General features: G+C 69.9%; 37 protein-coding genes (1 of these 37 cut by a window edge). 22 read left to right on the plus strand and 15 right to left on the minus strand.

Annotation, left to right across the window (positions count from 1 at the left end; all coding sequences use genetic code 11):
* The 6 genes from FMQ63_RS06710 to FMQ63_RS06735 all read left to right on the plus strand — a co-directional run.
* On the plus strand, positions 1–139 hold the 3' end of the coding sequence (locus FMQ63_RS06710; protein ID WP_309247154.1) for a helix-turn-helix domain-containing protein. It extends 329 nt beyond the left edge of the window; only the last 139 of its 468 coding nucleotides appear in the window; its start codon lies off the left edge, out of view; its stop codon occupies positions 137–139.
* Positions 140–475: 336 nt separating this feature from the next.
* Entirely contained in the window at positions 476–3,268 is a 2,793-nt protein-coding gene (locus FMQ63_RS06715; RefSeq protein ID WP_020477989.1) for a TonB family protein, read from the plus strand.
* Positions 3,269–3,445: 177 nt separating this feature from the next.
* Entirely contained in the window at positions 3,446–5,767 is a 2,322-nt protein-coding gene (locus tag FMQ63_RS06720) for a GAF domain-containing protein (protein ID WP_011556915.1), read from the plus strand.
* Entirely contained in the window at positions 5,754–5,939 is a 186-nt protein-coding gene (locus tag FMQ63_RS06725; RefSeq protein WP_011556914.1) for a hypothetical protein, read from the plus strand. Before FMQ63_RS06720 ends, FMQ63_RS06725 begins: the two co-directional genes overlap by 14 nt.
* 243 nt (positions 5,940–6,182) lie before the next feature.
* Positions 6,183–7,442 carry a sensor histidine kinase KdpD gene (locus FMQ63_RS06730; protein ID WP_011556913.1) on the plus strand — a complete coding sequence of 420 codons (1,260 nt, stop codon included), beginning with the start codon at positions 6,183–6,185 and terminating at the stop codon, positions 7,440–7,442.
* Between the two features lie 181 nt (positions 7,443–7,623).
* Positions 7,624–8,649 (plus strand): hypothetical protein, encoded by a 1,026-nt coding sequence (locus FMQ63_RS06735; protein WP_011556912.1) that lies wholly within the window; start codon positions 7,624–7,626, stop codon positions 8,647–8,649.
* Between the two features lie 259 nt (positions 8,650–8,908).
* Here the strand turns inward: FMQ63_RS06735 and FMQ63_RS06740 are convergent, their stop codons facing one another.
* Positions 8,909–9,646: a double-CXXCG motif protein gene (locus tag FMQ63_RS06740; protein ID WP_011556911.1), complete on the minus strand. Its 738-nt coding sequence runs from the start codon at positions 9,644–9,646 to the stop codon at positions 8,909–8,911.
* Between the two features lie 54 nt (positions 9,647–9,700).
* Entirely contained in the window at positions 9,701–10,024 is a 324-nt protein-coding gene (locus tag FMQ63_RS06745) for a hypothetical protein (protein WP_011556910.1), read from the minus strand.
* A 421-nt stretch (positions 10,025–10,445) separates the two neighbouring features.
* Between FMQ63_RS06745 and FMQ63_RS06750 the strand changes: the two genes are divergently transcribed.
* The 7 genes from FMQ63_RS06750 to FMQ63_RS06780 all read left to right on the plus strand — a co-directional run bounded on the left by FMQ63_RS06750 (position 10,446) and on the right by FMQ63_RS06780 (position 18,771).
* Positions 10,446–10,700, plus strand: coding sequence for a hypothetical protein (locus tag FMQ63_RS06750; RefSeq protein WP_020477988.1), 255 nt, complete (start codon positions 10,446–10,448; stop codon positions 10,698–10,700).
* Complete coding sequence (locus FMQ63_RS06755; RefSeq protein ID WP_020477987.1) at positions 10,697–10,864, plus strand: acyl-CoA dehydrogenase family protein; 168 nt, start codon at positions 10,697–10,699, stop codon at positions 10,862–10,864. Before FMQ63_RS06750 ends, FMQ63_RS06755 begins: the two co-directional genes overlap by 4 nt.
* Positions 10,865–10,894: 30 nt before the next feature.
* Entirely contained in the window at positions 10,895–12,106 is a 1,212-nt protein-coding gene (locus FMQ63_RS06760; RefSeq protein ID WP_011556908.1) for an acetyl-CoA C-acetyltransferase, read from the plus strand.
* Positions 12,107–12,146: 40 nt separating this feature from the next.
* A complete protein-coding gene (locus FMQ63_RS06765) occupies positions 12,147–14,324 on the plus strand; it encodes a 3-hydroxyacyl-CoA dehydrogenase NAD-binding domain-containing protein (protein WP_011556907.1) in 2,178 nt (725 codons plus the stop codon).
* Positions 14,325–14,347: 23 nt separating this feature from the next.
* On the plus strand, positions 14,348–15,754 hold the full coding sequence (locus FMQ63_RS06770) for an aldehyde dehydrogenase family protein (RefSeq protein WP_011556906.1): 1,407 nt from the start codon (positions 14,348–14,350) through the stop codon (positions 15,752–15,754).
* Between the two features lie 333 nt (positions 15,755–16,087).
* Complete coding sequence (locus tag FMQ63_RS06775) at positions 16,088–17,596, plus strand: hypothetical protein (RefSeq protein ID WP_011556905.1); 1,509 nt, start codon at positions 16,088–16,090, stop codon at positions 17,594–17,596.
* Between the two features lie 299 nt (positions 17,597–17,895).
* Positions 17,896–18,771, plus strand: a complete 876-nt coding sequence (locus tag FMQ63_RS06780; protein ID WP_011556904.1) for a GNAT family N-acetyltransferase — start codon at positions 17,896–17,898, stop codon at positions 18,769–18,771.
* Between the two features lie 63 nt (positions 18,772–18,834).
* On the opposite strand, the gene FMQ63_RS06785 is transcribed toward FMQ63_RS06780, so the two are convergent.
* Positions 18,835–19,314 (minus strand): helix-turn-helix domain-containing protein, encoded by a 480-nt coding sequence (locus FMQ63_RS06785; protein WP_011556903.1) that lies wholly within the window; start codon positions 19,312–19,314, stop codon positions 18,835–18,837.
* 172 nt (positions 19,315–19,486) lie between these two features.
* Here FMQ63_RS06785 and FMQ63_RS06790 point away from each other — a divergent pair, with 172 nt between their 5' ends.
* Positions 19,487–20,254 carry a class I SAM-dependent methyltransferase gene (locus FMQ63_RS06790; protein ID WP_275955105.1) on the plus strand — a complete coding sequence of 256 codons (768 nt, stop codon included), beginning with the start codon at positions 19,487–19,489 and terminating at the stop codon, positions 20,252–20,254.
* A gap of 56 nt (positions 20,255–20,310) precedes the next feature.
* On the opposite strand, the gene FMQ63_RS06795 is transcribed toward FMQ63_RS06790, so the two are convergent.
* The 5 genes from FMQ63_RS06795 to FMQ63_RS06815 all read right to left on the minus strand — a co-directional run bounded on the left by FMQ63_RS06795 (position 20,311) and on the right by FMQ63_RS06815 (position 24,640).
* Positions 20,311–20,928: a hypothetical protein gene (locus tag FMQ63_RS06795; protein ID WP_026114059.1), complete on the minus strand. Its 618-nt coding sequence runs from the start codon at positions 20,926–20,928 to the stop codon at positions 20,311–20,313.
* 87 nt (positions 20,929–21,015) lie between these two features.
* Positions 21,016–21,579, minus strand: coding sequence for a response regulator transcription factor (locus tag FMQ63_RS06800; RefSeq protein WP_011556900.1), 564 nt, complete (start codon positions 21,577–21,579; stop codon positions 21,016–21,018).
* The gene (locus FMQ63_RS06805) at positions 21,576–22,886 is read right to left on the minus strand and encodes an ATP-binding protein (protein WP_011556899.1); all 1,311 of its coding nucleotides are present in this window, start codon (positions 22,884–22,886) and stop codon (positions 21,576–21,578) included. Before FMQ63_RS06805 ends, FMQ63_RS06800 begins: the two co-directional genes overlap by 4 nt.
* Positions 22,883–23,650, minus strand: coding sequence for a hypothetical protein (locus FMQ63_RS06810; protein WP_011556898.1), 768 nt, complete (start codon positions 23,648–23,650; stop codon positions 22,883–22,885). The genes FMQ63_RS06805 and FMQ63_RS06810 overlap by 4 nt, the downstream gene beginning before the upstream one ends.
* A gap of 3 nt (positions 23,651–23,653) precedes the next feature.
* Entirely contained in the window at positions 23,654–24,640 is a 987-nt protein-coding gene (locus tag FMQ63_RS06815; protein ID WP_020477985.1) for a transporter, read from the minus strand.
* 136 nt (positions 24,641–24,776) lie between these two features.
* On the opposite strand from FMQ63_RS06815, the gene FMQ63_RS06820 reads away from it, so the two are divergent.
* Positions 24,777–25,214: a DoxX family protein gene (locus tag FMQ63_RS06820; RefSeq protein ID WP_011556896.1), complete on the plus strand. Its 438-nt coding sequence runs from the start codon at positions 24,777–24,779 to the stop codon at positions 25,212–25,214.
* A gap of 58 nt (positions 25,215–25,272) precedes the next feature.
* Here the strand turns inward: FMQ63_RS06820 and FMQ63_RS06825 are convergent, their stop codons facing one another.
* Genes FMQ63_RS06825 through FMQ63_RS06835 form a run of 3 tightly spaced genes read right to left on the minus strand, consistent with a single transcriptional unit; the run spans position 25,273 to position 27,311 of the window.
* Positions 25,273–25,692, minus strand: a complete 420-nt coding sequence (locus tag FMQ63_RS06825) for a hypothetical protein (protein ID WP_011556895.1) — start codon at positions 25,690–25,692, stop codon at positions 25,273–25,275.
* Between the two features lie 11 nt (positions 25,693–25,703).
* On the minus strand, positions 25,704–26,357 hold the full coding sequence (locus FMQ63_RS06830; protein ID WP_011556894.1) for a Mov34/MPN/PAD-1 family protein: 654 nt from the start codon (positions 26,355–26,357) through the stop codon (positions 25,704–25,706).
* 51 nt (positions 26,358–26,408) lie between these two features.
* Positions 26,409–27,311, minus strand: a complete 903-nt coding sequence (locus FMQ63_RS06835; protein WP_011556893.1) for a metallophosphoesterase — start codon at positions 27,309–27,311, stop codon at positions 26,409–26,411.
* A 301-nt stretch (positions 27,312–27,612) separates the two neighbouring features.
* Here FMQ63_RS06835 and FMQ63_RS06840 point away from each other — a divergent pair, with 301 nt between their 5' ends.
* Complete coding sequence (locus tag FMQ63_RS06840) at positions 27,613–28,755, plus strand: PAS domain-containing sensor histidine kinase (protein WP_216609181.1); 1,143 nt, start codon at positions 27,613–27,615, stop codon at positions 28,753–28,755.
* A 60-nt stretch (positions 28,756–28,815) separates the two neighbouring features.
* Here the strand turns inward: FMQ63_RS06840 and FMQ63_RS06845 are convergent, their stop codons facing one another.
* The 4 genes from FMQ63_RS06845 to FMQ63_RS06860 form a co-directional block, all read right to left on the minus strand.
* On the minus strand, positions 28,816–30,573 hold the full coding sequence (locus FMQ63_RS06845) for a hypothetical protein (protein WP_011556891.1): 1,758 nt from the start codon (positions 30,571–30,573) through the stop codon (positions 28,816–28,818).
* Entirely contained in the window at positions 30,530–31,063 is a 534-nt protein-coding gene (locus tag FMQ63_RS06850) for a hypothetical protein (protein ID WP_020477983.1), read from the minus strand. Before FMQ63_RS06850 ends, FMQ63_RS06845 begins: the two co-directional genes overlap by 44 nt.
* Before the next feature lie 133 nt (positions 31,064–31,196).
* Entirely contained in the window at positions 31,197–31,577 is a 381-nt protein-coding gene (locus FMQ63_RS06855; RefSeq protein ID WP_011556889.1) for a response regulator transcription factor, read from the minus strand.
* 198 nt (positions 31,578–31,775) lie between these two features.
* Positions 31,776–32,225: a Fur family transcriptional regulator gene (locus FMQ63_RS06860; RefSeq protein ID WP_011556888.1), complete on the minus strand. Its 450-nt coding sequence runs from the start codon at positions 32,223–32,225 to the stop codon at positions 31,776–31,778.
* Between the two features lie 582 nt (positions 32,226–32,807).
* Here FMQ63_RS06860 and FMQ63_RS06865 point away from each other — a divergent pair.
* The 6 genes from FMQ63_RS06865 to FMQ63_RS06890 form a co-directional block, all read left to right on the plus strand.
* Complete coding sequence (locus FMQ63_RS06865; RefSeq protein WP_216609182.1) at positions 32,808–34,775, plus strand: ATP-binding protein; 1,968 nt, start codon at positions 32,808–32,810, stop codon at positions 34,773–34,775.
* 270 nt (positions 34,776–35,045) lie between these two features.
* Positions 35,046–35,423 (plus strand): response regulator, encoded by a 378-nt coding sequence (locus tag FMQ63_RS06870; protein WP_011556886.1) that lies wholly within the window; start codon positions 35,046–35,048, stop codon positions 35,421–35,423.
* Positions 35,420–37,483, plus strand: coding sequence for a chemotaxis protein CheA (locus FMQ63_RS06875; RefSeq protein ID WP_020480737.1), 2,064 nt, complete (start codon positions 35,420–35,422; stop codon positions 37,481–37,483). Before FMQ63_RS06870 ends, FMQ63_RS06875 begins: the two co-directional genes overlap by 4 nt.
* Positions 37,480–37,926, plus strand: coding sequence for a chemotaxis protein CheW (locus FMQ63_RS06880; protein WP_011556884.1), 447 nt, complete (start codon positions 37,480–37,482; stop codon positions 37,924–37,926). The genes FMQ63_RS06875 and FMQ63_RS06880 overlap by 4 nt, the downstream gene beginning before the upstream one ends.
* On the plus strand, positions 37,907–40,459 hold the full coding sequence (locus FMQ63_RS06885; protein WP_020477981.1) for a methyl-accepting chemotaxis protein: 2,553 nt from the start codon (positions 37,907–37,909) through the stop codon (positions 40,457–40,459). The genes FMQ63_RS06880 and FMQ63_RS06885 overlap by 20 nt, the downstream gene beginning before the upstream one ends.
* On the plus strand, positions 40,456–41,350 hold an 895-nt coding region (locus FMQ63_RS06890; RefSeq protein ID WP_141276573.1), incomplete at its 3' end, for a HEAT repeat domain-containing protein. The genes FMQ63_RS06885 and FMQ63_RS06890, both read left to right, overlap by 4 nt.

Below are 41,350 nucleotides of genomic sequence, written 5' to 3' on the forward strand. Positions count from 1 at the left end.
CGCGCTCTGGGAAGAGGACTCCAGGCACAGGGACCAGTTGCCGGAGATGCGGAAGGTGCTCCGAACGCTGCGGCGCATGTCGCGCAGCCAGCTCAACCTGATGAACCAGGTCGCGGCCGCCATCCTGCCTGAGCGGTGAGGGCCGGGCTCCGGACGGTGAGGCATTGACCGTCCGGAGGTGGTTGCTTCCCAGGTGTGGAGGGCAGTGGCGGTGTGCGCGCCGTCCAGCAGCGGCCGGGACTCCGGGCATGTTGGGGAGCCCAAGGCTGTGATTGTCATTGTGTCGAGAGAAGGGCCGGCAACGCGCCGCGCCCAGGGCTGACGCGGCCCGCGCGGATCCACCCCAGGGCGCTTGTCACTCCGCCGTCTCCCTGGCCTCATGGGGGGCAGGGTGCGCAGTGCCCCGCTTGGTGAGGGAATGACCCGCGGACTTGGGTGGTGGACAGTCAGGCCAGCAGCGCGAACGGCGGTCGCCGTGGTGGCCCTGTTGATGCTCGGGACTCGGGCGAACGCGCAGGACGCGGGGACGCCGGAGGACGGGGGCGCCGCCCGGGCGGAGCGGGAGCTGCAACGCACCGACGCGGGCTGGGCCGTGGAGACGGATTCGCCCTTGTCGGAGGACGCGGGCGTGCCCGAGCCCGCGTTCTCTCCGCCCGCGATGGTGCAGGACTCGCCCGCTCCCTATCCGCCCGCTCTGGCGTCCGACGGCGTCGCGGGGGTGGTGAAGCTGGAGTTGCTCATCGACGACGCGGGCGACGTGGAGTCCGCCGCGTTGGTGGAAGGGCTGCATCCCTTGTTGGACCGGGCGGCGCTGCACGCGGCGCCGTCGCTGCGCTTCGCCCCCGCCACCCTGGACGGCCTGCCGGTGGCCGTGCGCATCTTCTTCGAGTACCGCTTCGAGGCGCCCGCGCCGGGCATATCCGAGGGGGCCACGCCCGCGGCGCCCATCACCCTGAGGGGCCTGGTGCGCACCAAGGGCAACCGCCGGCCGCTGGTGGGGGCCATGCTGGTGTCGGACGCGCATCCGGACGCGCCGGTGCAGGCGGACGTGGACGGACGCTTCGAGGCGCGCTGGCCCGCGGGCGTGCATGCGGTGCGTATCACCGCCCCCGGCCACAAGCCCGGCGTCTTCCGCGAGGGCCTGAAGGCGAACGAGGCGCTGGAGGTGGTGTACGGGCTGGAGCCGCTCATCATCAACCCGTACGAGACGGTGGTGCGGGGAGACCGCGAGCGCACGGAGGTGAGCCGCGTCACCCTGCATGACGCGGAGCTGCGCGAGGTGCCTGGCACCATGGGGGACCCCTTCCGCGTCGTCATGCTGCTGCCCGGCGTGGGCAGCATGCTGTCCGGCGTGGCCTACCCGGTGGTGCGCGGCAGCCAGCCCGCGGCCACGGGCTACTTCCTGGATGGCATCCGCGTCCCCATCCTCTTCCACCTGTTCCTGGGGCCGGCCGTCATCCACCCGGACTTCATCGACGCCATCGACTTCTATCCGGGCTCGCCGCCGCCCCGGTATGGGCGGTTGATGGGGGGCGCCATCGACGGGCGTCTCAGCCGCCCGCGGGATGACGGCGTCCACGGCAGCGCCTACGCGGACCTCATCAACGCGGGCTTCTTCATCGAGACGCCGTTCAAGGACACCGGCACCAACGTCAGCCTGGCCGGCCGCTATTCCTATACGCCCTGGCTCATCGCCCTGGCGGCGAACCAGCTCCAGTCGCCGCCCCCTCCCGGGCGGGAGAACCCCAAGGTGGTGCTCGACTTCTGGGATTATCAGGGCCGGGTGGAGCAGCGGCTGGGCGAGGGCACGCTGCGCCTGTTTGCCTTTGGCTCCTCGGACACCTTCGGTTCGAAGGCCCAGGACGCATGGGGCGACACCGCGATGCAATCCATTGTCTTCCACCGGGTGGACCTGCGGCACCGGCACCCCGTGGGGCCCGGTGAGCTGGAGGTGGGCGGGACGTGGGGGCTGGACCGCTTCGCCATCGTCAGCCGCAGTCCCCCGGGTGAGGCCACCGAAGTCCATATCGACCAGGGGCACTGGTCCGCGCGCCTGGGCTACAGCGCGACGCTGTCACCCAGCGCCACGCTGCGCGCCGGGGCGGACGTGGAGCACAAGCGCGCCATCGTCGAACTGCTCCAGCAGGACGGCGGCTCCGACGCGGGCGTAGAGGTAGCGCCCGTGGCGCTGGGGACCTTCATGGGCGCGTGGACGGAGCTGGTGTGGCAGCCCCATGAGAAGTGGGCCGTGGTGCCCGGCCTGCGCGTGGACAACTACCACCTGTCGCCGGGGATTGATCGTCGCGCGCTGGAGCCGCGGCTCACCGTGCGTCACAAGGTGTCGGAAGCGCTCACGCTCAAGGGCGGGGCGGGCCTCTTCCATCAGCCGCCCACCACCCTCATCAGCCTGCCCGTGGTGGACGTGGGAAGCCTGCTGCTGGGGCTCCAGCAAGGTGTGCAGCTCTCCGTCGGCGCGGAATGGAAGGCGTGGCGCGGTCTGGAGGTGGGGCTGGACGTCTATCTCAACCCCATGCTGCGGACCCTCGAGCTGACGCCCTTCGCCGACGAAGGCCTGGTGGACGACGACACGCCGGACACCGGCACTCCTCCTGCGGGCCTGCGCCGCGGCATGCAGTTGGGGGACGGCGGCGGCATCCCCGACCGCTCGGACTTCGACTTCCCGGACTTCCGCGGCAGTGGCATGGCCTACGGCATGGAGTTCCTGCTGCGCCACCCGCTGGGCGACAACTGGTTCGGCTGGCTGTCGTATTCGCTCCAGCGCAGCACGCGCCGCACGCGCTTCTACCGCTACGACGCGGAGGGCCACCGGGTGGGCGAGGCGAAGGCGGACCTGCCCTTCGCCTTCGACCAGACGCACATCCTCAACCTGGTGCTCAGCTACAAGTTCGCCAACAACATCACGTTGGGCGGGGTGCTGCACTTCAATACCGGGCGCCCTGAATACGACACCCTGGGCACGCAGACGCACCGCCCTGGCGAAGACGTCTCCGGCAGGCCCGCATGGGTCAAGGCAGACCGGGATCGCGTGGACCGGCTGCCGGCCTTCCTCCGGTTCGACGTGCGGCTGTCCAAGTCGTGGGTCTACGACACCTTCAGCCTGGAGGCGTATCTGGACATGCTCAACGTCACGCTCCGTCGGGAGACGTTGGGCTTCGAGTACGAGGGCGGCAACGGCTTCCCGCTGCGCAAGGACGCGGTGGGGTTTCCCATCGCCCTCCCCATCCTGGGCGTGAAGGGCCGTTACTGAGCACGCGGACTGATGGATAGCGCACGCTTGGCGCCGCGCCTCCGCCTTCATCTGGGCACGATGGCGCGCCACGCGGTGTAATCCCGCGCCGCCAGTTGTTCCGGGGGCCAGTCCGCTCCTGGGGGCCCGGAGACGTCGGGCCGAGTTCCTGACCACCGCACACCAGGTGACTTCTTCATGTCGCAGGACGGGATTCCGACGATGGTGCCGTTGCAGGGCGGTGGCATCCCTTTCAGCCGGGGGGCCACCGTGGCCAGCCGGGTGGCGCTGACGTCCCCGCGGATTTCGGATGAAGCCCCCCATCGCCAGGCGAAGGCCGTTTCGGACACCCCCGCCGTGCTGCTGGTGGATGACCATGTGTCGAACCTGGTGTCGCTGGAGGCCATCCTCGAGCCGCTGGGCATCCGCATGGACAAGGCCTGTTCGGGGGAGCAGGCCCTGCGCTTCCTGCTGCGCGAGGACTACGCCGTCATCCTGCTGGACGTGCGGATGGTGGGGCTGAGCGGCTTCGAGACGGCGGCGCTCATCAAGCAGCGTGAGCGCACGCGCAACGTCCCCATCATCTTCCTCACCGCCTACGGCCGCGATGACGCGGAGCTCGTTACCGGCTACGCCACCGGCGCGGTGGACTTCCTCCAGAAGCCCTTTCCGCCGGAGGTGCTGCGCTCGAAGGTGTCCGTCTTCGTGGAGCTGTTCCGCGCGCAGCAGCAGGTGCGGCGCCAGTCGGAGCTGCTGCGGCAGAAGGAAGCCGAGGCGCGGGATGCCGCGCTGAGGGCCGCGGGCTACATCGACCGGTTGCGGGATTTCACCGCCCGGCTGTCGGAGGCGGCCACCGTGCCGCAGGTGTGCCGCGCGCTCTTCGAACAAGGGCTGGTGGCCGCTGGCGCGAAGGCGGGCACCGTCAACCTCCTGGACGCGGAGGGCGAGGCGCTGGAGGTGGTGGATGCCATTGGCTACCCGGAGAGCGTGCTGAGCCGGTGGCGGCGCATCCCGATGACGGCGGCCATGCCGCTGGTGGAGTCGCTGCGGGAGCAGCAGGCCATCTGGGTGGGGTCGCCGGAGGAGTGGAGCGCGCGTTATCCGCTCATGGATACGCGAGGACTTCACGAGGCGGCGCTCGCGCTGCCCTTGCTGGTGAAGGGACGGGCGCTGGGCGCCATTGGCCTGTCCTTCGCGCGGCCCCGGACCTTCACGGAGATGGACCGGGCCTTCTTCACCGCGCTGGCGCATGCGTGTGCCCAGGCGTTGGACCGGGTGCACCTGACGGCGGAGGAGCGCCGGGCCCATTCCGTGGCCCGGGCCGCCGCCGCCCGGCTGCAGATGCTCACGGAAGCGTCCGACGCCTTCGATGCGACGAACCGCGACCTGTCCGTGCTGCTGGACACCATCACCCGCCAGGTCGCCTACTTCCTGGGGGACACATGCACCCTATGCCTGCTGTCCGACGACGGGACGCGGCTGGAGGTGGCGGCCAGCCATTCCAATCAGGGGGAGGATGGGGCACCGCTGCTCCCCGGCGAGGGGCTGAGCGACTTCGTGCTCCGTGGCGGACGGCCGCTCCTCGTGCCCGAGCTGTCGGAGGACCAAAAGCGGGAGCTGGGACAGGGCGAGGCGCTGCGCAGCCTGCTGTGCGTGCCGCTGAGGACGCAGGGCAGGGTGGTGGGGACGCTGTCGGTGGGGCGCATGGGCCCGGGCCGGAGCTTCACCCAGGAGGACCAGGAGCTGGTGGAGGAGCTGGCGGCGAAGGCGGCGCTCTCCATCGAGAACGCGCGCCTGTTCGCGGAGCAGCAGCGGTCGCAAGAGGAACTGCGCCGGCGCGCCGAGTTCGAACAGCAACTGGTGGGCATCGTCTCCCACGACTTGCGCAATCCCCTGGCGGCCATCTCCATGTCGGCGGGGCTGCTGGAGAAGAAGGGTGCGTTGACGGAGCCGCAGAAGCGCATGGTGTGGCGCATTGGCCAGGCCACCGAGCGCGCGGCCCGGATGATTCGCGACCTGCTGGACTTCACCAAGGCCCGGCTGGGCGGCGGCATTGCCCTGCACCGTCAGACCACCGATTTGCGGGAGGTGGTGCACCAGGTGGTGGATGAGCTCCTGGTGGCCAACCCCGGGCGTCGCGTGGAGGTGGAGGTCCAGGGCGAGGTGCGCGGCGAATGGGATTCGGACCGCATCGCCCAGGTGCTCACGAACCTGCTGGGCAATGCCCTGGCCTACAGCCCCGCGGACGCCCCGGTGCGGGTGGACACGCGGCTGGAGGGCGAGGCCGCGCTGCTGTCTGTCTTCAACGGCGGCGCCCCCATCCCCCGTGAGTTGCTGCCTCGCCTGTTCGAGCCGCTGACACGGGGCGCGTTGAAGGAGGGCCAGTCCACCCGCAGCATCGGCCTGGGGCTCTACATCGTGCAGGACATCGTGCGCGGCCACGGCGGCGGCGTGGAGGTGGTGTCCTCCGAGCAGCATGGCACCACCTTCACCGTGCGCCTGCCGCGTGCGGCGGGCTGAGTCGCCCGTCCCGTCCATCGATTGGCTCTACGCCGTGGGAGACCTCAACGGTGACGGCCCATACGTCCTGTATCAGGTCAACCGGATGACAGGTGCCGCCATGACGCCGGAGCAGGCCTTCCTCGGCGGTGCCTCCGGACCCGAGCTGCGTGACATCGCCATCATGTATTGAGCCGGAGTCCTGGGCGAGCGCGCCGGGGCCCTGGCCGTTCGCGCAGGGCCATTGCGGAATGAGGACACCGCGGCGGGTGCCGGGCCGCGTGGCGCGTTGGCACTGGCGCGGAGTGAGCACTGAAGGTCGCGCCGGTACCCACGTACAAGTTCGCGCTCCCGGAGATTTGTCACTCTTGTCCCGTGTGCGTTCCGCGACCGAGCGTCGAGCATCGGGGCTGGAGGGCGTGCCAGGGGGACGTCGATGGGGGTGTGTCTGTCGTCGAAGTGGGGCTCCGCCTGGACCTGGACGACGCATGCGGGAGGCGCAGCGCCCTGCCTGCGCTTCGAGCCGGTGCGAGGGACGGCGGGGGAGGTGCTCGACTTGCGCCAGGCCGCGCTCGATGCGTCCGCCGAGCCGACGGCGCACGATTGGGTCCTGCCTCCATGGGTGTCGCGCTGGGAGCAGGAGGGCGTGCGAGGGCTGCGCTTGGAGGACTGCGTGCGCGTGGTGGACACGGGCGAGCCGGTGTCCGTCGTGCTGTGCATCACCCGAGAGGGCATGGAGGCGCGCTTCCGGGCCGTGGGCATGAAGGCGTTGGATGCCTTCGTGCTGTGGCTGCTGCCCGATGACACGGACGACGCGCAGGCGCTTCGTGAGGCGCTGGAGCGTGAGCGTGAGGCCCGCCACCGGGCGGAGGGCGCGCTGGAGCACGCGACGGCCCGGCTGACCCGCGAGGCCCTGGATGGCAACGCGCGCCACCTCGCGCTGGAGCGGCTGACCGAGGAGGCGGAGTTTCGTGAGCGGTTCATCGGCATCCTCGGGCACGACCTGCGCAACCCCCTGAATGCCATTGCCCTGTCCGCGCGAGCCATGGCGCAACGCACGCTGCCGGCGGCCCAGCAGCAGCAGTGCGCCCAGCGAATCGAGGCGAGCGCCGCGCGGATGGGCGCCATGATTTCCGACATCCTCGACCTCACCCGCGCGCGTCTGGCGGGCGGCATCCCCCTGCACCTGGGGACGGTCAGCCTGGCCATCATCTGCCGGATGGTGGTGGAGGAGCTGTCCGCCGCGCATCCGGGCCGGCACATCACCCTGGACGTGGAGGGCGCGTCGGAGGGCTTCTGGGACGCGGACCGGATGGCGCAGGTGCTCAGCAACCTGGTGGGCAACGCACTGGAGCACGGCGCCGAGGACACGCCCGTCCGGCTCAAATGTATCGCCGTGGACGGTGAGCAGGTCCTGGAGGTCCACAACACCGGGACGCCCATTCCGCCTCAACAGATGGAGACATTGTTCGACCCGTTCCGCCAGGTGGGCACTGCTCCTGGGAAGGGCCACCGTCGTGGCGCTGGTGGCCTGGGGCTGGGACTCTTCATCGTGAAACAAATCGTCCAGGCGCACGGAGGAGCTGTGTGCGTGTCCTCCTCCGAGGCAGAGGGAACGACCTTCACGGTGAAAATGCCACGAGACGCGCGACAGTCGCAGGAGCCCGCACCCTTGGGCGTGAGACATCGCGTGTGACTGCAACGTTGGCGGCTGGGCGGATTGAACGCTGAGCGTCAGCCGGCGCACGGACTACGTGTTTGCCGCATGACCGACGTGCGCGAACTGCCCGAGAGGGCACCTGTCAGAGGGGAAAAGAAGGACTACCGGTTATCTTGGCCGCGAGAAACGCGGCTACCCCCAAAAACCGGAGGCAGCCATGTATCACCACCCCACCTCGAAGACCTGTTCCAGCTCCAAGGTCACCTACGCCGGACGCCGTTGTGCGCACCGGTGGGAGCTGCTGCCAGCGTTGCTTCTTGTCGCCGCCGTGGGGTGTGGCCCGGCGGAGCCGATGGATACGGCGAGCGAGACGCTGGGCACCCAGTCGGACGCGTTGGTGTCGTCCAATGGCCTGTCCACCAATGGCTTGTCGACAAACGGGCTGTCGACGAACGGCTTGTCGACGAACGGCCTGTCCACCAATGGCTTGTCGACGAATGGACTGTCGACGAACGGCTTGTCGACGAATGGTTTCAGCACGTGGTTCAGCGCGGACCCCGTCAAGGCCGAGGAGGTGATGCGATACATCGTCCGGTGCGCGCTCGCCTCCGGCCAATCCCTGACGTATACGCATGCGGGCACCACGCACACCTGGCAGGGTTCCCTGGGGCTGGCGCCGACGTGGTCGAACCCCACGCCTCCGCCTCCGTCGAGCCCGGGCGCTCCGGTTGCCCCGGAGCCCGAGCAGCAGTTGGTGTCGAGCTGCCTGGCGGCACACGTGAACAAGTACGGTGTGCACCTGAACATCTCCGTGCAGGGCAAGGACTCGCAGGGCGTCGTCATTCCGACGACGGCCGAGGAGGTGCAGACCTACAACCAGAATGAGGCCGTCTTCTTCGGCAACCTCTTCAATGGTCAGGGACTCTTCGCGGCCAATGACGCGCCCTATCTGGCCTACGACGAGAGCACGGTGCGCGCGTGCGGCCTGTCGTCGTGGAGCGGGGACCCGGACTGCGCGGCCGTCATCACCCACGTGGGGGCTGCCCTGACGTACTGCCAGCAGGACTCCACGCGGACGTACTACACGCGCTGCACGTACAACGGCGTGACGTACCGCCCGCTCACCACGCGTATCCGTCCCCAGGACATCTACAAGTGCGGTGATGGGACGTGCCAGCTCTCCGAGAGCTGCGGCACCAGCAACACGCCGGACAGCTGCGCCGCGGACTGTGGCGCCTGCTAGGCGCTGACGTCTTCGCGGCGCCCCCGTGCCGCGCGCAGTGGCGGCCTTTCCTCCTACCCCTCGGGAGGATGCCATGGCAGTCCCAGCCTGTCCGAGCGCGGTGGCCGCCGCATCCAGGCTGACGATGTGGGTTGTCCCCGGGCCGTCCCCGAACGCCCGGCTCATTCAAATGGCTGTCCGCCAGATGCATCCACACCTCCCGCGCTTCGCTGGGGGCAGGGAGCGGTTTGCCTGATGCATCGTTGTTCGTGGCCGTGGGTCAGCGGGCCGCGACCTGACGGAAGGTGACGCCGTCGAGCTCCAGGCGCTGGACCGCGTCCACGAAGCGCTGCGTGGCCAGGATGAGCGTGGGCCAGTCCGCGAGGCGGAAGACGTCCACAGTGGTGGGGATGGAGGTCGTGTCGAGGAGATAGGGGGCGGGGAGACCGTAGCTCTCAACGCCACATGTGGGGCACGGAGGCTCCCGGTCGGATGGAAGGCAGTCCGGGTGGAAGCGCCCACAGGGCGTCAGCTGGAGTTCGAGCAGCTCGGGCGGGTTCCTTCCGCTTCCCTTGAGTTGCATCGGGCAGCCGTTCAGCCCTTGCAATCCTGATTGCCGCAGTTGTTCCAGCGCTTCACGGCGGAGGCTCAGGGACCACGCTTGAAGATGTAGCTGTCCAAAGGTTCCGGAGGCGCGTCCGGTCATCGGGCCAAACTTGGTTCCGGGCATCAACGCGAACCCGGGGGGCACCTGGGGCCGCACCTGTTCGCGCAATCGAGCCCACTCCTCGTATGGCTCAGGGCGGGGCTCTTCGTACTCGTGCCGTGTCGGGAGCGATGTCAGGTCCACGCATGGATAGTGAAGCCCGGCGGTGCTCCAAGTTGCACCACCGCCGGGACAGTCCGCGAGTCCAGGCAGGCTCCATCGATGCGCGGCATTCAGGTTCCCCGTGTAGCGCGACGGTCGCGGCGCCTCGACTTGATAGATGCGCAATCCGGCCTCTTCCTTGGGTGTCATGGAACCCGCCCCACGCCAGCATGCGCGGAGCGGGCCGGCCCAGGGTGAGGCGTGTTACGGGGCGCTCACCGACGCGGACAGGCAGGCCGCCGCCATGCCGGGCGTGCTGCTCTGGCGCGGCTCCACCGACGACAGTTCCTCCTCCTCCTCGGAAGGAATCTGGGCGTCCGGCGTGCACGTGCCGCCCAGCTCGTAGTCGCTGAACCACCGCTCACAGGTGATGATGCGACTCCCCCAGGGCACCGCACAAACGAGCGAGCAGGGCGCTTCGTCGGCACACTGCACGTCGCAATCTGGGGGAAGCGCTGACGCGGACAGCGGGGAGAGCGTGACAAGGGCCGCGGCGCTCACGAACAGCGTCTTCGAAAGCAGGTTCATGGTGACTCCACGACGACGGGTGGCCGGACCACGAAGTGTGTCCCGGCACCCGCAGTATCTAATTTGACAGGGAAAACTTCAAAAGCAGCACTTGCGGCTTATGGGTCAACAGTGCCCCATTCTGGAATGACTTGCACAGACGCGAACGTCAGGATGGCCGCACCTGGGAGCGGGCCTGTCCCGGGAAGAAGGGGTGACGGCCTTCCTGCAGAAACGGCCGCCTCGCTTCACCCGGACCGTGGCGCATGATGTGCCCTCGTTCCTGCCATTGCGGGAGGGGTCGCCATGAACTCGGCCGACGCACCCCGCTGGAAGCGGTTGGAGCCTGACGAACGCCGCGAGCAGATTCTGGAGTGTGCCTGGGCGCCAACGTCGTGCTGCTGGAAAAGACAGACACGCCCAACCCCCGCTGCCCGGGACAGTGCACACGGTAGCGCAGGCCATCCAGGACGCGGGGGGCCAGGCGCTCGCGGCGGTGGGAGACGTGTGGGAGGATGCGGACGGGCGGCGCGCCGTGGACGAGGCCGCGGCGCGCTTTGGCGGCATCGATTTCTGCGCGAACAACGCTAGCGCCCCGGCGTCGCATCCGTACATCCTGCCGCTGTCCCCACCGGTCAACCTCTCGCTGCGCTGGCTGGCGCCGCCCCCGGCGTACAGGATGGCGGAGTATTGGTGACGGACCCTGCGTGCATCGTCGCCGACCGTTGCTTGCAGTTGCTCGGGGGGTACGGGTACATGAAGGAGTACTCCTTCGCCCACCTGTTCGCGGACACGCGTGTGCTGCGAATCCTTGCCGGCGCGAACGAGATCATGAAAGAGCTCGTCGCCCGTTCCCCGTAGACCCACATCCCCGTCCCAAGGAGGCTCTTCGTGAGCCAGGAAGCATTCATCTTCGACGCCGTCCGGACCCCTCGCGGCAAGGGCAGGAAAGGCGCGCTGCACGGCACCAAGCCCATCACGCTGCTCACCGGGCTGGTGGACGCGCTCAAGAAGCGTCACCCGAACCTGGACCCCCAGCGCATCGACGACGTGGTGCTCGGTGTCGTGTCGCCGGTGGGTGAGCAGGGCGCCGACATCGCCCGTACCCTGGTGCTGGCGGCGGGGCTGCCAGAGACTGTGGGTGGCGTGCAGCTCAACCGCTTCTGCGCGTCCGGCCTCACGGCGGTGAACATGGCCGCCCAGCAGGTGCGCTCGGGCTGGGAGCACCTGGTCATCGCGGGCGGCGTGGAGAGCATGTCGCGCGTGCCCATGGGCTCGGACGGCGGCGCCTGGGCCATGGACCCGGCCACGAACTTCGACACCTACTTCGTCCCGCAGGGCATCTCCGCGGACCTCATCGCCACCATCGAGGGCTTCACGCGCGAGGACGTGGACCGCTACGCGGCCCGTTCGCAGCAACTGGCGGCCCAGGCGTGGGCCGGCGGGTACTTCAAGAACTCGGTCGTCCCGGTGGTGGACCAGAACGGCCTCACCGTGCTGGACCATGACGAACTCATGCGCCCGGACTCCACCGTGGCGTCGCTCGGCAAGCTCAACCCGTCCTTCTCCGTCATGGGCGAGGCGGGCGGCTTCGACGCGGTGGCCCTGCAGAAGTACCACTTCGTGGAGCGCATCGAGCACGTCCACACGCCGGGCAACTCGTCGGGCATCGTGGACGGCGCGGCGCTGGTGCTCATCGGCTCCGAGCAGGTGGGCAAGTCGCTGGGCCTCACGCCGCGCGCGCGCATCGCCGCGGTGGCCACGTCCGGCTCGGACCCCACCATCATGCTCACCGGCCCGATTCCGGCCACCCAGAAGCTGCTGGAGATTGCGGGCCTGTCGGTGAAGGACATCGACCTGTTCGAACTCAACGAGGCCTTCGCCTCGGTGGTGCTCAAGTACCAGAAGGACCTCGGCATTCCGGACGAGAAGCTGAACGTGAACGGCGGCGCCATCGCCATGGGGCACCCGCTGGGCGCCACGGGCGCGATGATTCTGGGGACGATGGTGGACGAGCTGGAGCGACGCAAGGCGCGCCGCGCGGTCATCACCTTGTGCGTCGGTGGTGGCATGGGCGTGGCCACCCTCATCGAGCGCGTCTGAGCTTCTCTTCCAACACTTCGACAGGATTCGAGCGAACCCCATGAGCGAGCAGAACACCATCCGCTGGGACAAGGACGCCGACGGCATCGTCGTCTTGACGTTGGATGACCCGAACCAGTCCGCGAACACCATGAACGCCGCGTACCTGAAGTCCATGCGCGCGACGGTGGACCGGCTGGTCAAGGAGAAGGACACCGTCGCCGGTGTCATCCTCACCTCCGCGAAGAAGACCTTCTTCGCCGGTGGTGATTTGAAGGACCTGCTGAAGGTGCGCAAGGAGGACGCGAAGCAGGCCTTCGAGCTGGGGCAGGAAATCAAGGCGCAGCTGCGCACGCTGGAGACGCTGGGCAAGCCCGTGGTCGCGGCCATCAACGGCGCGGCGCTGGGCGGCGGGCTGGAGATCGCGCTCGCGTGCCACCACCGCATCATCGCGGACGTGAAGGGTGCCCAGGTGGGCCTGCCGGAAGTCACGCTGGGCCTCTTGCCTGGCGGTGGCGGCGTGGTGCGCACGGTGCGGATGCTGGGCATCGTGGACGCGCTGATGAAGGTGCTGCTCCAGGGCCAGCGCTACCGCCCGCAGGAGGCGAAGGAGGCCGGCCTGGTCCATGAGGTGGTGGACTCCGTGGAGGCGCTGCTGCCCGCGGCCAAGGCGTGGGTGAAGGCCCATCCCACCGCGCAGCAGCCGTGGGACCAGAAGGGCTACAAGATTCCGGGCGGCACGCCGTCGTCTCCGGGGCTGGCGGCGAACCTGCCCGCGTTCCCCGCGAACCTGCGCAAGCAGCTCAAGGGCGCGAACATGCCGGCGCCCCGCGCCATCATGGCCACGGCCGTGGAGAGCACGCAGGTGGACGTGGACACCGCGTTCACCGTGGAGTCGCGCTACTTCACCGAGCTCGTCACCGGGCAGGTCGCGAAGAACATGATTCAGGCGTTCTTCTTCGACATGCAGCACATCAACTCCGGTGGCGGCCGTCCCAAGGGCTACCCGCAGCACACCGCGAAGAAGGTGGGCGTGCTGGGCGCGGGGATGATGGGCGCGGGCATCGCCTACGTCTGCGCCAAGGCCGGCATCGACGTGGTGCTCAAGGACGTGAGCCTCGCGTCGGCGGAGAAGGGCAAGCAGTACTCCGTGAAGCTGGTGGAGAAGGCCATCCAGAAGGGCAAGTCCACGAAGGAGAAGGGGGACGCGCTGCTGGCGCGAATCCACCCCACCACGGACGCCGCCGACCTCAAGGGGTGTGACCTCGTCATCGAGGCCGTGTTCGAGGACGTGAAGCTCAAGCACCAGGTCTTCCAGGAAGTGCAGGACGTGGTCGCCCCGGACGCGGTGCTCGGGTCCAACACGTCCACGCTGCCCATCTCCGTGCTCGCCGAGGGCGTGAAGCGGACGGAGGACTTCGTGGGCATGCACTTCTTCTCGCCCGTGGACAAGATGCCGCTGCTGGAGCTCATCGCGGGCAAGAAGACGAGCGACGCCACGCTCGCGAAGGCCATCGACATCGCGGTGCAGATTGGGAAGACGCCCATCGTCGTCAACGACAGCCGGGGCTTCTTCACCAGCCGCGTCATCGGCACCTTCCTCAACGAGGCCATCGCCATGGTGGGCGAGGGCATCTCGCCCGCCTCCGTCGAGCAGGCCGGCCTCCAGGCGGGCTACCCCGCCGCCCCGCTCCAGTTGGTGGACGAACTCACGCTGACGCTGCCGCGCAAGATTCGTCAGGAGACGAAGGCGGCCATCCTGGCGGAGGGCAAGCCCTGGGTGGAGCACCGCAGCTACGCCGTGATGGACGCGATGATTGACCAGCACCAGCGCAAGGGCCGCTCCACCGGCGGCGGGTTCTACGACTACGTGGACGGCAAGCGCACGGGCCTATGGGCGGGACTGGCGCAGCACTTCACCAAGCCCGGCCACACCATCCCCTTCGAGGACATGAAGGAGCGGATGCTGTTCGCCGAGGCCGTCGACACGGTGCGCTGCTTCGACGAAGGCGTGCTGCGCTCCGCCGCGGACGCGAACATCGGCTCCATCCTCGGCATCGGCTTCCCGGCATGGACGGGCGGCGTGGCGCAGTTCATCAACGGCTATGAGGGCCGGACGGGCAACGGGCCGCGGGGCTTCATTGCCCGCGCGCGGGAGCTCGCGCAGCGCTACGGTGCGCACTTCGAGCCGCCGGCGTCGCTCGTCGAGATGGCCGAAAGAGGCGAATTCTTGAAGTAGCAGCTCACACAAGGAGAGGTCCGATGACGCAGGGCTCCAGCCGTCTCGCCGCCGTTCCACCTTCGTTCGATGCGAAGGCGCTCGTCGAGAAACAGCGAGCCCGTTTCGAGACCCGTGCCACGCTGCCGCTGGCGTGGCGACGGGAGCAGTTGCAGGTACTCGAACGGGCGGCACGCAAGTACGAGGCGGAGATTCTCGCCGCCCTGCAGTCGGACCTCTCCAAGAGCCCCGAGGAGGCCTACCTCACGGAGGTGGGCAGCATCTACGGGGAGCTGAAGGACGCGCTGAAGAACGTGAAGGCGTGGATGGCGCCGCGCAAGGGGGCGGCGCCGCTCGCCATCCAACCCGCGCGCGTCTGGCAGTACTCGGACCCGCTGGGCGTGACGCTCATCATCTCCCCGTGGAACTACCCCTATCAGTTGGCGATTGCTCCGCTCATCGGGGCGCTCGCCGCGGGCTGTACCGCCGTGCTGAAGCCCAGCGAGTTGTCCCCGGCGACGTCCGCCGTGCTCGCGCGGATGCTGAAAGAAGCCTTCCCCGAGGATGTCGTCGCCGTCGTGGAAGGCGGCGCGGAGGAGAGCCGCGCCCTGCTCGACGAGCGCTGGGACCTCATCTTCTTCACCGGCGGTCCCCAGGTGGGCCGGGTGGTGGCGGAAGCCGCGGCGAAGCACCTGACGCCCACCGTGCTGGAGTTGGGCGGCAAGAGCCCCTGCATCATCGACAAGAGCGCGGACCTGGAAGTCACCGCGCGCCGCATTGCCTGGGGCAAGTACCTCAACGCCGGGCAGACCTGCATCGCCCCGGACTACGTGCTCATTCCGCCCGAGCTCAAGGGCCGCTTCACGGAGCTGGTCCAGAAGGCTGTCACCGACTTCTACGGGGCGAACACGCGTGAGAGCCGCGACTATGGCCGCATCATCAGTTCGCGGCACTTCGAGCGCGTCTCGAAGCTGGCGCAGGACGGGACCGTAGCCTTTGGCGGTGAGCGGGACGCGGACAGTCGCTTCTTCGCGCCCACCGTCATCATCGATGCGCCGCTGTCCAGCCCGCTCATGCAGGAGGAGATTTTCGGGCCCCTGCTGCCGGTGGTGGACTGTCCGAGCATCGACGAGGCCATCCGCTTCGTCCGCGCGAGGCCGAAGCCGCTGGCGCTCTACACCTTCTCCAAGGACGCGGCGGTCAACGAGCGCGTCCTCACGGAGACGTCGAGCGGCGGCGCGGTGGCCAACGATGTATGCGTCCACTTCGCCGCGAAGGGCCTGTCTTTCGGAGGCGTGGGGGAGTCCGGCACCGGCGGCTACCACGGCCAGGCCAGCTTCGACGCCTTCAGCCACCGCAAGGGGGTGGTGAAGCGGCCCTTCCTGCTCGACCTGAAGCTGCGCTACCCGCCCTACACGGGGAAGCTGGGCCTCTTCAAACGCTTCCTGTGACGCGGAGGCCGCGGCCTCCTGGCGGGTGCTCCAGGAGGCCGGCGCCCGCGCGCAGACTCGATTTTCGCCATGCTGCTGGGGAGCAAGGCAGGGAGGCGAGGGGATGGCACCACGCATCGCGCTCCAGGCCTCCGGCGGTGACCGCAGTCGCCAGGCGAATGGCGCCAGTCATCACGGAGTCCGTTGCCGGGCTCACCTGCAGACAAGCGCGTTTGCTTTCATTTCCCCGAGGGAAAGTTGGAGTCGAAGCGCTCCCGGAAAAGTCAGACCGACCCTGTATGAATCTCCCTGCGCGGCGCGATTCGGGGCGTCGCCGAAAGGGTTGCCTTCATAATGAATATGTCATTGATTTCCCTCGGGCTTTTGGTCGGCATGACAGGGGTCGGCTGCGCGGGGCTCGACGAGGCCGAGGCGGTGGACTCCGTATCGACGGACGCGACCTCCCAGGTCACCCAAGACCTGGTCACCCATGTCACCGGTACCAGCCCGGTCACCTTCGTCGCCACGTCGGGCAACGAGACGAAGCCTTACGACCAGTCCGCCACGTCGGTGGTGGCATACACGCGAAACTCAACGACCGGGGCGTTCACGGCGTATCCGGGCACGGGCTCCGCGGACGGCACCATCTCCGTGCCGAACGTCCCTTCCGGCCGCATCTACCTGAAGCTGGGCTCGCGCTACCTGGTGAGCACCAGCCGCGCGTTCGATCTGGGCTCCACGGAGTGGGGCCGCGATGGCACCTTCGCCTCGCTGCCCACTCCGGTGACGGTGTCCGCCACCGGCTTGTCCCCCTGGCATCCGGGGGACTTCCTGGAAATGTATTCGTTGAACGCGGGCGCGTTCGGCTACATGGGCGGCGCCGCCACGGGGCGCCCCCTGGCGGGCGCCACGTCGCTCTCCGGGCTGAGCTTCGATTACGCCCACATGCTCAACCCGGTGCTGCTCGACAGCAGCCGCGGGGATGTGTTCTCGCTCGCTCAGATGCGGTTGCAGACGAGCGCGAATGGAGTGTCCTACCGCGCGATGCACAAGGTGCTCAACGCGAGCATGACGCAGGTGGAGGGCCAGCCCACCACCGTCAACGGAACCTTCACCCAGCCCGTCGCGACAGGCACCTTCGAGGTGGACTGGAGACGCTCGGCCTTCGAAGCCATGCGCACCCAGGTGAACCCGGGCGCGGTCAGCACGTACAACGAGATCTGGATGTCCGCCCGGCCGGCCGCGCTGAGCTCAGCGTTCGCGTCCATCAGCGGGCCGCCACTGCTCGTGAAGCTCAATCCTGACGCGCAGCGGACCGACATCGTCACGGGGAGCATGACCTACAACAACCCGCTCCCGGCGGCGTGGCAGAAGGTGGCGACCGCCGTCGCGGGCTTCACGCAGAGCTACGCGCTGGGAACCGCGACGCCCTACACCATGAACGTGGACATCCGCGTGGAGCAAGAGGCGAGCGCGTTCACCGCCGCGCCCGTGGAGCCCCTCGTCGGGCCGGTGCAGGCGCCCCTGGTGAACACGCGCGGCGCGTTCCAGAACCTCACGGGCGTGGGGACTGACGCCTCGCTGCGCTGGTCGAAGCCGCTGATCGGCACGGCCACGAACTACGTGGTGAACATCTACCGGCTCGGCACGAGCAACGGCTCCACCACCGCGACGCGCGTGGCGATGCTGCACACGGATCTCCAAAGCGTGTACCTGCCCCCGGACGTGCTGCGGGCGGGCGGGACGTACTTCGCGGAAATCCAGAGCTGGTACCAGCCCGGCTCGAACCTCGCGACGAGCCCGTTCAAGCGCTCGCTGCCTCGAGGCCGCGCCAGCGTGCTCACCGGCATGTTCAGCCCGTAGACGCTGAAGTCCTGGGAAGGAAGGGAGCCCGCTCCCTCTCTTCCTCACGAGCCGCATCGCTTCAGCGAGGCTCAGACTCGACTTTCGCCATGCTGCTGGGGAGCAAGGCAGGGAGGCGAGGGGATGCGCGGATGGGGGGAGGTAGCTCATGCGCGCATCCCTTCCGTTGCTTATTGGCATGGTGACAACAGGCGACGGGTCGGCTCCCGGGTGAAGGCTCACAATACGCAGCACGTTAGGGATTCCCGGTGTGGGCTCGCGTCTGTTGGCCGCTGGTGGGAATCGCGTAGGGTGGATGGATGGCATCGAAGCGTGTTCCCACCGTCACTGAAATCGGGCCCGGCACCTCGGCGCTCCATGCCGCGTTCTGCGACTACGTGTCGCGAGTCTTCACCCGCGCCGACTTCCGGCGTTGGACGCAGTGGGGTGAATGGAACGACGACTACCGCACGTTCGCGGTGGTGGATGACGGCCGGGTGCTGGCCAATGCCTCGGTGATGCGGATGCGGTTGTTGCTCGAAGGGCGGGAGGTGACGGGCTACCAGCTTGGCGCCGTGGGGAGCCTGCCTTCCGAACGTGGGCGGGGGCTGGCGCGCGCGGTGATGAACGCTGCGCTGGCGCACTGTGGGGATGCGCCCGTGCTGCTGTTCGCCAACAAGAGCGTGCTGGAGTTCTACCCGCGCTTCGGCTTCGAGCCTCGGCGCCAGACGCTGTTCTCCGCCTCCCACGTGGCGCGGCCGGGAGAGACGGCGGCGCCGCAGCTCGACGTGGCGGAGGCGGACGTGCGGGCGCGGCTCCGGATGCTCTCTGACGAGGGGCTGCCGGTGACGGAGCGCTTCGGCGCGCGGGGGACGGCCGCCATTGCCAGTTGGTATGCGGCGAACGGGTTCGCTCGGCCGCTGCGAGCCCTGAGTGACGATGCCTGGGTGTTCACGGAGGTGGAGGGCGAGACGCTGTTCATCGACGACATCTTCGCGCGTGCGCCCTTTGATTTACGGGCGGCGCTGCCGCGGCTCATCGACCGGCCGATTTCGTCCATCCAGTTCGGCTTCACGCCGGAGCGCTGGTGGCCCGGCGCGGTGGAGGCGGGCGAGGACATGGAGGCCGACCTGTTCGTGCGGGGAGTGCCGTCCCCACGTGAGGCGAACCTCTTTCCCGTCATGGCGCGGACCTGAGCCCGGGGCCGATTGTCAGCCGTTCGCGAGTCCCCCTGCCCGCGAACCCACGGACGGCGCCACCTATTCGTGCGCCGGACGTGATGGGGCTTGCTCCCGGCGGCGCGTGCGCCCGCCTTCGCTCCCGTGCGATTCGTGCGCCCGCCCTTGTCTGGAGGCAGTGGCAGCCGCCAGGAGTTGGCGAAACCTGGGACATGCCATGTGGCTCGGCGCGGGGCAGTTCGCCGCGTGCCGCAGGCCATCGCGCATGGCGCTCAGCCGCCGGATGGTGCTGTCGAGTTCCTCCGCCTTCGCCGTCAGCAGCTCCCGGTCGATGCGCGGTTGTCCGTCCGGCGCGAACATCCGAGCCAGCTCATCCAGTGAGAAGCCGGCTTCGCGTCCCAGGGCGATGAGTGCGAGCCGCTCCAGCACGTCGGGATTGAACAGGCGGCGCAGGCCTCGCCTGCCCGTCGAGGAGAGCAGGCCCTTTGCTTCATAGAAACGCAGCGTCGAGGCAGGAACGCCCGTGCGCCGGGCCACCTCGGTGATGTCCAGGTCTCTCACCCTGTTGACCTCAAGTCGACTTGAACTGGCACTGTACGGCCTTCACATTTTGAAGGCATGTGAAGGGAGACGCGCGATGGCATCTGGTCACCAACCCCCGGAGGGGCAGGCAGCGCTTTGGAATGGCCCCGCGGGACAGGCCTGGGTCGATAGTCGGGACCTGCTTGAAGGGATGTTCAAGCCGTTCGAGGACCTGCTCGTCGAAGCTGTCCAAGCCCGCGGCGCGCGTCAGGTGCTCGACGTGGGCTGTGGGACGGGCAGCACGACGCTCGCCGTCGCGCGGCGGCTCGGTGCCCAGGGGCACTGCGTCGGCATCGACATCTCCGCGCCCATGCTCGCGGCGGCGCGGGCCCGGGCCGAAGCGGAGCATGTGGCCGCCAGCTTCATCGAGGCCAACGCGGAGCATCACGCTTTCGAGCGAGGGCGCTTCGACATGGTGATTTCACGCTTCGGCGTGATGTTCTTCGACGATGCCGTCCAGGCCTTCGTGAACCTGAGACGTTCCGCAAGGGAGAATGCCGGGCTGAGCTTCGTCGTCTGGCGAAGCCCCTCGGAGAACCCGTTCATGACGACCGCCGAGCGGGCCGCGGCGCCCCTCCTTCCAAACATGCCCGCCCGCCAGCCGAACGCGCCGGGCCAGTTCGCCTTCGCGGATGGGGACCGGGTCCATCGCATCCTGGAGCAGAGCGGGTGGATGGACATCGGCATCCACCCCATTGATGCCACCTGCACCCTGCCCGAGCAGGGGTTGCTGCAGTACGTGACCCGGCTTGGGCCCGTCGGCCGCGTTCTTCACGAAGCCGACGAGAGGACCCGGACTCGCGTCATCGAAACCGTCCGCGCCGCCTTCAACCCCTATGTGCACGGCGACGAGGTGCGGTTCACCGCCGCTTGCTGGCGGGTCGAAGCGCGCGCTCCCGCTGAGGCCCTCTCGGCGTGACGTGACGGGCGGCTCCCTGTGGGCCGCCGTCACCCGTCTGGGAGAAGGTTTGGGGACTACTGCTGCCGGCCCTCGATGGCGCACATGAGCACCGCCGCCGCGATGCCGAACCGCCGGTCCAGCTGACGGTGGGTGTCCATGGAGAAGTCCAAATCAATCTTCTGGATGAACGGGTTGAAGCGCTGGTGGAAGGCGAGCACCTGGTTGAGGCCCATCGTCCCGGTGAAGGACTGGGGAATCAGCGCGGTCAGCAAGCGGCGCACCAGCGCCAACATCATGCTGTCCTCTTCAATCTTCCCCACCTCCTGGTCATTCGCGTCCAGCACCAGCCACTGGTCGCGGAGGATGGAGCGCAGGCCCTTGCGGCGCAGCGCGCCCACGCGCTCGCCCGTGGTGGCATCCGTCACGTCGTACGTCATGCCGAAGTCGAGGATGCCGCGCGCCTTGATGGTGAGCAGCTCCTCACGCATCTCCTCGTCGCTGTAGATGCGGATGTCCTCCTTCAACTTGAAGGCCTTCAGCTTCGAGTAGAAGGCGAGGTTGCCCGCCTCGTCATAGATGTGGAACGCGTCGCCGAACAGCTTGAAGAACTTGCGGCGAATCATGTAGCGCGTCTGGCCGAAGCGGCCGGGGGCCAGGTGACTGGGGGGACGGGTCTGGAGTGCGGTCGACATTCCGGCACCCATAGCAAAGGTCGCCAGTGACTGGCACGGGGCACTCGCTCATTGCGAGCCCGGTAATTCCCGCGAGGTGTGAGCGCTTCAACGGGAAGGCGGGTACTTCTGTAGCTTGCGCTGGAGCGAGCGCCGGTGGATGCCCAGCTTGCGCGCCGCCTCGGAGATGTTGCCGCCGCAGTCCGCCAGCACGCGGTTGATGTGCTCCCACTCGGCGCGCGCCAGGGACGGGGCCTCGAAGCGCTCCGATGTCGCGACGGAGGGCTCGCCGGACGCACGCGCGAAGGCCGCGAGCAGGTCATCCGCGTCCGCGGGCTTCGGGAGGTAGTTCACCGCGCCCAGCCGGATGGCATCCACCGTGGTGGCGATGCTCCCGTAACCCGTGAGGACGACGACGCGCGTGGAGGCATCCACCGTGAGCAAATCCCTCACCACCTCCAGGCCGCTGCGGCCCGGCATGCGCAGGTCCACCACCGCGTACTCGGGCGACTCGCGGCGCGCGGCGGCAAGGGCTTCGTCGTAGTCCCCCGCGGTGGTGACGTCCCAGCCGCGCTCGCGGAAGGCGCGGGCCAGCCGCTCGCGCAGGGTGGAATCGTCATCCACCAGCAACAGGCTGGGGCGCTGCTCCGTGCCCGCGCTCGCGATGCTCATGGCGCGCCCTCCGTCACCGGCAGCGAGAGGCTCGCCGTGGTGCCCCGGCCCGGCGTCGAGCGCAGCTCCAGGGAGCCGCCCAACTGCTCCACCAGCGTGCGCGCCAGGAAGAGCCCCAGGCCCATTCCTTCGCCCGGTGGCTTGGTGGTGAAGAAGGGCTCGCCCGCCCGGGACAACACGTCCGCCGCCATCCCCGTGCCCGCGTCGCGCACCTCCAGCAGGGCACCTTCGCCGCGCGCTTGCACGCGCAGCTCCACGGGACGTGACACCTGGGACGCCTGGAGCGCGTTCTTCACCAGCCCGCGCAGCACCCGGGCCAGTGCCCGGGGTGGGCCGTGGACGCGCCAGTCGCGGGCCTCGGTGGGCAGTTCGACCGTCACCCGCTCCGCGCCGGGAAGCTCCGCCAGCATGTCCTCCACGAGCCGGCCCAGGGGCACGGGGTGGAAGGGCTCACCCGTCGTCTGCCCGGCGTCCGCGGACATCTGCACCAGGACGTCGCGGCAGCGGTCCACCTGCTGGCGGATGAGGCGCAAATCTTCGCGAACGGACTCGGAGGTGCCCGCGGTGGCCAGCGCGCGCTCCACCTCCTTGGTCACCACGGCGATGGTGGACAGCGGCGTGGACAGCTCGTGCGCGGCGCCCGCGGCGAGCGTCGCCAGCGAGGCCACCTTCTCCCGCCGCGCGTGCAGCGCGCGCGCCTGCGCCAGCTCCTGCTCCCGCGCCCCGAGCGCCCGCGTGACGCGCTGGACGAAGTAGACAATGAAGCCCGCGGCCACGGCGAAGGCCACCCACATGCCGTTGATGTGCAGCCGCATCAGCTCCGCGTGGTCCGGCCGCGACAGGCCCGCTGGCAGCTCCACGTCCTGCAACACGAACAGCGAGCCGAAGGCCGTCAGCGTGAAGCCGAGCAGACCCCACATCCACCGCGAGGGCAGCAGCACGGTGCCCAGCGCCACGTTCACCAGGTAGAGCGTGGTGAAGGGGTTGTGCGTGCCGCCGCTGAGGGCCAGCAAGCCGGTGAGCACCAGCGTGTCCCACAGCATCAGCTTGCCAAGGGTGCCCTCCGTCACCCGGAGGCCGCGCGCCAGCCACGCCCGCACCGACACGTTGGTCAGCGCCTCCAGGCCCAGCAGCGCGGCCAGCTCCGGTATCGGCAGCGCCAGCTCCAACCCGAAGGCCGCCACGCCGATGACGAGCGTCTGGCCCAATAGCAGGCCCCATCGCAAGCGCAGCAGCCACTCCAGGTTGATGCGGGCCCGGGAGTCGGGCTCTGGGAGCGGCGGGGCGGCTTGGGGCGGAGGCGTCATGGTGCGACGGAGGAGGGAGGCACCACCGAGCGGGCCACGTTGCCCACCAGGTCCACGTTGGCGGGTGGCTGCTCGGCGCTGACGCCATCCAGCCACGTATCCCACGAGAGCGCAAAGACGAGCTGCGTGTGAGGATTGGCTTCCGACAGCGTCACCCACTCCAGTAGCACGTCCACCGAGGCGCGCGTCTGGAAGCTCACCTCGAAGGGCTGGGGCTCGCTGTCCTGTCCGGTGCCCAGGGTGCCGCGCAGGTGCAGGCTGCGGCCCACCATGTCCACCGGCGCGTCGCCCTGGGCGGCGGCGGCCAGGCCTTGTGCATTGTTGCCCGCGGGCTCGAAGTGGAGGCGCGCGTGGCAGTAGCGGCCCGGCGGCGGGTGCACCGCGCCCAGCGGAATGACCGTCCCATCCTCGCTGCCCAGGTTCACGACGTGGGCGGTGTCCAGCCGCGTGGGGTGGGTCACCGTGTGGTGGGCCCACGCCGTGCCCACGGGGGACAGTTGGCGCAGGACGCGTTTCCAGCCGACCTCCGCGCAGGGGAGCAGCTCCACGCTGCCCAGCGTGACGAAGCCGCTGGTGAGGACGGCGCGGGTGCCCTGGTCGTTCATGAGCTCGCGCGCGCCGGCCGCGCCCGAGATGGGCCGCGCCCGGGCGGTGATGAGCGCGAGGTCGAGCGTCATGCCGTCCTGGACGTTGGTGCCGCCGCAGCCGGCGAGAGACAGGAGCGCGGCGGCGCTCACGGTGACGGGCTTGAGGAAGGAGCGCATGGTTCAGAGGTCGTAGGCGACGGACAACATCGCGATGGGCGTGGGGACAACGCGGCCACGCAGTTGGTTGATGAAGGGCACGCGCACGCCCGCCGCGACGACGACGTCCATGCCCGGGCTGAAGATCACATCGGGAGACGCGTAGCCGATGAATCCGCCTGTGTGCTCATGGCGCTCGCTGTCCGTGTGGCCCTGGTGCTCGCCTTTCGAGTCGGCCGGCGCTTCCAGGCGGCTGTCGAAGCCCAGGCGCAGGGCCCAGCGGGCCGATGGCTGGTATTGCGCGGCGAGCGTGGTGCGGAGGGAGGCACCCGCGCGGAAGCCTTGGATGCCGCGCGTGGGGAAGAAGCTGGTGGCGCTGGCCAGGAAGGACCAGCTGCCGCGGAAGTGCTGATAGGCGAGGCCGGCCAGTGGATCCACGGAGCCGCTGCCGAGCTGACTGTCCAGGGCCAGTTGGGCGCCGTCCGGACCGCGCAGCACGGGCGCGGTGGGGAGCTTCACGCCGCCCAACGCGCTGAACAGGTGGTCCGCGGAGAAGGCCTTGTCCTGGAAGAGGAACACCTTCGCGGCGACCTCCACGTCGCCAATGCCCCAGCCGCGGTCCCGGGCGAGGCTGACGTGCCGCACCTCGCGGGCCTGCAGGGGCAGGGTGGCGGAGAGGAACAGCCAGGGGAGCGGCGCGTAGGCCACCGCCAGGTCCATGCGCGCCTCGCGCAGGCGCAGGGCGTCCACCCCTTCCTCGCCGACCGTGTGGCCCCAGCCCCGGACGGTGGAGGACACGCGCAGGCGGCCGGAGAACGGCTGCTCGGTGCCCATGGACATGAGCGTGGGGTCGCCACAGGCACAGGTGGCGCAGGCCCAGGCGCTCGAGGTGGGGACGAGTAGCAGGGCGCTGGACAACAGGAGGGTGACGGTGAGGGCGTTCTTCACGGCCCGGGCACCATACGTGGTGGCCTGGAGGCCCGCGTGTGGCGTGTTGTCGCAGCGGGCCATGGCCTGGAAGGGCTGGCGGCGCAGGGCGAGCGGCCAGGCGAGCGGCCGGTGTCACGCAGGAATCGATGCTCACTTTGAGAATGACGACGTCCTGCCAGCGTTGAGGGGCTGGGAGGAGGGACGACAGGGAGGATTCATGGGCGTGCTAGCGCCGATTGGCCGGCTGCTCTTTTCGGCCATCTTCATCACCAGCGGCCTGAACCACTTCTTCCAGTTGGAGGCGCTGATGGGCGTGGCCCAGGCGTCCGGGGTGCCGGAGCCGCGCATGGCGGTGCTGGGGTCCGGCGTGGCGCTGGTGGTGGGCGGCTTGTCCGTGCTGCTGGGCGTATTCGCCCGCCTGGGCGCGGCAGCCATCGCCATCTTCCTGCTGTCCGCTGCCTTCATGGTCCACAGGTTCTGGCTGGTGACGGACCCGGTGCAGGCGCAGGACCAGCTCATCCACTTCATGAAGAACCTCTCCATGGCGGGTGGAGCGCTGTTCATCGTCTACTTCGGGTCCGGGCCCTTCAGCCTGCGGCGCAAGAAGGCGGAAGGGCTGGGGAGCGGGAGGCTGGGCGTTCCGCTGCGGCCTTGAGCCTCAGGGCGTGGGGGCGCTGACGGCCGGGGCCTCCGCGCATCTGCGTTGGGAATCCTCAGCGCTGGACCGCAAGGATTCGCCAGGTCTTCGAGTCGATCGCATACCGCGCCCCCATGTCGTAGGGGGCACCCTTTCTCTCGCATGCGTCGGGGTCCAGCGAGATGCTCACGAGGATGATTCCGCCTTCGTACGGAGCCGCTGTCACGTCGTAGGACTCTCGCCGATAGAGGCACTCCCCTCCGGGCCGGTCGCCCGGCGGGAGCTTCAGGTCCCATGGCAGGTAGTCCTCCATGGCGAGCTGGACAGCCTGGGCCAGGGGGCGCCGGATGATGACGCGTCCCTCTTCCGGCATTCCAACGGGGAACTCGAACCTCGAGGCTTCCTCCGCGGGCACATGGACAGGACGAGGCGGCTTCTTGAAGAGGGTGCATGCCGGGAGCGTGCACAGGCACATCAGGGGCAACCACTTTGGCATGATGTCTCCTGTCAGTCCTCGCGTCCGACGGGGGTGATGAAGCCGAACGGTTTGTCTGCGGGCTTGATGAGCCCGATGCGGACCCACTGCTTCCCTCGGCGCGAGTAGACCTCGCCGGGCCTGTCTACATCATCCAGGTGGGGGATCAGCTTCTGGATGTGGCACGCCGAATCGAACTGAATCTTGATGAGCCAGAGTTGATTGGCTGCGCGCCGGTCCGGCTCGGATAGCGGCGAAGGGTGCCAGGGATGACTGTGGTAGTCGGCGAGGATGGAGAGAGACCGGGCCTCGGGGTCGATGACCTTGCGAACGGGAAAGCAGGACTTCTTCGTCGCTTCCCTGCGCAGTTGCCATCGGCCGAGGGGAGAGGGATGGCTGACGCGGTAGATGCCGTCGCCTCGGGAGTAGATGAGGCCGCAGTACTCCTGTCCGTAATCCCTGTCGGTCGCGCCCGGGAGCTTCATGATGGCGGGGCACAGGCGGTCGATGACGTCATCCACGTCCCGGGATGGCTCGACGCCAGACCATGGCCCCCGCGCCCAGACATAGTCCGAGTCGTCGCTGATGAAGCCGTAGTGCTCGGTTTCGTGTGCCTTGCGAGGAGCGCTTTCACAAGCAAGGCACACGAGGAGCAGGGACGCAGGCCACCAGCGCTTCGGGTGCATGCCCCCTGCTTAGGAGATGCGCGGCGGGCTCGCAAGCCAGGCTGGCGTGCGCTACCCGGCGCTGACGGCGGCCTGTCGCAGCGTGAAGAAGGCCACCTCCGGCTCGCTGCCCCGCCGCAGGTAGGGGCCGCCGAAGCCGAAGCCCAGGCCCCGGTTCACGTACAACTGGTTGCCATTCACGTGATAGTGGCCGCGGATGTACGGCTGACCCGCGCGGCGGAAGAGGGCCTCCGTCAGACCGCGCACCACGAACTGGCCGCCGTGCGTGTGCCCGGAGAACTGCACCAGCCCCGCGTGTGCCGGTAGCTTCTCCGCCGTGGGCGGCGTGTGGGCCAGCACCAGCCGCGTGCCGGACACCGGCGCACCCCGGAAGGTGGCCTCCACGTCGTCCCGGCCGGTGAGTCCGTCGTCGACGCCCAGCACCGTCACCGGCGCGCCCTTCACGTGCACCTGCCGGTGCTCATTCTGCAGCACCGTGTAGCCCATCCGTTCGAAGGACTCGCGCAGGTACGGTGCGTTCACCCAGTGGTCATGGTTGCCCAGCACCACGTAGACGGGGCCCTCGATGCCAGCCAGCAGCTCGCGCACGCGCGGCAACGGTTTGGGACTGTGCGTGACGTAGTCGCCGGTGAGGAACACCAGGTCCGGCTTCTCCTCGTTGACCGCCTCCACCGCGCGGCGGATTCGCAGCGCCGAGGTGGCCTGCCCCACGTGCACGTCCGACAGCTGCGCGATGCGCAGGCCGTCATGCTCGGCATGCATGTGCTGGACCATCAGCACGTTCTCCGAAAGGGAGAAGTGGTCCCGCCAGCGGAGGCGCCGCTCCGTGCGGAAGGGGTCGGCACCGCTGCGCGCGACCAGCGCATTGCGCCCGTCCTCCTGCAGGTTCCGCCGGAAGCTGTTGGCCGGAGCTGCCAGGGGGGCGTCACGACGGGCGAGACGTCTCAGGCGCATGCGGTTCGGTTCCTTTCGGTGCCAGGGACGGCGTGAGGGCTCGATTGTAGCGAGCCTGGCGAGGTGGGTTGAAGCAGGTGTCCCTCGCACGCTTGCCCAGCCGGCGGCCGGCGCCCGAGGTGCGTGGAAAACCCGCGCGATTTCAGGAAGATTCCGAAGCGTCCTCAGGCATCCTTCCCTCATTGGACAGACGTCCGGGGGGCGTGCAGTGACGGTGACCGTTGGGATTGCTACAGAAGGTGGAGGAATCGCCACGCCCCCTTCCGGCGGCGGTTCGCGGCCGGTGGAGCTGGCCGAGCTCATGTCCACGGTGCCACTGGGCATGGCCATCATCGACCGCGAGCTGCGCTTCGTCGAGGTGAGCGACGCCATGGCCGCCATGCATGGCGTATCGCGCGAGGCCCACCTGGGCCAGCCCATGGTGGAGGTGCTGCGCGCCGAACCCTCCGCGGCCGACGTCGTGCGCCGCGTCCGCCGCGTGCTGGAGACAGGCGTGGCGCTGGAGGGCGTGGAAATCATCCACCGCGAGTCGGGCGCCCACGGCGAGCGCACCCGCGTCTACCGCGCCAGCTACCACCCCGTGCGCCGCGATGGCGCCATCGTCGCCGCGTGCATCTACGTGGAGGACATGACGGAGCGCCGCCGCGTGGAGGCCCAGCGCGACGCGGGCGCGGCCCGGGAGCGCTCGGTGCGCGAGCAGGCGCTGCGCGAGACGCAGGAGGCCGTGCGCGCCCGGGATGAGTTCCTCAGCGTGGCGGCCCACGAGCTGCGCACGCCCCTCACCAGCCTGCGCCTGCACCTGCAACTGCTGCTGCGCCAGGTGGGCGGCTCGAACCAGGAGCCGCCCGCGGAGCTGGCGCCCAGGGCCCGCGTGCTGGACCGCCAGTTGTCGCGGCTGGTGGGGCTGGTCAACACGCTGCTGGACGTGTCGCGGCTGGCCGCGGGCCGGCTGTCGCTGGAGCCCCGGGAGCTGGACCTGGCGCAGATGGTGCGGCAGATGGCGGAGGCCTTCTCCGAGGAGTTCACCCGCGCCGGCAGCACGTTGTCGCTGCACGTGGACGGACCGCTGCTGGGCGAATGGGATTCGCTGCGCCTGGAGCAGGTGCTGGTGAACCTGCTCTCCAACGCGGTGAAGTACGGCGGCGGCCAGCCGGTGGAGGTGTCGCTCGCCAGCGAGGGCCCCACGGCGGTGCTCGCCGTGAAGGACCAGGGCATTGGCATCTCCGAGGACGGCATGGCGCGCCTGTTCGGCAAGTTCGAGCGCGCGGTGTCGGAGCGGCACTACGGCGGTCTGGGCCTGGGCCTCTACATCACCCGTCAAATCGTGGAGGCCATGGGCGGCAGCATCACCGTGCGCTCCGCGCAGGGAAAAGGCTCCACGTTCATCCTCCGCCTGCCCACGCGGCCCCCGGTGCCCTCCAAGGCCGCCGTGGGCGCGCGGTAGATTCAGGACGCGAACCCCCCGGGCGCCCGCGCGTGGCACCCCAGGGGGCTTCCCCGCGCTTCAGTTGCCGCGGAGGACCGTCAGGCCTTTGTCGGTGAGGACGTACAGCGCCGCCGGCGCCACCCGCGGGTCGTAGATGAGCTGCCGCACCCGGGAGCCGCTCACGTCCGCCACCTTCTCCAGCGTCTTCAGCGGCGTGAGGCGCCACAGACCCGTGCGGTCCGTGCCAATGTAGAGCGAGCCGTCACCGGTGGCCGCCAGCGCGTTGATGTTCTGGAGCGCGGCGTTCTGCTCCGCGTTGGCGCCGGTCAGCCGGGTGCCCGTCTGGGCCTGATTGGAGGCCCACATAATCGTCATCTCCCACAGGCCGTGGTCCTTGCTGCCCAGGTAGTAGCGGCCGTCGGTCGTCTGCTGGAAGCCGCGCCAACTGTCGAGCTCACTGATGCTGTTGAGCTGGGGCAGGTAGGAGGACTCCACCTTCATCCGGTTGACGCGCTTGTCCATGTTGTCCCAGTCGCCGTGGTGGGGCGTCGGCGTGACGATGCCGAACATCCACTCGTTGGCGATGAGGACGTCCCCGTCCTGCGCGATGCCGAGCCCGTAGGTGTAGCCCGCCATCTGGCTGCCCTTCTCGTTGAGCCACACCGGGTGCCGGTGGGAGTTGTACTCCAGGCCGCGGATGCGAGTGACGCCGTGGTTGGAGCCCACGTAGACGTCGCCCTCGTCACGGCCGTGCATCACCGTCACGCAGCTCAGGATGCTGCGGTCCTCGTCGAAGTGGTGGTCGTTGCTGTTGCGGATGCCCAGGTTGTGCACGTCATCCAGCCGGCGCGGGCCTGTCTGCACGCGGGGGTTGCCGTTCGCGTCCGTCGAGTTGCGCACCGATTGGTGCAGGTGCTCCTCGAGGACAATCTGCCTGCTGCCGTCCAGGCGCACCACATCCACGTCACCCTGCCTGTAGTACTGGAGCCGGCGATGGCTGTACGGGAAGCACGGCTGCGCCGGGTCGGGCTGGTAGCACTCGTTGGGGCTGACGATGTAGTTGGGCTGCAGTCCCGGGAAGTCCGGGTCCGCGCGCAGGTCGGTCGTGGCGTAGCCCACGTAGGCGCGGCCCGCGCTGCCACCACAGATGACGGTGGAGCCGGTGGCCGCTCGGTCCGGACCGAAGCCGCCCTGGGCCTGGCCAATGGGCGCGCGCGTCCAGACGACCTGCCGCGAGTCCGCGCGCAGCACGCCAATCCGGTCGCCATCCAGCAGCCAGATGTTGTGCGCGGCATCCACGCCCACCGCCTGCGCCCGGGAGATGTTGTAGCGAGACGAGTAGTTCGTCACCGCGTCCGTCGGCCACGGTCCTTCAACAGGACCGCTGCCCGCGTCAGCCTGTGGCTCCGAGCCTGCGTCCGGCTCCGTCCCCGCGTCTGATTGCGTGCCGGCGTCGGGCTCTGGTCGCGTCACCGGTGGAATGTTGTCGATATCGTTGCCCATCTTCGGGGACGTGGGCTCGTTCGAACCACCGCATGCCCATGCCGTCATCACCACTGCCCCGAGACACCCGCCCCACAGTCGTCGATTCACCGCTTCCTCCTCCCGGGGGACGCAGAGCAATTCGCATACCGGGCTTTGGACGCCTGGCCGCCCGGGAAACAGGGTCTGCGTGGGCAAAACGTTTCCCTGTCTGGAGAAGAAGAGGGTCTCGCGGTGACGAAAAACGAACGGGCCCGCCTCCGGTGTGGAAGCGGGCCCGTTCCGAGGCACGATGCGCGTGTCGCCAGGATTACCGCGTCGGCGTGCCGTCGAGCTCCTTGTCGACGGACTCATGCGGCTGCGTGCCAGCGCCGCCGGTGCCTGGCTGCTTCTTCTTGGCACCCTTGGGGCTGGTGGCGCGCAGCTCCAGCGCGACGACCTCATCGCCCTCCAACTGGAACTTCGCGCGCACCGAGGCGCCTTCCGGAATCTCATCCGTCTTGGCGACCTTCTTGCCGTCTAGCATCAGCACCGTCTTGTCGCGCACGTCCAGGTCCGCGTCAGGCAGGCCCGGGCGGGACAGGCTCACGCCGTCCGCGGTGGCCTCCTTGAGGGTGCCTTGCAGGCTCATGGCCTTGTCCATCTTGAAGGTGCCTTCATCCTCCGTCTGGATGCCTGTCACGTCCTTGGCGGCCTTGCCGATGGCGGGCCCCACTTCGGTGGCGTCCACGCCGGTGCTCTTCTCCGTACCGGGGCGGGGCACCTGCGTTTGCGACGGCTGCTGCTGTGCGAACGCGGCGCTTCCCACGCACAATGCGACTGCGGCGATGAGCTTCTTCATCATCCTTCTCCCTGGGTTCAGTTCGGTTGGACCGACTGCTGGGAGCAAGGGTGGGGCCGCTTTCTGCTCTCGCCAATCCAGGCCGAGTGCCCCAGGGGCGCCCCTGGCCCCAGGGCAGCCGGGCAGGCGCCCACGCTCAGTTGGGCAACTGACTGAGCCGCTTCACCGCGTTGAGCAGCTCGCGCAGGTCCAGCGGCTTGCGCAGCCAGCCGGCGACGCCCAGGCCTTCCGCCGCGCCCTTCACGTCCAGGCCCGCGCTGGCCACCAGCACGGGGATGCGGTCGAAGCTCGTGTCGTGACGCAGCGCCTCATGGAAGGCGAAGCCGTCCATGCGCGGCATCATCAGGTCGAGCAGGATGAGGTCCGGCATGGATTCGACCTGGCGGAGCTGTGTAAGCGCCTCCAGGCCATCCGCCGCGAGCAGGACGGCGTAGCCTTCCAGCTCGAATACATCCTGGAGCGCGTCACGGATGTCGAGGTCGTCATCGACGACCAGCAGTGTCTGAAGCGGTTGCACCAAAGCCTCCGGCGAAGGCGGGGCAGTCTCCCCTGCGACGCCGTCGCCACGATGTGTCCGCCTCCCGGAAGGCGGAAGCGCGTGGCTGGCCTGGGGGCGGGCAATTGCTCAACCCCCGACGCATGCCAGGCCGCTCTCCGAACATCTTCCCGGGGCGGGGCGGAGTGCGCGCTCCTGGGGCCGCGGAGGCCCCGTCACTCAGTTGCAGCCGTCGCAGAGACCGCGAAGCTGCACTTCCACCGAGCGCTGGGACACCGCGCGGGGCACGCCCTTCGAGGACGCGATGCGGACTGACTCCTCCGGGAGGCAGGCCACGGTGCCGCAGTCGGTGCACGTGAAGTGCGGGTGGCTGCCGCTGTGCCCCCCGCCCGCGCGCTTCAGTTCGAAGCGCCAGACGTGGTCGCCCAGGTCCGCCCGCACCACGAGCCCGGCCTCGGTGAGGTCCGTCAGGTTTCGGTAGATGGTCACCCGGTCGTAGCCCTCGTCACCCAGCGCGTCCACCAGGTCGGCGTGGCTCATCGGGGACGTGGCGTCCTCCAACTCCCGCAACACCGCCACACGGGGCGCGGTGCTGCGCAGGCCCGCGGAACGAATCCGGTCCTGAAACTCAGTGAGCTTCGGCTGCACGGCACTTCTCTTTGCTCCCATGATGCCCTTTCGATAACCGATTTGACGGCCACTTTCACCCTGCTGAGACCTGGAGCGTTGAGTCCTCACGCTCCGCGTCATGCATCCCAGCGGGTCTCCCCCGACTCCTCGCACATGCTCCCGGTGTTGTATCTGCTTCCAATGCAATCTGGATGCAGAAGAATCTTCGTTGCCGCCGTGTCTGAGTGAGCCGTGAGTCCAAGGTCCCCATCCGGTGCAGGGTGGCAGGCGTGTCCGGCGTCACCCGACGGCGGGGAGGGTGCGGGAAGCTGGAGCTCCGGAAGCCGCGCGGCATGTCACTGGGAAAGACCTCGGGGAGGGCGGGCTGGCCACAGGTGGCCCCTGCCTGCCCGGATGCGACTGTTGACGGGATACCGCTGCCGCCGTGGATGCATCCGCCACGTAAGTGCGTTTCTGGAGGGGGGAGGCCGAGGGCCGGCGACCGACTGGCGGTCATTTGCACCGGAGAACACTTGCCGCCGGACTGCTTGACTCGCTGCGACCGGTGCCCAGACTGCGCCTCTTTCCTTCATCTGGGGTGTCCTGACGCCCTGGCCGCCCGCCCGCCTTCGATTCGTCGTGATGACGCCCTCCCTCCTGCTCATCGAAGACCCCGGTGCCTCCCGGGAACTCCAGGTGCTTTCCCTGGAAAGTCAGGGCTGGCGGGTCTGGGCTTCCGCAGACGTTCCGGGCGCACTGACGCTGCTGCAGACGCAGTCGGTGCAGGTGGTGGTGGCGGCGGCCGGCCTGCTGATATCGGATGGGACGCACCTGGAGTCACTGCGGCACGCACTGTCGCTGGCGGGCGCCCTGTTGCAAATCAGCGCCTTCCCCGCAGAGCGGGAGGCGCTGCGCCCGCTCGGCTTGTCGGTGGAGCGCTACCTGAGCCGGCCCCTGTCGCTGGGGGCGCTGGTGGAAGGGGTGCGGCAGGCCTTCCCGGTGGAGGCGGCCGGGGGGCCGGAGGCACGGCGGCCCCGCGTGCTGGTGGCGGATGACGACCCGGTCTCCCGCAAGCTGGCGCAACTGCACCTGGCGCCTTTCCGTTTCGAAGTGGTGCTGGCGGCGGATGGCGCCACGGCGCTGGACCTGGCGCGGCGCCGCGGTCCGGACGTGGTGCTGGCGGACGTGCTGATGCCGGGCATGGACGGCTTCACGCTGTGCCTGGGCTTCCGGCAGGACCCCAGGTTGGCCCGGGTGCCCGTCATCCTCACGCACACCATCGCGCCCGACGAGCTGGACTTGCGCATGGCCCACAACGTGGGGGCCAACGGCTTCGTGCGCAGGACGCAGGAGGGCGACGAGCTGGTGGGCGCGCTGCTGCGTGAGCTGCGCGCCGGCGGGCCTTCCCACACGTCGCCACCCGCGGACCTGAGCACCGAGGACCACCTGTACCGGATGGTGCGCCAGTTGGAGCGGCGGGTGGGGCTGCTGGAGCAGGCCGAGCGCACCGCCCGGGAGAGCGAGGCGCGCTACCGCCTGGTGGTGAGCGGCTCCTACGACGGCATCTGGGACTGGGATTTGCGCGGCCAGGCCTTCTACTGGAGTCCGCCGCTGCTGGACATGCTGGGCCTGGGGCCGGGGGACTTCGGCGGGACGTTCTCCGCCTTCCTGGAGCTGATTCACCCGGAGGACCGGCCGGAAGTCATGGCCGCGCTGTCCGCGCACCTGGAGCGGGGCACGCCCTATGACGTGACTCTGCGGCTGCGGCACGTCACCGGCACCTGGCGCTCGTGCGTGAGCCGTGGCCGGGCGCTGCGGGACGCGCAGGGCCGCCCGGTGCGGATGGCCGGCATCATTGGCGACGTGACGGAGCAGTTGCGTCTCTACCGCGAGACGCAGGAGGCGGTGCGCGCGCGCGACGACTTCCTCAGCGTGGCGGCCCACGAGCTGCGCACCCCGCTGGCGGCGTTGCGGCTGCGCGTGCAGGGCGCCCAGGGCGTGCTGCGCGCGGGCCTGAGCAGCGGGACGGAGCGGCTGGAGCGCGCGCTGGATTCGGCGGACCGGCAGGTGCAGCGCCTGTCGGACCTGGTGGAGTCGCTGCTGGACGTGTCGCAGCTCCAGGGCGGCGCGCCCCGGCTGCACCTGGAGGACGTGGACCTGGCGCTGGTGGTGCGCGAGGCGGTGTCCCGTTCGGAGGACGCGGCGGCGCGCGCGGGCTGTCTGCTGGTGCTCAGTCCGCTGGAGCCCACGCCGGGACGGTGGGACGCGGCGCGCCTGTCCCAGGTGATGACGCACCTGTTGTCCAATGCGATGAAGTTCGGGCCGGGCAAGCCGGTGGAGGTGGCGCTGGAGTCCGGGCGGGACGTGGCGACGCTGATGGTGAAGGACCATGGCATCGGCATCGCGCCCGGGCGGCTGGAGAGTCTCTTTCGCCGCTTCGAGCGCGCCGTGCCGGTGCGGCACTACGGCGGGTTGGGCCTGGGCCTGTACCGCCTGCGCCGCATCGTGGAGGCGCATGGGGGCGGCGTGTCCGTGGACAGCACCCCCGGAGCGGGCGCCACGTTCCGCGTCCGTCTGCCGCGCGAGGGCCCGCCCGCGGTGAGGGGCTGACGGCGTCCCTCGGCTGACCCGAGTGAGTCCCGGCAGGTGACGAGCGCGTCCCGCTCCTCTGGCGACAACCGGCGGAACGCCTCGTGTGAGGACGGCCAGGCCGGCGGCGTCCGCACCGCAGGCACGTCGGGACTGATACCGGCGGTCCCAGCGGGGCACGTCGTTGTTATGGACTGTCTGCCAGTGTGCGCTGCAACAGCCCCATGCCCGGCAATGTCTTTCAACTTCGCGGAATCGCTCTAGGTTCGGTGGCCGTTTCCAGGGGACGCCATGGCCGATGTGCTCGTCGTTGATGACAGCAAAGTTATGCGCGACATGGTGGTCGCGTGCCTGCGGCCCTATCCGGGCCTCACCTTCTCGCATGCTTCCAGTGGCTTGGAGGCCATCGAGCGGCTGTCGCTCCAGCCGTGTGACTTGCTGGTGCTGGACCTCAACATGCCGGACATCGGCGGCATCGAGGTGGTGGAGTTCGTGCGTGGGCAGGACCGGCTGCGCGAGCTGCCCATCATCATCGTCACCACGCGGGGAGACGAGGCATCGCGGACGCGGGCGTTGGCGGCGGGGGCCAGCCGTTTCATGACGAAGCCCTTCACGCCGGACGCCATCCTGTCGGAGGTGCGTGGGTTGCTGGAGGGGAGGCGCGCTTGAGCGCGTCCGTGGACCTCGCGGATTTCCTTCCCGCCTATCTGGCGGAGGCGGAGGAGTTGCTGGGGATGGGGCACCGCCAGTTGCTGGCTCTGGAGGCCAGCATCCGGCGGGGGCTGCCGCACCCGCGCGCCGTGCGCGAGCTCTTCCGCGCCGTGCACACCATCAAGGGCCTGTCGGCCATGGTGGATGTGGAGCCCATCGTCGACATCGCCCATTGGATGGAGACGTGCCTGCGCCACGCCGACCGGGCGGGGGGCCGCCTGCCCGAGGCCAGCGTGGAGCCGCTGATGGAGGGGCTGCGCGAAATCGAGCAGCGTGTCCGCCAACTCGCCGTGGGCAAGCAGGCCGCGCCGGTGCCCCCGGGCCTGTTGTCTCGGCTGGAGGCGCTGGATGCCGAAGGCGCTCCGGGTGGGAGCGTCGCGAGGGCGGCGCCCGCCGCGCTGGCGCTGGAGGAGGCCGTGGCCTCCCGGCTCTCCGCGGTGGAGCGGGAGCAGCTCACCACGGGCGCCACCGATGGCCGCCGCGCGGTGCGGCTGGACTTCATCCCCGGCGCGGACCGCGCCGCCAACGGCATCACCATCAACAGCGTGCGCGAGCGCGTGGCCTCGCTGGGCGAGACGGTGAAGGTGCTGCCCCTGTCGGGGCCCGCCGTGGGCGGAGGGGCGCTCACCTTCGTGCTGCTGCTGCTCACCGAGGCCTCCGACGCCGCGCTGCTGGAGGCCGCGGGGGGCCCGCCCGCGTCGGTGCGCCCGCTGGCCGCCGTCGCCCCGAGGACACCCGCCCTGGCGCCCTTGCCCGAGTCGGCGCTGGCGGACGAGGAGCCCGAGGAGGCGCGGCGTGGCGGCGGCTCCCTGCGGGTGGACGTGTCGCGCCTGGACGAGGCGCTGGAGCGGCTGGCGGCGCTCGTGGTCAACCGTTCGCGCCTGACCCGCGCGGTGGCGGCGCTGACGGCGGCCGGCGCGCCCACGCGCGAGCTGCAGGCCATCCTCCAGGAGAACGCACGCCAGCTTCGCGACATGCGCACGGCCATCCTCCGCTTGCGCATGGTGCGGGTGGGGGATGTGCTGGAGCGGCTGCCGCTGCTGGTGCGCGGCCTGCGCCGCAGCACGGGCAAGTCGGTGCGGCTGGAGCTGGATGTGGGGGACGCGGAGCTGGACAAGGCCGTGGCGGACCGGCTGTTGCCCGCGCTGGTGCACCTGGTGCGCAACGCGGTGGACCATGCGCTGGAGTCGCCGGAAGCGCGCCGCGCCGCGGGCAAGCCGGAGGAAGGCGTGGTGCGCGTGGCCAGCCATGGCCGGGCGGGGGGGCTGTTGGACCTCACCGTGGCGGATGACGGGCGCGGCGTGGATGCGCGGGCGGTGGCCGCGCGCGCGGGCATGCCCGTGCCTCCGACGCCGGACGCGCTGCTGGAGGTGCTCTGCCGGCCCGGCTTCTCCACCCGGGATGCCGCCAACGCGACCAGCGGGCGGGGCATGGGCATGGACATCGTCCAGCGCATCATCGTGGACCAACTGGGCGGCGAGCTGGGGATGGAGACGCGGCCCGGCGCCGGCACCACCTTCCGGCTCCGCGTGCCGCTCACGATTACGCTGCTGGACGCGCTCGTCTTCGAGTGCGCCGGGCTTCGCTACGCCGTGGCGGTGGGCTCCGTGGAGGAGCTCGTCGAGGTGGACGCCGCGCGGCTGGTGTGGCCCGCGGGCGCGGGGGGCGTGGCCCTGCTGGAGCGCAGGGGGAACTCGGTGCCGCTGATGGGGCTGGCCCGGCTGCTGGGGCGCGGGGAAGCGGACGGCCACGAAGGCTCGGTGGCCAAGGCGCTCCTCGTGCGCCAGCGCGGTGAGCTCGTCGCGTTCGGCGTGGAGCGGTTGGTGGGGCAGCAGGAAATCGTCCTGCGTCCGCTGGAGGACCCCTTGGTGCGCGTGCCCGGCGTGGCGGGCGCCACGGACCTGGGGGATGGGCGGCCCACGCTGGTGTTGGACCTGGCCGCGCTCGGGCTGGCGCGAGGTGGCGGCGCGCCGCACCGACGCAGGGCTTCCGTCTGGGAAGAGGGGCGCCTCGCATGAGCGTGCTGCATGTCGTGTTCAAGGTAGACGGAGCCGAGTACGTGCTGCCCGCGGCGGACGTGCTCCAGATGGAGTCCTTCACGGGGGCCACGCCCGTACCGGGCGCCGCGCCGCACGTCGCCGGGTTGGTGCAGGTGCGCGGGCGCGTCATCCCGGTGGTGGATGCCCGCCTGCGCTTCGGCCTGCCGCCGGTGGAGCGCACGCTCGACTCCCGGGTGGTGGTGGCGCAGCTCGGCAGCCGGGTCGTGGGGCTCGTGGTGGACAGCGCCCGCGAGGTGCTGAAGCTGGACCCCCAGCAGCTCAAGCCGCCCCCTCCGCTGGTCGTGGAGGGAGCGCGCGGTTTCGTGAAGGCCGTGGCCCAGGTGGGCCCGCGCCTGGTGATGCTCATCGATTTCCCTCGGGTCATCGGGGAGGAGACGTTGGATGGCGACGGACAGCGGTAACGCAGGGGTGGCGCTGGAAGAAGCCCGTACCCTGGCCGAAGACGCGGCGCGCAGTGTCCAGGAGAGCGTGGGGTTGGTGCAGGCGGTGGAGGGGCTCGCGACGCGGCTGGCGGCCGGCGGCAACGAGCAGGCCGCGGCCTCCGAGCAGGTGCGCGCCGCTATCGAATCGGTGGCCGCGCACGTGGAGGAGACGGGCCAGTCTGTCCATGAGTTGGTGCGCTCGCAGCGCACGGTGAGCGACTCAGCGCGGGCCCAGGTCCAGGAGGCCGAGGCCAACGCGGGCACCCTCCATGAGGTGAACGCCTCGGTGGCCGGCGTGCGCAAGGACGCCGCGCACCTGGCGGCCTCGGCGGACACCACGGCGGGGGCGCTGGAGGAGGTGTCGCGCTCGGTGAAGGGCGTGAGCGCCAACGCGGAGGAGCTGGCCGCCTCCAGCGAGGAGCTGCTGGCCTCCATGACGGAGATGAACGCCACCGTGGCGGACCTGGTGGCGCGCAACCAGTCCAGCGCCGCCGCCACCGAGCAGGTGGCCGCCACCGCCGAGGAGATGGCCAAGGGCATTGTCCGGCTGTCCACGGATTCGCAGGGCGTGGGCGAGCGCGTGGCGCAGGTGACCCAGGCGGTGACGGGAATGGTCCGCTCCCTGGGCGAGGCGTCCCGGGACGCCACGTCCATGGCCTCCAGCGTGGAGGACACGGCGGCCACGGTGGAGGAGTTGGCGCGCAGCGTGAAGGGCGTGGCGGAGAACGCCCGGACGCTGGAGACCCACTCCGCCAGCACCGCGTCCTCCGTGGAGGAGGTGGCCGCCAGCGTGGAGGAGGTGGCCGCCACGGCGGAGAAGAACGCGGCGACAGTGGAGGCCAACGCGGCCACCATCGAGCAGCTCGCCCGCTCCGCGCAGGCGGTGGCGAAGGCCTCCGAGCAAATCAATTCCCTGGCGGCTGGCAGCGCCACGGCCTCCGCGCAACTGGAGGCGTCCACGCGGCGGGTGGCGCAGATGATGGAGGAGGCGCGCACCACCGCCGAGCGCGTGGGGAGCACCGCGCGGGAGGGTGGCGCCACGGTGGCGCGCTCCATCGCCGGCTTTGGCCGTATCCGCGAATCCATTGTCGGGTCGGCCGGGGTGATGAAGGAGATGGGGCGGCGTGCCGAGGAGATTGGCGACATCGTGCAGACCATCAACCTCATCGCGGACCGCACGAATCTCTTGTCCCTCAACGCCAGTATCGAGGCGGCGCGCGCCGGTGAGCACGGCCGGGGCTTCGCGGTGGTGGCGGAGGAGATTCGAGCGCTGGCGGACCGCGCGGCGGCGGCCAGCGCGGACGTGGCGAAAATCGTCCGGGGTCTGCAGACGACGGCGCGCGAGGCGGCCACCGCTTCGGGCGAAGGCGTGCGGGCGGCGGACGAGGGCGCGGCGCTGGCAGGGGATGCCGAGCGCGCGCTGTCCACCATCCTCAAGGGGGTGGAGGACCTGGGGAGCAACGTGCGCGAGGTGTCGCGCGCCTCCAGCGAGCAGGTGCAGGCCACGCAGGCGCTGGTCCAGGGCACCGCGAAGGTGAGCGAACAGGGACGGGCCATCGCCACATCCGCGGCCGAGCAGGCACAGGCCGCCCAGGCGCTGGCGCAGGGCGGCGCGGAGATGCGGCGCATGTCGCGGCAGACGATGCAGGCCACCTCCGAGCAGGCGCGCGCGCTGCGCGACGTGGTGCGCTCCAACGGGCAGCTCGCGGAGGCGGTACAGAAGGTGTCGCGCGCCGTGCAGGAGCAGGCGGTGGCGGCGGCGGACCTGGCCAAGGGCACCTCCCAGATGCGCCAGCTCGTCCAGGGCGTGAGCGGGGTGGTGACCACCCAGAGCCGTGACGTGGCGGGGGTGGGCACGTTGGTGCAGGAGGCGGCGGCGTCCACCCAGCGCACCCTGGTGGGGCTGGCCGAGCAGGCCACCGCCGCCCAGGAGGTGACGCGGGCCATGGAGGAGACGCGCAAGCAGGTGGCCCAGTCCGCGCGCGGCATGACGGAGCAGGCCCGCGCCCTCAAGCAGAGTGAAACGGCCAGCCGCCAGGTGGCGAAGCTGGCCGCGTCGGTGACGCGGGCCGCGGAGGAGCAGTCGAAGGCGCTCAGCGGGCTGGTGCGGGAGGCGGACGAGGTGCGGCGCGTGGCGCGGCAGACGTCGCGCGCGCTGGACGAGCAGACGGAGGCGCTCGGTGCGCTCACGGCCTCCGCCAGCCGCCAGGCCACGGGCGTGGCCGTGGTGGCACGCGCCAGCGCGGAGGCGACGGCGGTGATGGAGGGCCTGGCCAAGAGCGTGGAGGAGATTCGTCTCCGGGCGCGGGACATCACCACCGCCACCGCGCAGCAGGCGCGCGCGACGGCCACCACCGCCACGGAGGTGCAGGAGGTGGCGGGCCGGCTGGCCCACCTCACGCGGCTGCAAGGCGCGCAGTCGGAGGGCCTCGCGCGGCTGCGAGGCGCGCTGGGTGGCATGAAGGACAACCCTGAGGCCGTGGCGGCCTCGCCGCGGGAGCAGCGGGCATGACGGCCGCATCCTCGACGTCGGTGCACCCGCTGACGCTGTCGGCGGAGGACCGCTCCCAGGTGGATGAGGTGGAGCAGCTCGCCCGGCGCGGCGCCGCCAGCCTGGCGTTGCTGGTGGGCGGGCTGGATGCCCAGAGCTGGGCGGTGCGGCGCGCCGTGGTGGGCGCCCTGGCGAAGCTGGGGACGCCCGCGGTGGCTCCGCTGCGCGACGTGCTGCTCCACCGCCGCGACAGTGAGGCGCGACTGGCGGCCGCCGTGGAGGCGTTGGTGGCCTCCACCGGTGATGTCGAGGGCGCGCTGGAGGCGCTGGGGGATGACGCCAACCCCGCCATCGTCTGTGACGCCGCCCAGGTGCTGGGCCGGCGCCGCAGCCGGCGCTCGGTGCCGCTCTTGTCCCGGCTCACCGTGCACCCGGACGACAACGTGGCGGTGGCGGCCATCGAGGCGCTGGGCCGCGTGGGCGGCGGCGCGGCGGTGGACGCGCTGCTGGCGGCGCTGGGCAGCGGGAACTTCTTCCGCATCTTCCCCGCCATCGACGTGCTGGGCCGGTGTGGAGACCCCGTGGTGGTGCCCGCGCTGCTGGGCCTGCTGCCCGACCCCTTCTACACCCTGGAGGCGGCGCGCGCGCTGGGGCGCACCGGTCAGGAGGCCGCGGTGCCCTCGCTGGTGGGGCTGCTGCGCAAGGGCAATGACGCGTCGGTGCGCGCGGCGGCGGTGGCGCTGGTGGACATCCACGAGGCCCAGGTGCAGCGCTTCGGCGGCTCGCGCACCGTGCACACCGCGGTGCGGGGGCCGGAGTCAGCGGTGCTGGGACGGCGGCTGTCGCAGTGCGTCTCCAGCGCGGACACGACGGAGAAGACGGCCCTCTCACGCCTGCTGGGCTGGGTGGGTG

Origin of the sequence: Myxococcus sp. CA005 (assembly GCF_006518205.1) — a bacterium.
Taxonomy (GTDB): Bacteria; Myxococcota; Myxococcia; order Myxococcales; family Myxococcaceae; genus Myxococcus; species Myxococcus xanthus.

What these genes read in the sequence shown, in the direction of transcription:
- FMQ63_RS06720 (WP_011556915.1), top strand. Translation starts at nt 3,446, where the DNA reads ATGTCGCAGGACGGGATTCCGACGATGGTGCCGTTGCAGGGCGGTGGC.
- FMQ63_RS06730 (WP_011556913.1), top strand. Translation starts at nt 6,183, where the DNA reads ATGGGGGTGTGTCTGTCGTCGAAGTGGGGCTCCGCCTGGACCTGGACG.
- FMQ63_RS06735 (WP_011556912.1), top strand. Translation starts at nt 7,624, where the DNA reads ATGTATCACCACCCCACCTCGAAGACCTGTTCCAGCTCCAAGGTCACC.
- FMQ63_RS06740 (WP_011556911.1), bottom strand. Translation starts at nt 9,646, where the DNA reads ATGACACCCAAGGAAGAGGCCGGATTGCGCATCTATCAAGTCGAGGCG.
- FMQ63_RS06745 (WP_011556910.1), bottom strand. Translation starts at nt 10,024, where the DNA reads ATGAACCTGCTTTCGAAGACGCTGTTCGTGAGCGCCGCGGCCCTTGTC.
- FMQ63_RS06765 (WP_011556907.1), top strand. Translation starts at nt 12,147, where the DNA reads ATGAGCGAGCAGAACACCATCCGCTGGGACAAGGACGCCGACGGCATC.
- FMQ63_RS06770 (WP_011556906.1), top strand. Translation starts at nt 14,348, where the DNA reads ATGACGCAGGGCTCCAGCCGTCTCGCCGCCGTTCCACCTTCGTTCGAT.
- FMQ63_RS06775 (WP_011556905.1), top strand. Translation starts at nt 16,088, where the DNA reads ATGAATATGTCATTGATTTCCCTCGGGCTTTTGGTCGGCATGACAGGG.
- FMQ63_RS06780 (WP_011556904.1), top strand. Translation starts at nt 17,896, where the DNA reads ATGGCATCGAAGCGTGTTCCCACCGTCACTGAAATCGGGCCCGGCACC.
- FMQ63_RS06790 (WP_275955105.1), top strand. Translation starts at nt 19,487, where the DNA reads ATGTTCAAGCCGTTCGAGGACCTGCTCGTCGAAGCTGTCCAAGCCCGC.
- FMQ63_RS06795 (WP_026114059.1), bottom strand. Translation starts at nt 20,928, where the DNA reads ATGTCGACCGCACTCCAGACCCGTCCCCCCAGTCACCTGGCCCCCGGC.
- FMQ63_RS06800 (WP_011556900.1), bottom strand. Translation starts at nt 21,579, where the DNA reads ATGAGCATCGCGAGCGCGGGCACGGAGCAGCGCCCCAGCCTGTTGCTG.
- FMQ63_RS06805 (WP_011556899.1), bottom strand. Translation starts at nt 22,886, where the DNA reads ATGACGCCTCCGCCCCAAGCCGCCCCGCCGCTCCCAGAGCCCGACTCC.
- FMQ63_RS06810 (WP_011556898.1), bottom strand. Translation starts at nt 23,650, where the DNA reads ATGCGCTCCTTCCTCAAGCCCGTCACCGTGAGCGCCGCCGCGCTCCTG.
- FMQ63_RS06815 (WP_020477985.1), bottom strand. Translation starts at nt 24,640, where the DNA reads ATGGCCCGCTGCGACAACACGCCACACGCGGGCCTCCAGGCCACCACG.
- FMQ63_RS06820 (WP_011556896.1), top strand. Translation starts at nt 24,777, where the DNA reads ATGGGCGTGCTAGCGCCGATTGGCCGGCTGCTCTTTTCGGCCATCTTC.
- FMQ63_RS06825 (WP_011556895.1), bottom strand. Translation starts at nt 25,692, where the DNA reads ATGCCAAAGTGGTTGCCCCTGATGTGCCTGTGCACGCTCCCGGCATGC.
- FMQ63_RS06830 (WP_011556894.1), bottom strand. Translation starts at nt 26,357, where the DNA reads ATGCACCCGAAGCGCTGGTGGCCTGCGTCCCTGCTCCTCGTGTGCCTT.
- FMQ63_RS06835 (WP_011556893.1), bottom strand. Translation starts at nt 27,311, where the DNA reads ATGCGCCTGAGACGTCTCGCCCGTCGTGACGCCCCCCTGGCAGCTCCG.
- FMQ63_RS06840 (WP_216609181.1), top strand. Translation starts at nt 27,613, where the DNA reads ATGTCCACGGTGCCACTGGGCATGGCCATCATCGACCGCGAGCTGCGC.
- FMQ63_RS06845 (WP_011556891.1), bottom strand. Translation starts at nt 30,573, where the DNA reads ATGAGTCCGTCGACAAGGAGCTCGACGGCACGCCGACGCGGTAATCCT.
- FMQ63_RS06850 (WP_020477983.1), bottom strand. Translation starts at nt 31,063, where the DNA reads ATGATGAAGAAGCTCATCGCCGCAGTCGCATTGTGCGTGGGAAGCGCC.
- FMQ63_RS06860 (WP_011556888.1), bottom strand. Translation starts at nt 32,225, where the DNA reads ATGGGAGCAAAGAGAAGTGCCGTGCAGCCGAAGCTCACTGAGTTTCAG.
- FMQ63_RS06865 (WP_216609182.1), top strand. Translation starts at nt 32,808, where the DNA reads ATGACGCCCTCCCTCCTGCTCATCGAAGACCCCGGTGCCTCCCGGGAA.
- FMQ63_RS06870 (WP_011556886.1), top strand. Translation starts at nt 35,046, where the DNA reads ATGGCCGATGTGCTCGTCGTTGATGACAGCAAAGTTATGCGCGACATG.
- FMQ63_RS06880 (WP_011556884.1), top strand. Translation starts at nt 37,480, where the DNA reads ATGAGCGTGCTGCATGTCGTGTTCAAGGTAGACGGAGCCGAGTACGTG.
- FMQ63_RS06885 (WP_020477981.1), top strand. Translation starts at nt 37,907, where the DNA reads ATGGCGACGGACAGCGGTAACGCAGGGGTGGCGCTGGAAGAAGCCCGT.